Below are 41,346 nucleotides of genomic sequence, written 5' to 3' on the forward strand. Positions count from 1 at the left end.
AGGTAACGCGCACGGGGGAAGGCGAGATGGCCGTTGGCGTCGCGGCCGTCCAGGAAACGCGTGACCGAAGCGCCGCCCCCTTCATCACCCTGGGTGCCAGGGTCGCCGCCGGGCAGACCCTGCTGCTGATCGAGGCGATGAAGACCTTCAACCAGATCAAGGCCCCCAAGGCCGGCACCGTGACCCGTATCCTGGTCGAGAGCGGTTCGCCGGTCGAGTATGGCGAGCCGCTGGTGGTGGTCGAGTAAGGACAGCCCCTGATGTTCAAGAAGGTGCTGATCGCCAATCGCGGCGAGATCGCGCTGCGCGTCCACCGCGCCTGCCAGGAGATGGGCATCCGCACCGTGGCCGTGCATTCCACGGCGGATGCCACCGCCATGCATGTGCGCCTGGCGGATGAGAGCGTGTGCATCGGCCCGCCCGCCGCGCGCGACAGCTACCTGAACGTGGCGGCCATCCTCTCGGCGGCCAGCATCACCGGGGCGGATGCCATCCATCCCGGCTATGGCTTCCTCTCCGAGAACGCCAATTTCGCGGAGATGGTGGAGGCGCACGGCTTCACCTTCATCGGCCCCACCGCCGAGCATATCCGCATGATGGGCGACAAGATCGCCGCCAAGCAGGCGATGAAGTCGCTCGGCGTGCCGCTGGTCCCCGGCAGCGATGGCGAGCTGGCGAGCCTCGACGAGGCGCGCGCGGTGGCCGAGCGCATCCTCTACCCGGTGCTGATCAAGGCCGCCGCCGGCGGCGGCGGGCGCGGCATGAAGGTGGCGCACTCGGCCGATGAGCTGGAAGAAGCCTGGCGCGTCGCCCGCACCGAGGCCAAGGCCGCCTTCGGCAATGACGCCGTCTACATGGAGAAGTACCTGGACCGGCCGCGCCATATCGAGCTGCAGGTCCTGGCCGACACCCATGGCCATGTCGTCCACTTCGGCGAGCGCGACTGCTCCCTCCAGCGCCGCCACCAGAAGCTGGTGGAGGAGGCCGGCAGCCCGGCCCTGACGGCGGCCGAGCGCGACGCGCTGGGCGCGCAGGTGACGGCGGGCCTCTCGAAGCTCGGCTACCGCAATGCCGGCACGCTGGAATTCCTCTGGCAGGACGGGCAGTTCGCCTTCATCGAGATGAACACCCGCCTCCAGGTCGAGCATCCGGTGACCGAGATGGTCTGTGGCATCGACCTGGTGAAGGAGCAGCTGCGCGTCGCCGCCGGGGAGAAGCTGGGCTACACCCAGTCCGACATTTCCTTCAGTGGCCATGCCATCGAGTGCCGCATCACGGCGGAGGACCCGGAGAGCTTCGCGCCCTCCCCCGGCCGGGTGAACACCTATCACGCGCCGGGCGGGCTGGGCGTGCGGGTGGATAGCGCGCTCTACTCCGGCTACGCCGTGCCGCCGCACTATGACAGCCTGGTGGCCAAGCTGGTGGTGCATGGCAAGACCCGCGCCGAGGCTATCGCCCGCATGCGCCGCGCCCTGGCGGAGATGGTGGTGGATGGCATCCGCACCACCCTGCCCCTGCACCAGCGGATCATGGAGGACGCCCAGTTCCAGTCGGGCGACTACACCATCCACTGGCTGGAGCGCTTCGTCGGCCTGAAGGGCTGACGCGCGGGGAGGAGGCCAGGGGGAGGAGTGGGGGGGCAGGCGCGCCGTCCGCCATCCAGCCATGCGACATACGCATGCAGAGGCGCGGGCGGCGGGACCAGATAAGCCCCAACCTCTGCCCCTTACCGGCCCTGCCCCTCACCCGGGCGGGGCCGCCCGGTCCGGGCGCCGCGGGCCACCCGCCGCCTTCCGGCGCGGCGGGCCGGCGCGCCGCCCCGGCCGGGCAGCCCCGCCGGCATCGTGGCAGGCCTGCCACTATCTCTTCATCATTTTGCTATTCCTGAACCGCAGCCTGTCGCCATGCCTGCCGTTTGTCGTGACAGGACTGCCGGCCCCATATCTCTCGGGAACGCCTGATGAACGGCCTGACCCCCATGCAGCCTCCCGCCGAGCCGATGCACAGCGCAGCCCTGCCCCCGGTGGTGACGCCGCGCGCGCGGCGCTGGGCCATGCTGCGCCCCTGGCTGCTGCTGGGCGCGGGGGCGGTCATGGCCGCCCTGGCGCTGCTGGCGCTGCACGGCCTGTCGCACGAGCTGGACTATGCCACCGTCATGGCCGGCCTCTCCGGGCGCAGCCCCTGGGTGCTGGCGGCGGCGCTCGGCGCCACGGCGCTCAGCTTCGCCGGCATGATGGGCTACGACCTTTCCGCCCTGCGCCATGTGGCGCCGGGGGCGGTGCCGCGGCGCATCGCCATGCTGGCGGCCTTCTGCGGCTTCGCCCTCAGCAACACGGTGGGGGTGGGCGCCTTCACCGGCGCCGCGGTGCGCTGGCGCATCTACGCCGCCGCCGGGCTGAAGCCGGAATCCATCACCCGGCTGCTGGTCTTCGTCACCGCCAGCTTCATCATCGGCCTCTTCGCCTGCGGCGCGCTCGGCCTGCTCGCCACCGCCGAGTCGGTGGATGACTGGTCCGGCCTGCCGCCCTGGGCCCTGCGCGGCATCGCCCTGCTGGTCCTGGGCGCGCTGGGCGGCCTCGTGCTGCTCGGGCGGCTGCGGCCGGGGGGCGTGCGCATCGGCCGCTACGCGCTGCGCGTGCCCTCCTCCCGCATGCTGGTCTTCCAGGGGCTTGTCTCGGTGCTCGACATCGGCGCCGCCGCCACCGTGCTCTGGGTGCTGCTGCCCGAGGGCGCGGTGGACCTGCCCTTCTTCATGGCGCTCTATGCCGTGGCCATCGCCATCGGCGCGGCCAGCCATCTGCCGGGCGGCATCGGCGTCTTCGAGGCGGTGGTCCTCCTCGCCTTCCGCGACACCGGCGTGTCGCTGGACGAGGTGGCCTCGGCCCTGGTGCTCTACCGGCTGATCTACTTCGCCCTGCCGCTCTGCCTCGCGCTGCTGCTGCTGGCGGGGTTCGAGGTCAGCCGCCGGGCGCATCTGCTCCAGGGCGGCACGCGCGCCGTGCGCTCCGCCACCCGGCTGATGCCGCGCTTCCTCGGCGCCACCGCCTTCGCCGCCGGCACGGCGCTGCTCTTCGGCGGCGTCACCCCGCCGGCGGGGGATGTGCCCTGGCTGCTCGCCCCCGCCCTGCCGCTGCCGCTCTTCGAGGCCAGCCACCTCATCGCCAGCGTGGGCGGTCTGCTGCTGCTCTTCGTCGCCCATGGGCTGCTGCACCGGCTGGATGGCGCCTGGTGGCTGGCCCTGGTGCTGGCGCTGGGCGGCCTCGTGCTCACCATCGCGCGCGGCGGCGGCGAGCTGGAGCTGGGCCTGCTCTCCCTCCTCGCCATCGCCCTGCTGGCCTCGCGTGAGCGTTTCGACCGCCGCGCCCGCATGATGGTGCCGAGCTTCACCCCCGGCTGGTGGCTGGCCGTGGCAGGCGTGGTCGGCGCCGCCACCTGGCTGCTCTTCTTCGCCCATCGCGACGTGGAATATTCCCGCCATCTCTGGTGGGAGTTCGAGCTGGACGCCTCCGCCCCGCGTGGCATGCGGGCGACGCTCGGCGTGGTGCTCTCCCTCTTCGCCGCCGGGCTCTGGGCGCTGATGCGGCCGGCGCGCAGCGCCGTGCGCCCGGCCACGCCCGAGGAACTGGCCCGCGCCACCGCCATCACCGCCGGGCAGGAGCGCGCCGATGCCAACCTCGTCCGCATGGGGGACAAGGCGCTGCTCTTCAGCGAGCAGGGGGATGCCTTCGTCATGTATGGCCGGCGCGGCCGGTCCTGGATCGCGCTGTCCGACCCCGTCGGGCCGAAGGCGCGGCGGGCGGACATGGTGTGGCGCTTCGTCGAGCTGGCCGATGCCCAGGGCGGGCGCGCCGCCTTCTACCAGGTGCGGCCGGAGAACCTGCCCTACTACATCGATGCCGGCCTCCAGCCGCTGAAGCTGGGCGAGGCGGCGCGCGTGCCGCTGGAGGTGTTCAGCCTCACCGGCAAGTCCCGCCAGCCGCTGCGCAGCGCCCTCAACCGCGCCGAGCGCGAGGGGCTGACCTTCGAATGGGTGCCGCCCGATCAGGTGCTGCCCCTGCTGCCGGAGCTGAAGGAAATCTCCGATCTGTGGCTGGCGCAGCACCGGGCCCGGGAAAAAGCCTTCTCCCTCGGCGCCTTCGAGCCGGCCTATGTCGCCGCCCAGCCCATCGCCGTGGTGCGCGGGCCGGAAGGGCGCATCCTGGCCTTCGCCACCATCCTCGACACGCCCGAGCGGCATGCGGACATGTCCATCGACCTGATGCGCCACCGCCCGGTGACGCCGCCCGGCACGATGGACTTCCTCTTCCTCAAGCTCATCCTGCGCGCCAAGGACCAGGGCTATGCCTGGTTCGACCTCGGCATGGCGCCGCTCTCCGGCCTCGCCGCGCACCGGCTGGCGCCCACCTGGTACCGCCTCGGCGGGCTGCTCTTCCGGCGGGGGGAGCGTTTCTACAATTTCCGCGGGCTGCGCGCCTTCAAGGACAAGTTCGAACCCGTCTGGGAGCCCCGCTACCTCTGCACACCCGGCGGGCTGGACCCCTGGGTGGTGCTGGCCGATGTCGCGGCGCTCCAGGCCGGCGGGCTGCGTGGCGTGATTGGGAAGTAAGCGATTGAGGGGAAAGGGCGGGGGAAGGAATTCCCCCGCACCCCCCTTCTTCTTTCTTTCAGGGCCGGGCGCCGCTGGCGCCCGGCGCAGACGGGACCGGATCGCATGAACAGGCGTGGGTTGCTCGGCGCCCTGGCGGGCAGCGTGCTGGCACAGCCGGCACTGGCACAACGCGATACCTCCACCTGGCTGGTGGAGATGAACCCCCGCCAGAAGAAAGGGGAGACCTTCGCCATCATCCTCTCCGGGGATGGGGGGTGGCGCGATCTCGACCGGCAGATCGGGCGCTTCATGCGCGACCGCGGCGTGCCGGTGCTGGGCTTCGACTGCCTGAACTGGTTCTGGAAGCGCCGCTCGCCCGAGGAAGTGGCGGCGGAGCTGGACCGCGTCATCGCCCTCTATGCCGCCAAGTGGCAGATGCCGAAGGTGGCGCTGGTGGGCTATTCCTTCGGCGCCGATGTGCTGCCCTTCGCCTGGAACCGGATGAAGGCGGAGAGCAGGGAGCGCGTCGCCCTCATCAGCCTGCTGGCCTTCGCCAGGGATGCCGCCTTCGAGATCAAGGTGGGGGATTTCATCGGCCTCAGCCGGCCGAGCGCCCTGCCCACGGCGCCCGAGATCCCCGGCCTGCCGCTGGAGAAGGTGCAATGCGTCTATGGCTCGGAGGAGGAGAAGGAAACCGCCTGCCTCAGCCTCGCCAGCCCGCCGGCGCAGATCATCCGCCTCAAGGGCGGGCACCATTTCGACGAGAATTATCCCGCCCTGGCCGAGCGCATCCTGGCGCGCTTCCCGCCCGCCGGGTCATGATGCGGCGCATGTCGCGCCGCCCGCTGGAGATCACCCCCGAGCTTCTGTTGCGCGCCTACCGCGCCGGCCTCTTTCCCATGGCCGAGTCGCGGGAGGGCCGCCGCCTCTACTGGCTGGACCCGGAGCTGCGCGGCATCCTGCCGCTGGAGGGCTTCCACCTGCCGCGCCGCCTCCTGCGCACCGTGCTGAACGGCCCCTATACGGTGACGGTGGACCGCGCCTTCCCCGCCGTCATCGCCGGCTGTGCCGCCCCCGCGCCGGGCCGCGAGGATTCCTGGATCAACCCGGAGATCGAAACCCTCTTCACCACCCTTTTCGCGATGGGCCACGGCCATTCGGTCGAGACCTGGCAGGAGGGGGAGCTGGTGGGTGGCCTCTATGGCGTGGCGCTGGGCGGGGCCTTTTTCGGCGAGAGCATGTTCAGCCGTGCCCGCGATGCCTCCAAGGTGGCGCTGGTGCATCTGGTGGCGCGGCTGCGGTTGGGCGGGTTCTCGCTGCTGGACACGCAGTTCATCACCACACACCTGTCACAGTTCGGCGCGACGGAGATCCCTCGCGCCGCCTACAAGCAGCGCCTGGCCGAGGCGATGACGGAGGACGCCCTGTGGCTCCCCGAGCCCGCGGATCTGGACGACGCCATCCGCGCGCTGCGCCGGGCGGAGTGAAGCGTCCCGCCGCGCCGGGGGGCGGCGGCAGCCTGAAGGCGGGGTCCGGGGTGGCCCTGCCACCCCGGAGTCTTTCTTTCTGTTTCTCTCTCAGTTCCTGGCTGGCGTTTCCCAGAACACGTCCTGCTCCGGGATGGGCAGTTCCTCCAGTTCGGCGAGGAAGCTTTCCGCCCAGCGCGTGGCGGTCTGTTCCTCCAGCCCGCGCATCATGCTGTCCCAGCGCTCCCGCCGCTCAGCCAGGGGCATTTTCAGGGCCCGGTCCAGCTGTTCGGCGACGGCCTCGGCATCCAGCGGATTGACGAGCAGGGCGCCCTCCATGCTTTCCGCCGCGCCGGCGAAGCTGGAGAGCACGAGCACGCCGGGGTCATCCGGGTCCTGCGCCGCGACGTATTCCTTGGCGACGAGGTTCATCCCGTCCCGCAGGGGCGTCACGAGCCCGACCCGCGCGGCGCGGTAGAAGCCCGCCAGGGTATCGCGCGCCACGGCGCGGGCGACGTAGCGCACCGGCGTCCAGTCGAACTCGGCATAGTCGCCATTGATCCGCCCGGCGAGCTGGTCGAGCTCCCGCCGCAGGTTGCGGTAGCTCGCCACCTCGTTGCGGCTGCGCGCGGCGACCTGGAGGTAGGTCACCTTGTTCAGATGCTCGGGGAAGCGGGCGAGCAGGGCGGCGAAGCCGCGCATGCGGTGGGGCAGGCCCTTGGTGTAGTCCAGCCGCTCCGCGCCGACGATCAGCGAGCGCCCGCCCAGGCTGGCGGCGAGGCGCTGCGTCTCCGGCCCATAGGCGGCCTTGCGCGCCAGGGTGGCGAAGCCGCGGGTGTCGATGCCGATGGGGTGGGCGGAAAGCTGGGCGCGCCGCATCTGCCCGGCCACCTCGCCGCGCACGCCGCCGGTGGCATCCGGCACTAGGCCCAGCCCGTCCTGGAAGCAGTTGAGCATCCCGGAGAGGTCGCGCCGCGTCTGCACGCCGATCAGGTCATAGGCCAGCAGGTCGCGCAGCAGGCGCTCCGCATCCGGCAGGGCGGAGAGCACGGCCCAGGGCGGGAAGGGAATATGGAGGAAGAAGCCGATGCGCTGCTTCGCCCCCAGGGCGCGCAGCTCGGCCGCCATCGGGATCAGCTGGTAGTCATGGATCCAGATGGTGTCCTCCGGCCCCAGCAGCGGCAGCAGGGCCTGGGCGAAGTCGCGGTTGACCTTGCGGTAGGAGGCGGCCTCGCGCCGGTCATACTCCATCAGCCCGAGGCGGAAATGGAAGAGCGGCCAGAGGGTGTTGTTCGAGTAGCCGGCGTAGAAGCCCTTCAGATCGGCCTCGGAGAGGTCGATGGTCGCGTAGTCGATGCCGGCGGAGCGCTGCCGGCGCGGCTCCAGCGTGGCCCCCGCGCGCGTCTCGGGCCTGGTCTCGGGCCGGGTCTCGCCGGACCAGCCGAACCACAACCCGCCGCTGGCCTTCAGCATATCCTTCAGCGCCACGGCCAGGCCACCCGCCGCCGGCTCCCCGCGCCGCGGCACCGCGACGCGGTTGGAGACGACGACTACCCGCCCCACAGACCGTGCTCCCACGAACGGCTCAGGCGCATCGCCGACAGGATCAGCCCAACATGGGAATAGGTCTGAGGAAAATTCCCCCAGAGCTGATTCCGGATCGGGTCCAAATCTTCCGCCAACAGCCCCAGGTGATTCCGGCACGACAGGATGCTCCCGAACATGGTGCGCGCCTCCTCGACACGGCCGGCGGCCGCGAGCGCGTCCACGTACCAGAACGAGCAGACCAGGAAGGCGGTTTCCGGCTTCCCGAAATCGTCAGCCATGTCGTAGCGGTAGATGAAGCCGCCATGCAGCAGCCGCCGGCCGATGGTGTCGAGCGTGCCGAGGAAGCGCGGATCGGTGGCGGGGAGGAAGCCGATCTCGGGCAGCAGCAGCAGGGCGGCGTCCATGCCGTCGCTCTCGAAGCTCTCAACGAAGCTGCCGAGATGCGGGCGGAAAGCTTTCTCGCAGATCACCGCGTGCAGCTCCCGCGCTGCCTTCGCCCAGCGCTCGGCGCGGTCCGGCAGGCCGAGATGGCGGGCGATGCCGGCCAGCCGCGCCATCCCCGCCCAGCACATGGCGGCGGAGAAGGTGTGGATGCGCGCCCGCCCGCGATATTCCCAGATGCCGGCATCGGGGGTGAGGGCGCGCGCCTCCGCCTGCTCGCCCAGCGTCTCCAGCAGGCGGAAGAGCGGCTCGCCGGCCGGGCGCGGCAGGCGCTGGTCGAAGAACATCTGCGCCGCCGCCATGATGACGGAGCCATAGACGTCGTTCTGCACCTGCTCCGCCGCCTGGTTGCCGACGCGCACCGGCCCCATGCCGAGGAAGCCCGGCAAAGCGGGCTCGATCCGCTCCGTCATCGGCAGGGAGGGGACGAGCGGGTAGCAGGGCTTCAGCACCCCGCCCGGCGAGAGCGCCACCACATTGGTGACGTAGCGGATATACTCCTCCATCGTGCGCGTGGCGCCGAGGCGGTTCAGCGCCTGCACAGTGAAGAGCGCGTCGCGCAGCCAGCAATAGCGGTAGTCCCAGTTGCGCTGGGTGAAGGGCGCCTCCGGGAGGGAGGTGGTCAGCGCCGCCACCACCGCGCCCGTCTCCTCGAAGGTGCAGAGCTTGAGGGTGATGGCGGCGCGGATCACCGCCTCCTGCCATTCGAAGGGCAGGTGCAGGCCGCGCGTCCAGTCCAGCCACCACGCCTCGGTCTCGCGCAGGAAGTCCTGGCCGATGGCCTCCGCCCCTTCCGGCACCGTCTCGTCCGGCCCGAGGATGAGGGTGACGGGCTGGTCGAGCAGGAAGGGCGCCTCCTCCGCCAGGCAGGCCAGCGGCGCATCGGTGGTGACGCGCAGCGCCGCGTCGTCGGTGAAATAGCGGAGGTGGTTGGAGCCGGCGCGGCGCACCGGCCGGTCCTGCCCCCAATGGGCGCGCGGGCGGATGCGCAGGCGGATCAGCGGCTGGCCGGAGAGCGGCTCGATCCGCCGCACCAGCATGGGCGGGCGGAAGGCGCGGCCGAAGCGGCGGAAGCGCGGCGCCGCGTCGGTGATGCGGATGCGGTTGCCCTGGCCGTCGGAGAGTTCGGTTTCCAGCAGGGCGGTGTTGCGGCGGTAGGCCTGCCGGCTTTCGGTGCAGCCCAGCAGCTCGCATTCCATGAAGCCGTCCTGCGGCTCCTCCCCGCCGAGCAGGGCGGAGAAGACCGGGTCCCCGTCCAGCCGCGGCCAGCAGAGCCAGGAGCAGCGGCCGCGCCGGTCGAACAGCCCGGCGATGATGCCATTGCCCACGGGGGCGAGGTCGAGCGGCTGCGGCCCGGCGGGAGGCAGGCGGGGCGGGGAGAAGCCGCCGGGCGCCGCCGGCGTGGCGGGGCTCATGCGGCCAGCCGCCCGGCCAGGCCCTCCAGCCAGCCATGCACGGCCGAGGGGCCGGGGAAATCGGTGGGGATGCGGTAGCCCGTGCCCCCGAGCTCGGCGCAGGCGTCGATGCCGAACTGGTCCGTCACGTCATCGCCGATGAAAATCGGCTGCCGCCCGGCGAAAGGCGCGTGGCGCATCAGCCAGCGCACGGCGCTGCCCTTGTCCAGCCCATGCGGGCGAAGCTCGGCGGCGGCATGGGCGGGCATCACCTGGAACGCCGTGCCCGCGGCCATGGCCTGGAGGAAGGCCGCCGCCGCCGGGCCGCGCTCCGGCACGGCGCGGAAATGCAGGACGAAGCCGTATTTCTTCGGCTCGAAGAGCAGGCCATGCGCCGCCGCATAGGCCGCGGCCTGCTCGCGCCAGGCCTGCGGCGGCGTGGGCGGCGGCGGCATCGGCGGAATCACCGCCCCGGGCAGCAGGGAAGCATCCACGATGGTGCCATGCTCGGCGGCGAAGGCGATCGGCGGGGATTGCGTCAGGTCCCGCGCCACCTCCAGGCCGCGCCCGGTGACAATCGCCACCGCGCCCCCCAGGCGATCCGCCAGCCGCGCCAGCAGGCCAGGGAGGAAGGGGGGCACCACCACCGCGTCCGGGCGCGGGGCGATCTCGATCAGCGTCCCGTCCAGGTCCAGGAACAGGGCGGCATTCAGGGCAGGAATCGGTGGGATCGGCATGCCCGGAAAGATAGGCCGCAGGCAGCAGGGCTGTAGAGGGCGGCGCGGCGCCAGGGGCATCACAAGACGGCAAGAGGCTGAAAAGGCTGGGGGAATGAATTCCCCCAGACCCCCATCTTTTTTCTGTCAGGGGGCGTCCTCGCCCTGGCGGAAGGGGGAGGCCTCGGCCAGGGCGGCCATGTCGGCCAGGATCGCGGGGCGCTCGGCGGCCAGGAAATCAGCCACGGCACGGCGCAGGCCGCGATGCTCGATCCAATGCGCCGAGTAGGTGGGGACCGGGAGGTAACCGCGCTGGATCTTGTGCTGGCCCTGCGCGCCCGCCTCCACCCGCTTCAGGCCATGGGCGATGGCGAAGTCGATGGCCTGATAATAGCACAGCTCGAAATGCAGGAAGGGCGCCTCCACCGCGGCACCCCAGTTGCGGCCATAGAGCGTGTCGCGGCCCATCAGGTTCAGGGCGCCGGCCACGGGTTCGCCCGCCTGCTCGGCCACCATCAGCACCACCCGGTCGCCCAGGCGCTCGGCCAGCAGGGGCCAGAAGCTGCCGGTCAGGTAGGCGCTGCCCCATTTGCGGTCCACCGTGTCGAGGTAGAAGCGGTGGAAGGCCGCCCAGTGGCGCGGCGTGATCTCCGCCCCGCGCAGCACGCGGAAGGTGAGCCCGGCGGATTGGGCATCCCGCCGCTCCCGCCGCAGCTGCTTGCGCTTGCGGCTGGAGAGCGCGCCCAGGAAATCCTCGAAACTGCCATAGCCGGCATTGGTCCAATGAAACTGCGTGCCGAGGCGTTGCAGCCACCCGGCCTCGCCCAGCGCCGCCCATTCCGCCTCGCCGCAGAAGGTGACATGGGCGGAGGACAGGCCCAGTTGCCCCGCCGCCTGGGCGATGGCCTGGGCCAGCGCCGCCACCGGCAGCCCGACCTCCGGGTTCACCAGCAGGCGCGGCCCCGGCACCGGGCTGAAGGGCACCGCCACCTGGAGCTTGGGGTAATACCGCCCGCCCGCGCGCTCAAAGGCATCCGCCCAGCCATGGTCGAAGACATATTCGCCATAGGAATGGCTCTTGGCATAGGCCGGCGCCACGGCGGCCAGCCGCCCCGCCCCATCCCGCAGGGCGATGTGCTGCGGCAGCCAGCCGGTGCGCGGGCTGGCCGAGCCACTCTCCTCCAGCGCCGACAGAAAGGCGTGGCTGACGAAGGGGTTATCCCCCCCCGCGCAGGCATCCCAGGCGCCCGCCGGAATCTCCGCGATGGCGCGATGCAGCTGGAGCGTCAGGTCATGCTGGCTCATGGTCCAACATGTGTTGCTTCTCCGCACGTCCGCAACTTTTTTTACCAACACTGCCTCGACCAAATTTTGGTTTGAATTTTAAAAAATTATATTTAAAATCCCCTCATTTGAAATAATGAGGTCTTAAATGAAGAGAATTTCAATTATGTTTTCTGTATTAGATAAATTAATAAAATTCAAATCCGTGATTGCCATTGTTTTGCCTACTGGGTCTTTTTCTTTTATATTAGCGTATTTTTCTAAAAATTTATCTATAATAAATAATTATGGCTACATTGGTTGGATTTTTGTGGGGATTTTTACATTTTTAATTATGTCTATTTCGATTTTTATTTCTGTATTTTCTTATAAAAATATTTTACACATTCAATTTTCCAGAAAATTTCTTTACAATTCTGACAATATAAACCCACTACATCACCAATTTGACATGAAAAGAATCTCAGTCACTACGATTGCCCACCCTATGGAAGGAACAATAAAAAACAAAACATTTACAAAATGTGAATTAATTGGCCCAGCAAATATACTATTAACAGGAGGCGGAATTTTAACAGGAACTTCGTTTTTTAATTGCGATCTTGTTGTATTAAATGATTCTTCCGAAATATTTAATGCTTATTTGATGCAAAATTGCTCAATAATAGATTGTTCTATATATAAATGCACTCTAATGCTTTATAAAAGTGACTATGAAAAGGTAAAAAATGGAATTCCACCCAAGATGGTTATAAATTTAGCATAGAAATTGTTTTTATTAAAAAATGATTTTATTTCGATTTTTATTGAAATGCTAATCTCTTACCACCCCCTTTCCCCGGAGCGGCGCCCGCGCCACATTCCGGCACATGGCGGAGAGCATCGAAATCACGATCAACGGGGAAGCCCGTGTCATCCGGCAACCGGCGACGGTGGCCGACCTGCTGGCCACGCTGAGCCTGGACACGCGCAAGGTGGCGGTCGAGCGCAATCTGGAGATCGTGCCGCGCTCGGCCTATGGCGCGACGGCGCTGGCGGCGGGCGACACGCTGGAAATCGTCCACTTCATTGGCGGGGGCTGAACCCATGGACGGCGACACTCTTTCGACCCACGGCCTGCTGGATGATGCGTGGGAGGTGGCGGGCCACCGCTTCCGCTCGCGCCTCGTGGTCGGCACCGGGCGCTACAAGTCGCTGGAGGAGACGGCCGCGGCCATCGAGGCCAGCGGGGCGGAGATGGTGACGGTCGCGGTGCGGCGGGTGAACCTCTCGGACCCCAATGCGCCGATGCTGCAGGATTTCGTCGATCCGAAGCGCTACACCTACCTGCCCAACACCGCCGGCTGCCACACGGCGCAGGATGCGGTGCGCACCCTGCGACTGGCGCGCGAGGCCGGCGGCTGGAATCTGGTGAAGCTGGAGGTGCTGGGCCCGCCGCCCTTCCTCTACCCGGACATGCCGGCCACCTTCGAGGCGGCGGCGGCGCTGATCAAGGACGGCTTCCAGGTCATGGTCTACTGCGCCGATGACCCGCTGGCGGCGAAGCGGCTGGAGGAGATGGGCTGTGTCGCCGTCATGCCGCTGGGCGCGCCGATCGGCTCCGGCCTGGGCCTGACCAACCCCTTCATGCTGCGCTCGATCATCGAGAACGCGAAGGTGCCGGTGCTGGTGGATGCCGGCATCGGCACGGCGAGCGAGGCGGCGCAGGCGATGGAACTGGGCTGTGACGCCGTGCTGCTGAACTCCGCCATCGCCCATGCGCGGGAGCCGGTGCGCATGGCGCGCGCCATGAAGGCGGCGGTGGAGGCCGGGCGGCATGCCTATCTGGCCGGGCGGATGCCACGCAACTATGTGGCGGACCCGTCCAGCCCGCTCGCCTCGGGGCTGATCCGCTGAGAAGCTCTTGAGAGGGGCTTCGCCCCTCTCTGCACCTGCGCGGCAGTGCCGCGCAGCCACCAAAGGCCCGGGGCCTTTGGAAACCCATCTGTGGGTTTCCCTCAGTGCACGTCGCCGCCGCCTCCCCCGCGCGGCCGGCGCAGGAAGAGAACCAGCGGCAGCGAGGCCAGGAAGGCCGCTGCCATGGCCAGCAGCGTGTCGTTATAGGCCAGCACCAGGGCCTGCTGCGTCACCAGGGCCTTGATCTTCGCCAGGGCGGCGATATCCGCCGCCCCCTCCCCCAGCCGGCCGGCCAGGGCGCCGCTCATGGTGTCACGGTAGTGGCCCACGGCATCGCGCGCCCAGTTCACCGACTCGGCCAAATGGGTGCGGTGCAGGTAGGAGCGGTCCGTCACCATCGTGTTGATGATGGCCAGCCCCACGGCGCCGCCCAGGTTGCGCATCAGGTTGTAGAGGCCGGAGGCGCCCTTCAGCTCGGCCGGCGGCAGGGTGCCGAGGGCCATCTGGTTGATCGGCGCCATGCACATCATCATGGCGACGCCGCGCAGGCCGAGGGGGAAGGCCATCTCGGCGAAGCCGTGCTGGGCGGTGAGCTGCGCCGTCATCCACAGCGCGGTGAAGAACAGCACCAGCCCCACCGCCAGGATCGGCCGCGGGTCGAAGCGCGCCAGCAGCCGCCCCGTCACCGGCGCGGTGAAGAACATGCACAGGCCGGTGATGAACATCACCTCGCCGATCTGCATGGAGTTGTAGCCGCGCACCCGGCCGAGGAAGAGCGGGATCAGGTAGACCGCGCCATAGAGGCCGATGCCCATGGTGAAGCTGAGCACGCAGCCAAGCGAGAAATTGCGGTTGAGGAAGGCGCGGAGGTCCACGATCGGCTCCTCCCGCGTCAGCGCCCGCCAGAAGAACAGCACGGAGGAGATGGCGCAGACGGCGGCGAGGCTGGCCACCGTCTCATCCTGGAGCCAGTCCCAGCGCGGGCCTTCCTCCATGACGTACTCCAGGCTGCCGAGGAACAGCGCCATGAAGAGCAGCCCCCACCAGTCGAACCGGGCGAGGAGGCTGTGGTCGGGCCGGTCGATATTCACCGTGTTCCACACCAGCAGGGCGATCAGCCCGCCGATCGGCACGTTGATGAGGAAGAGCCAGTGCCAGGAAAAGGCCTGGGTCAGCCAGCCGCCGAGGGTCGGGCCGAGGGTCGGGGCCATGGTGGCGGTGAGGCCGATGATGACCATGGCGCCGGCGCGCCTGCGGCCGGGGAACATCAGGAAGCTGGCGGCGAAGACGGTCGGGATCATGGCGCCGCCGATGAAGCCCTGGGCGGCGCGGAAGGCGATCATGATGCCAAGGTTGGAGGCCAGGGCGCAGGCCAGCGAGCAGAGCGTGAACCCCACCGCCGAGGCGGTGAACAGCACCCGCGTGGAGAGCAGCCGCGAGAGGAAGCCGGAGAGCGGGATCATCACGATCTCGGCGATCAGGTAGCTGGTCTGCACCCAGCTCGCCTCATCCGGGCTGGCGGCGAGGCCGGCCTGGATCTCGGAGATCGAGGCGGAGACGATCTGGATATCCAGGATCGCCATGAACATGCCGAAGACCATCGCCATGAAGCCCAGCCGGGCGCGGGGCGAGCGGGTGGCATCGGTGTCGAGCTGCGGCAGGCGCGGCGGGGAGGCGAGGCTGGCGGGGTTGAGGCTGGCAGGGGTGAGGCTGGCCGGCAGCGGACGGGGGGGCGCCCCCGCCGCGTCGGGCCGGGGGGCGACGGCGGGGGCGCTCATGGCGGGCCTCTCAGCGCAGGCCGAGCGTCGCGGCGGCGGCGGCGAAGAGGCCGCGCGGCGCCTCGGGGTCGGCCCGCGTGTCCACTTCCGCCACCACGGAGAGGCCGGGGCGCAGCCGGGCGATGGCGGCCTCGCTCTGGCCCGGCTCCAGCACCAGCTTCACCGGCACGCGCTGGACGATCTTGGTGAAGTTGCCGGTGGCGTTCTCCGGCGGCAGCAGGCTGAACTGGCTGCCGGTGGCGGGGGCGAAGCTGTCCACCCGCGCGTGCAGGGCATGGCCGGGGATGGCATCTACGCTGATCTCGGCCGGCTGGCCGGGGCGCATGCGGGCGATCTGCGTTTCCTTGAAATTGGCGGTGACGTAGAGCGCGCCGGGCAGCGGGGCGACGGCGATGAGCTGCTGGCCCGGCCGCACATGCTGGCCGAGCTGCGCCGCGCGGTTGCCGGCGATGCCGTCGAAGGGCGCGCGGATCTCGGTGTAGGAGAGGGTGTTGCGGGCGAGGTCGCGCGCCGCCGCCGCCTGGTCGCGCCGCGCCGTGGCCTGGATGATCTGCGCCCGCTGCACGACGATGGCCTGGCGGCGCACGGCGAGGTCGGCCTCGGCGGCGCGCAGGGCGGCATCGGCCTTGCGCTGGGCGGCGATGGTCTGGTCCGCCGTCTGGCGGGAGGACCAGCCGCCACCCACCAGCGCCTCGGTGCGGCGGGCATCGGCGCTGGCGCGCACCTGCTCGGCGCGGGCCTGCTCGATCTGCGCGCTGGCGGAGGCCAGCTGCTCCTCCGTCTGGGCGAGCGTCTCGCGCGCGGTGGCGATGGCGGCCTCCGCCTCGGCCAGGGCGGCCTCGGACTGGCGGAGCTGCGCCGCGGCGTCGCGGTCATCGAGGCGCAGCAGCACCTGCCCCGCGCTCACCCGCTGGTTGTCGGAGACGAGGATGGCGGCGACATCGGCCTCGATGCGCGGGCCGAGCACGGCGATATCGCCCTGGACATAGGCGTCATCCGTCTCCGCCAGGAAGCGGCCGACCTGCCAGTACCACGCGCCGCCCAGCCCGCCGCCGGCCAGCAGCACCAGGGGGAGCAGGCGCAGCAGCCAGCGGCGGCGGGAGGGCGCATCCTGCGGGGGGGCGGGGGTGGCGCGGGCAGCCTCGGCGGCGGCGGAGGGGGAGACGGGAGCGTTCATGGGGCGACCTTGCGACTGAACGGTTCAGTTCAGCGATGGGTTGCAGATGCGCCTTTCATACTGGCCCGTCAAGACTGAACTGAACCGTACAGTTTTCCCTTGAAGAAGCAGGCCCGCCCCCCCTACTCCACCGCCATCATGTCGGATGCCCTCGATTCGCGGCCGGAGACCCCCCCGGCCTCCCCCTCCCTCCCCGCGGAAGCCTCGCCGAAGCGGCGCGCCATCCTGCACGGGGCGGCGGCGCTGTTCCTGGAGGAAGGCTTCGCCGCCGTCTCGATGGATGCGGTGGCGCGCGCGGCGGGGGTCTCGAAGGCCACGCTCTACGCCCATTTCCCGGGCAAGGACGCGCTCTTCACCGAGATCGTGGCGCAGAAATGCCTCGCCATGCAGACGGTGATGGATGGCGCCGTGGCCGACCACAGCTATCCGCTGGAGCAATCGCTGGCGCTGCTCGGCCGGCACTGGCTGTCCTACCTGCTGCAACCCAAGGTGCGGGCGCTGCACCGCATGGTGGTGGCCGAGAGCGGGCGCAGCCCGGACCTCGCCTGGGCCTTCTACCGCGCCGGGCCGCAGCGGCTGCAGGCCTGGCTGCAGGAGTGGCTGGAGGGGGAGCGCGCGCGCGGCCGGCTGCGCGCCGAGGCCCCGGTGCCGCTGGTGGCAGACCAGTTCTTTGCCCTGCTGCGCGGGCATCTCTTCACCCGCGCCACGCTCGGCCTGCCGCCCGAGGCGACACCGGCGGAGATCGAGGCCCAGGCGCGGGAGGCGGCGCGCGCCATCCAGCGCCTCTATGGCGTGGCGCCGGAGGCGCCGGATGACGTGGCGCCGGAGGTGCCGGATGACCTGGCGCCGAGGGCGCCGGGTGCGCGGGCCCGGCCCGGCGAATCGTAACAGGAGGGATTCGCCCGCCGCAGCGCTTCGGCGCGTGAGGCTTCCAGCCGCCCGGGCAAGGCTTCGTGAAGTTTCCGGCGCCGCAGGGGAGGCATGCGGAAAAAAACCGGGTCCGCCCCGAGAAAACTCTTTGCGGCGGGGGCGGACCTCTCTATATGCCGCCGCAGACGCAGTACGCACGTGCCTCTGGCCCCAGGCCGACCTTGATCGGCCAAAGGTTTACGCAACGACGTCAAGCGTTCTGGCAACCCCGGCGATGGGCGCAAGCCCGCAGCCGGCCCTCTTTGGTCGCTGGTTCGTTCGACCGTTTCGTCAACTTGGGGCCGCGCCTCATTCCAGGGGCGGTCCTCCTATTTGAGATGGAGGGTGTGCGATGACCCCCAAGGTCTCCCGCTTCCTGCGCGACGCCGCACCGGCGACGCCCTGCCTTGTCGTCGACGTGGATCGCGTCGCGGAGAATTACGGCCGCCTGAAGGCCGCGATGCCGCTCGCGCGCATCTACTACGCCGTGAAGGCCAACCCGGCCGCGCCGATCCTCTCCCGGCTCGTTGACCTGCAGTCGCAGTTCGACGCCGCCTCGATCGAGGAAGTGCGCATGTGCCTGGCCGCCGGCGCCCGGCCGGAGGCGATCTCCTTCGGCAATACGGTGAAGAAGGAAAGCGCCATCCAGGCCGCCTATGCCGCCGGCGTGCGCATGTTCGCCTTCGACTCCGAGCCGGAGCTGCGCAAGCTCGCCCGCTCCGCCCCCGGCGCGAAGGTCTATTGCCGCATCCTGGTGGAGAATGTCGGCGCCGAATGGCCGCTCTCCCGCAAGTTCGGCTGCGAGGCCGAGATGGCGAAGGAGCTGATGATCCTGGCCCGCGAGCTGGGCCTGGACCCCTATGGCATCTCCTTCCATGTCGGCAGCCAGCAGACCCGCACCGCCGCCTATGAGGCCGCCATCGCCAAGGTCGCGATGATCTTCACCGACCTCAAGGAGGCGGGGATCAACCTGCGCATGGCCAATCTCGGCGGCGGCTACCCGGTGCGCTACCGCTCCGAGGTGCCGGAGATTGACGATTTCGGCGCCGCCATCATGGGCGCCATGGTCGAGCATTTCGGCAATGCCCTGCCGGAGATCCTGATCGAGCCGGGCCGCTTCATGGTGGGCGATGCCGGCGTGCTCTCCGCCGAGGTCGTGCTGGTCTCCAGCAAGGGCAAGGACGACCCCGTCCGCTGGGTCTATCTCGATATCGGCCGCTTCGGCGGCCTGGCCGAGACCGAGGGCGAGGCCATCAAGTATGCCTTCCGCACGCCGCATGACGGCACGGCGGAAGGGCCGGTGACCATCGCGGGCCCCACCTGCGACAGCACCGACACGCTGTACGAGAAGTCCAACTACCGCCTGCCGCTGGCGCTGGAGAGCGGCGACCGCGTGGAACTGCTCTCCACCGGCGCCTATGTCACCACCTATGCCAGCCAGGGCTTCAACGGCTTCGCGCCGCTGGCCGAGCACTACATCTGATCCATCGCCCGCGCGGGCGCATGGGGCGGGAGGGGAAACCCTCCCGCCTTTTCTTTTGCGCGATTATGCGTTTCGCGATGGCGGGACGCCGGATAAACTCGCGCCATGGATGTCATCGACCGGAACATTCTCGTCGCCCTGCAGGATAACGGGGCGGCGGGCCTCGCCGAACTGGCCAAGGTCGCGGGCCTCTCCGTCTCCGCCACGGCGGAGCGGGTCAAGCGCCTGGAAGAGCGCGGCACGATCCGCGGCTGGCGCGCCGATCTCGACCCCGCCGCCATTGGCTGCCCGCTGCTGGCTTTCGTCTTCGTCGCGCTGCGCCCGGGGCGGGAGGAGCACGCCTTCCGCCTCGCCATGCGCGCGGCCGAGCCAGTGCTGGAATGCCACCATGTGACGGGGGCCTGGACCTTCCTGCTGAAGCTGCGCCTGCCCGATCTGGCGGCGCTGGAGCGCTTCGTGGCGGATGAGATCCGTGGCCAGGAAGGGGTGGAGCGGACAGAGACCATCCTGGCCATCACCTCGGCCAAGGAAACCTCGATCCTGCCCGTCGCGGAAGCGACAGAAGAATAAAGCGCGCGGAAGCGACGGAGGAATAAAAAGCAGGGGGCTTTGCCCCCTGGCCCCCACCGGGGGGACAGGGTCCCCCCGGACCCCTCCATCAGTTTGCACTTTCTGAACGCGGGGTCCGGGGTGGCCGCGCCACCCCGGCGGAGGGGTCTGGGGAGGCGGCGCCTCCCCAGTTCGTCACTTCACTTCGGTGATGAATTCCGCGCGCGGCCGGCGCACCTTCTTCATGTTCACCAGCCAGTCCTTGTCCGCCTCGCGGTAGCCGAGCGGCAGGATCAGCACGGAGCGCAGCCCGCGCGCGCGCAGGCCCAGGATCTCGTCCAGGGCGGCCGGGTCGAAGCCTTCCATCGGGGTGGAGTCCACCCCCTCCTCCGCCGCCGCCGCCAGGGCGAGGCCGAGGGCGATATAGGCCTGGCGCGCCGCGTGCTCGAAATTCACCTGGGCGTCGCGCTGCGGATAGCCGGCCAGCAGGCGCTGGCGGTAATTCTCCAGCCCCTCATTCGGGCCACGCTCGGCGGTGATCTGGTCATAGACGCGGTTGATGCGCTCCGCCGTATAGTTATCCCAGGCGGCGAAGACGAGGAGGTGCGAACCCTCGGTGACCTGCGCCTGATTCCAGGCGATGGCCTTGATCTTCTCGCGGACCTCCGGGTTGGTCACCACCAGCACCTCGAAGGGCTGCAGGCCGCTGGAGGTCGGGGCCAGGGTGATGGCCTCCAGGATCCGCTCCACCTTCTCCTCCGGCACCGCCTTGGAGGGGTCCATCTTCTTGGTGGCGTAGCGCCAGCGCAGGGTTTCGAGCAGCATCCGTGCTTCTTCCGTGATGAGAGTGACCGCTCTGTCTCATAAGCGGCTCAGCGCGGAGAATGGGTGCGGCGCAGCAGGGGCGCAAGAGCGGCCAAGGCAAAGCACAGCCATGAAAAAACCGGGGGAGTTTCCTCCCCCGGCACGGCAGGCAGCGGTTCTTTTTGGAAAAAAGAACCAAAAAACTTTTTCAGTGGGCGTCGTTCAGGTGGCAGGCGCTGCGGTGGCCCGGCGCGATCTCGCGCAGGACGGGGCGCTCGATCTTGCAACGCTCCGTCGCGTGCGGGCAGCGCGGGTGGAAGTGGCAGCCCTTCGGCGGGTTCAGCGGCGAGGGGATCTCACCCTTGATCCCCGCAAAACTCTTCTTGCGCGCCTCGATCCGCGGCACCTCGGAGAGCAGGGCCTGGGTGTAGGGGTGGTTGGGGTTCTTGAAGACCGCTTCCGCCGGCGCCTCCTCGACCACCCGGCCCAGATACATGATCACCACGCGGTCGGAGAGATGCTCCACCACGCCGAGATCATGGCTGATGAACAGGTAGGTGAGGTCCAGCTCCCGCCGCAGATCCATGAAGAGGTTCAGGATCTGCGCCTGGATGGAGACGTCGAGCGCCGCCACGGCCTCGTCGCAGACGATGAATTCCGGCTGCACCGCCAGGGCGCGGGCGATGCCGATGCGCTGGCGCTGGCCGCCCGAGAACTGGTGCGGGTAGCGGCGCTTGAAGGCCGGGTCCAGCCCCGCGCGGCGGAGCTGGTTGTCCACATAGCCATCCCACTCGCCGCGCTTCGTCAGGCCATGGACCAGCGGCGCCTCGCCCACGATGTCCGCCACCCGCATGCGCGGGTTGAGGCAGGCATAGGGGTCCTGGAAGATCATCTGCGTCTGCAGCTTGGCGTTGCGCGCCTCCGCCCCGGAGAGGGAAGCGACATCGCGGCCATGCCAGAGGATCTGCCCGGCGCTGGCCGGCATGATGCCGGCCACCATGCGGCCCAGGGTGGACTTGCCGCAGCCCGACTCGCCGACGAGGCCGACGACCTCGCCCTTGCGCACCGTCAGGTCCACGCCATCGACGGCGTGCACCGTCTCTTCCTTGACCGGCATGCCGAGCTTCTTCGCCATCTTGCCGGCGAAGTCGAGCGTCTTGGAGAAGCGCTTGGAGACGCCCTTCAGTTCGATGATCGGCGTGCTCATGCGGCGGCCTCCCCGGCGGGCAGATAGGGACGGAAGCACCGCGTCTCGCGGCCGGGCAGGATCTCGCCCAGCGGCGGCTCCTGCAGGCAGGCCTCGGCGGCGCGCGGGCAGCGGGTGCGGAAGGCGCAGCCCGGCGGCAGGCTGAGCAGCGAGGGCGTCATGCCCGGGATCTGGCGCAGCGGCTCGCCCCGCTTGTTGCGGCTGGGGACGGAGCCGATCAGCCCGGCGGTATAGGGGTGCAGGGGCTTGTCCAGCACCTCGGCCACCGCGCCGCGCTCGACCACGCGGCCGGCATACATGACGGCGATGTCGTCGGCGAGGCCGGCGACGACGGAGAGGTCATGCGTCACCCAGATCATCGCCGTGCCGGTCTGGGAGCAGAGCTTCTGCACCTCGGCCAGGATCTGCGCCTGGATCGTCACGTCGAGCGCGGTGGTCGGCTCATCGGCCACGATCAGCTCGGGGCGGTGCAGCAGGGCGATGGCGATGGCCACGCGCTGGCGCATGCCGCCCGAGAACTGGTGCGGGTAGCTCTTCAGCCGCTCATCCGGGGAGGGAATGCCCACCATGCCCAGCGTGTCGCGGGCGCGCTGGCGGGCCGTCTCCTTGCTCACCTTCTCATGCGCCAGGACCGTCTCGATCATCTGCGTGTCGACCCGGAGCACCGGGTTCAGCGTCATCATCGGGTCCTGGAAGATCATGGCGATGCGGTTGCCGCGCAGGCGCCGCATCTCCTCCTCCTTGAGCTTCGCCAGGTTCTGCCCGTGGAACAGGATCTCGCCGCCGACGATGCGGCCCGGCGCGTCCACGAGGCCGAGGATGGAGAAGCCCGTCACCGTCTTGCCGGAGCCGGACTCGCCCACCAGGCCGAGCACCTTGCCCCGGCCGACGGTGAAGGAGACGCCATCCACCGCCTTCACCACGCCCGCGCGGGTAAAGAAGTGGGTCTGCAGGTTGCGAACCTCCAGCGTCGGGGCGCCGGCGGTGGCGGAAATCGTCTGGGCCATGCCGTCCCTCACTTCTTCAGGCGCGGATTGAGCACGTCACGCAGCTGGTCGCCCACCAGATTGATGGAGACGATGGTCACCAGCAGCGCGATGCCCGGATAGAAGCTGATCCAGTACTTGCCGGAGAGCATGTACTCATAGCCATTCGAGATCAGCAGGCCGAGCGAGGGTTCGGTGATGGGCACGCCCAGGCCGAGATAGGAGAGCGTCGCCTCCAGCGCGATGGCGCGCGCCACCTGCATGGTGGCCACCACGATCAGCGGCGGCAGGCAGTTGGGCAGCAGGTGGCGGAAGATCACCCGGTGCGTCGGCAGGGCGAGGCAGTGGGCCGCCTCGATATATTCGCGCCGGCGCTCCACCAGGGCGGTGCCGCGGATGGTGCGGGCGTAATAGGCCCATTCCACGATCACCAGCGCCAGCACGACGTTCATGATGCCCTTGCCCAGGAAGGCCAGGATCATCAGCGCCGCGAGGATGGAGGGGAAGGAGAGCTGGAGATCGACGAGGCGCATGATCAGCGTGTCGGTCCGCCCGCCGCCATAGGCGGCGACGAGGCCGAGGGTGACGCCGACGGCGCAGGCGATGATGGCCGAGCCCGCGCCCACCATCAGCGAGATGCGCAGCCCGTACATGATGCCGGAGAGCATGTCGCGCCCCTGGTCATCCGTGCCGAGCCAGTAGGTGAAGCCGGCCCCGGCCTCACTGCCCGGCGGCAGGCGGCCATCCATGATGTCCAGCTGCGCCAGGTCATAGGGGTTCTGCGGCGCCAGCAGGGGGGCCAGGATGGCGATCAGCGCGATGAAGGCGAAGACGATCAGCCCGCCCAGCGCCAGCTTGCTCTCGCAGAATTCGGAGACGAAGCGGCGGAAGGGCGTCTCGACCCTGGGCGCCTTGGCGGCGGCCGGCGCGGGATTGGCGGTGGTCGTGCTCATCTCACTTGTTCTCCAGCCGCACCCGCGGGTCCAGCGCCGAATAGGCGAGGTCCACCAGCAGGTTGATGGTGATGAACATCAGCACGATGATCATCAGGTAGGCGACGATCACCGGGCGGTCGAGCACGTTGATGCTGTCGATGATCAGCTTGCCCATGCCCGGCCAGGCGAAGACGCTCTCCGTCACCACCGAGAAGGCGATGGTCGAGCCAAGCTCCAGCCCGACCACGGTGACGACCGGGATCAGGATGTTCTTGAAGACATGCACATAGGTCACGCGCGCGGGCGAGAGGCCCTTGGCGCGGGCGAACTTCACATAGTCCATCAGCATCGTCTCGCGCACGCCGGCGCGGGTGAGGCGGATGACGAGGCTGATCTTGAACAGCGCCAGGTTCAGCGCCGGCATGGCGATGTGGCGCAGCCCGTCCCAGCTGAGGAAGGACCAGCGCATGCCCAGGATCTCCACCGTCGTGCCGCGGCCGGTGGAGGGCAGCCAGCCGAGCTGCACGGCGAAGACCATGATCAGCATCAGCCCCACCCAGAAGGTGGGGAGCGAGAAGCCGAGGATGGAGCCGGCCATCACCGCCTTGGCGCCCGTCGAATTCGGCTTGAGCCCGGCATAGAGGCCAAGCGGCAGGCCGATCAGCAGCGCGATGAACATGGCGCCGAAGGCCAGTTCCAGCGTCGCCGGCATGCGCTCCAGGATCAGCTTCAGCGCCGGCTCGTTGAAGACGAAGCTGCGGCCGAGGTCGCCGCGCAGCGCGTTGCCGAGGAAGGAGAGGTATTGCATCCACAGCGGCAGGTCGAGGCCGAGGGCCTTGATCGCGCGCTCACGCTCCATCTGGTCGGCATCGGGGGAGATCAGGATCTCCACCGGGTCGCCGATGGCGAAGACGCCGACGAAGACGATGACCGACATCGCCAGCATCACAAGCACCGACTGGAACAGCCGGCGAAGAAGATAGACACCCATGGTTCATCGCACCGTGCTGTTGGCGGGGCTGTTGGCGGGCCGCACATCCTGCGCACGGGTCAGCTCGTCGGCACGGGAATCGTGCACCAGAGTCGGCCGCATGGCCCACAGGTTCTTCTGGATATGGATCGGGATGATGCCGACATCGTCCATGGCGATGCGCGTCGCATCCCGCAGCAGGCCCTCGCGCTTGGCGTCATCCAGCTCGCGCAGCGCGGCTTCCAGCTTCGCGTCCACCTCCGGGTTGGCGTAGCGGCCGCGGTTGGAGGTGCCGAAGCCCTTGTCCCGGTCATAGCTGGCGACGAGGGAGCGCAGCGGGCTCGACGCCTCGCCCGAGGAGGTGCCCCAGCCGACGAGGAAGGCGGAGAGTTCCTGGCGCCCGGCGCGGGCGATGAAGGTCGTCCAGGGCTGGGCATCCACCGCCGTGCGCACGCCGATGCGCGTCCACATCTGGCCAATGGCCTGCACGATGCGGGCATCGTTCATGTAGCGGTCATTCGGGCCGCTCAGCGTGATGCGGAAGCCCTGCGGATAGCCGGCCTCGGCCAGCAGCTTCTTCGCCGCCTCGGCATCCGTCTTCGGCGCCGGGAGGTCGGGGATGGCGCCGAAGGCATTGTTGGGCAGGAACTGGCCGGAGGGCATGGCGGTGCCCTCCATCACCCGCGCGGCGATGGCCGGGCGGTCGATGGCGATGGACAGCGCCCGGCGCACCCGCAGATCCAGCAGCGGGTTGCGCGGCAGCGGCTTGCCCTCATGGTCGGTGATCTGCGGCGAGCCCTGCGGGTGCAGGTGGTCCAGCGCCAGGAAGATGATGCGCAGCCCGTCCTTCTCGACCAGCCGCACCTTGTCGTTGCGGCGCAGGCTGGCGAGGTCGCTCGTCGGCACCTGGTCGATGAAGTCGACATCGCCAGCCAGCAGCGCGGCGGTGCGCGAGGCGTCATTGGGCAGGATGCGGTAATGCACCTGCTGCCAGTGCGGCTTGTCGCCCCAATAGGCGTCGTTGCGGGCCAGCTCCAGCCGGTCGCCGCTGCGGAAGCTCACATAGCGGAAGGGGCCGGTGCCCACCGCCACCTTGCCGCTGTTGAAATCCTCGGTGGAGGCGCCCTCATGCGTCTCCCTGTCGAGGATGGCGACCTGGCCCAGGTCGTTCGGCAGCAGCGGATAGGGCGTGCGGGTGTGGAAGCGCACCGTCAGCGGGTCGACGATCTCCACCCGCTCGATGGCGCGGGTGTAGATGGCGTAGGAGGAGGGGCTGTTCGGCACCGCCGGCACGCGGGCGATGGTGAAGGCCACGTCCTCGGCCGTGAAGGGGTTGCCATTGTGGAAGCGCACGCCCGGGCGGAGCTTGAACTCCCACACCGTGTCGCTCACCGGCTTCCAGCTCTCGGCCAGCCCCGGCTGCATGCGGGCTTCGGAGTCGAACTGCGTCAGCGTGTCGAACAGCATCGTCGCCACGGCCAGGTTGGGCGACAGCGCGTGGTAATGCGGGTCGAGCGAAGTGACCTGGGCCCCGACCGCCATGGTAAGAGTTTGCGCCCCCGCGGGGGCGGCAGCGCAGAGCGCCAACGCCGAAACGGCGGCCAAGACGGCCGCCCGCATCCTGATGATCATCACTACGTCCCCCGGGAGGTTACAACCTCTTCACACTCCAGTGTAGCAGGCACGCCCCCCCGTCGCTAGATTGCGGTTCGTTGAACGATCCAAGAAGAAACCGGTACGGGAAATATGACTATCGCCCTGCAATACCCGGCACACCAAAAAGCACCACAACAACACGGCACAGAAAACGGATAAGCGACAAATACCGGATACCGGAACAGGCCGCTGACACTTCACGGCACATGGCGGCACTTCGGAATATTGTAGAGAGATGTTCTTTTTTGAAAAAAAGAACCAAAAAACTTTTTCAGTCCAGCACCCCGCTCTGCCAGGAGACGGCGGCAGTCTGAAAAAAAAATCTTCAGAAACAGAAGATTCTGTTGTTTAGACCGTAAATTGCTCAGCAATAATCCGCTCGGACAGGCCATGATCCGGGTCGAAGAGCATGGTCATCCGCACCCCGCGATCCTCCCGCACCTCGACGGAGCGGATATCGCGCACCTCGACATTGTCGGCCACCGCGGCCACCGGGCGCTTGCCGGGCTCCAGCACCTGGAAGGCCACCACGGCATCAGCCGGCAGCAGGGCACCGCGCCAGCGGCGCGGGCGGAAGGCGGAAATCGGCGTCAGCGGCAGCAGGTTGGCGCCCAGCGGCACGATCGGGCCATAGGCGGAAAGATTGTAGGCCGTGCTGCCCGCCGGCGTCGCCACCAGGATGCCGTCGCAGATCAGCTCCTCCATCCGCACCTTGCCATCGACCAGGATGCGGATCTTGGCGGCCTGCCGCGTCTCGCGCAGCAGCGAGACCTCGTTGATCGCCAGCGCCTCCCGCACCGCCCCCGCCGCATCCAGGGCGCGCATGCGCAGCGGGTGCAGCGTGGCCGCCTGGGCATGCGCGAGGCGCAGCAGCAGGTCATCCTCGTGATAGGCATTCATCAGGAAGCCGATGCTGCCGCAATTCATGCCATAGATCGGCAGGTTGCGGCCCAGGAAGCGGTGCTGCGTCTCCAGCATGAAGCCATCGCCGCCCAGCGCCACGACCACCGCGGCCGCTTCCGGATCCGCCTGGCCATGCAGGGCGATGAACTGGTCCCGCGCCAGCTCCGCCACCTCGGTCGGCGCGGCGAGGAAGGCGATGCGCCCCTCAAGGTCCGTGGGCAGGTCCGGCCCCTCCCCCAGCCCGCCCGGGCCGAGCAGCGCGGCCGTCATGCCGGGGCTCCTGGCATCAAGGGATGAAGCATCGCGGGCGGCATCCTCGTTTCCTGGCGGCCATGAAGCCCGGGAGACGGCCCCAGGGCAAGAGCACAAAAAAGCCCGCGAGAGCACAAAAAAACCCGGGGGACGGATCCCCCGGGCTTTTCGGTTCAGGCCGCCGCCGCCTCGTGGCGAGGCAGGGCGATATCCTGGCAGCGGGAAGCGGGTCTTACGCCGCGTCCTGCTGGGCCTCAGCCTCGACAACCGGCTTCGGGCCGCTGTCCTGGCCCTTGGCCGCCACATCGCGCTCCACCAGTTCGATCACCGCCATGTCGGCGGCGTCGCCATAGCGCACGCCGGCCTTCAGGATGCGGGTGTAGCCGCCCTGGCGAGCCTTGTAGCGCTCGGCGATGGTGGAGAAGAGCTTCTCCACGATCTTCGGATCGCGGATCTGCGCATAGGCCTGGCGGCGCGCGTGCAGGTCACCGCGCTTGCCCAGGGTGATGATGCGCTCCACATAGGGGCGCAGCTCCTTGGCCTTGGGCAGGGTGGTGGTGATCTGCTCGTGCTTCAGCAGGCTGGTCGCCATGTTGCGGAGCATGGCGATGCGGTGGGACGACGTGACGCCGAGCTTCCGGCCGGCAACACCGTGACGCATTGGTCTATTCCTTCAGGTGGCCGAAATCAGAACGGCTCTTCGATCTTCTTCGCGAGGTCCTCGATGTTCTCAGGCGGCCAGCCGGGCACGGTCATGCCCAGCGAAAGCCCCATCGAGGCGAGGACTTCCTTGATCTCGTTCAGCGACTTGCGGCCGAAGTTCGGAGTGCGGAGCATCTCCTGCTCCGTCTTCTGCACCAGGTCGCCGATGTAGACGATGTTGTCGTTCTTCAGGCAGTTCGCGCTGCGGACCGACAGTTCCAGCTCGTCCACCTTGCGCAGCAGGTTGCGGTTGAAGGGCAGGTCGTCCTGCACCTCTTCCACCTTGCGCTCGCGCGGCTCATCGAAGTTGATGAAGAGCTGAAGCTGGTCCTGCAGGATGCGGGCAGCGAGGGCCACCGCATCCTCCGGGGCCACCGTGCCATCCGTCTCCACCGTCAGCACCAGCTTGTCGTAGTCGGTGCGCTGGCCGACGCGGGTCGGCTGCACCTGATACGCCACGCGGCGGACCGGGGAATAGATGGCGTCCACCGGGATCAGCCCGATCGGGGCGTCTTCCGGGCGGTTCTCGGAGGCCGGGACATAGCCCTTGCCCACATCGACGGTCAGCTCCATCGACAGCTTGGCGCCGTCGTCGAGCGTGCAGATGACCAGTTCCGGGTTGGCGATTTCGATGTCGCCGGTGGTCTGGATCTGCCCCGCCGTCACCTCGCCGGGGCCGGTCGCGGTGAGCTGGAGGCGCTTCGGCCCCTCGCTCTGCATCCGGATGGCCAGGCGCTTGATGTTCAGGACGATGTCGGTGACATCCTCGCGAACACCCTGCAGGCTGGAGAACTCATGCAGCGCGCCATCGATGCGGATGGCGGTCACGGCCGCCCCCTGCAGCGACGAGAGCAGCACGCGCCGCAGCGCATTGCCCAGGGTCATACCGAAGCCGCGCTCGAGCGGCTCCGCCACCACCACCGCGATGCGCGAGGGGTCGGCCCCGGGCTCGACATCGAGCTTCTCGGGACGGATCAGGGAACGCCAGTTGCGCTCGAGCACTTCGGTTTCTCCTGCAGCCTCGCCTCAGACCCGACGCCGCTTGCGCGGACGGCAGCCATTGTGCGGGATCGGGGTCACGTCCTTGATCGCCGTCACGTAGAAGCCGACGGCCTGGAGGGCGCGCAGCGCGGACTCACGGCCCGAACCGGGGCCGGAGACCATGATCTCCAGCGTCTCCATGCCGTGCTCGCGGGCCTTGCGGCCGGCGTCCTCGGCGGCCACCTGGGCGGCATACGGCGTCGACTTGCGGCTGCCCTTGAAGCCCTGGCTGCCGGCCGAGGACCACGCGATGGCGTTGCCCTGGCTGTCGGTGATGGTGACGATCGTGTTGTTGAAGGAGGCGAGGACGTGCGCCACGCCAGACGCAATATTCTTGCGTTCCTTCTTGCGCGGACGACCGGTGGGCTGACGGGCCATCTTACTTCGTCACCTTCTTCTTGCCGGCAATCGCCACGGCCTTGCCCTTGCGGGTACGGGCATTGGTATGAGTGCGCTGGCCACGAACGGGCAGGCCCTTGCGGTGACGCAGGCCGCGGTAGCAGGCCATGTCCATCAGGCGCTTGATGTTCATGGCGTTCTCGCGACGCAGATCGCCCTCGACCCGGTATTCGCGGTCGATCAGTTCACGGAGCTTGAGGATTTCCTCATCCGTGAGCTGGTTGACGCGGCGATCCTCGGGGATGCCGAGCTGCTCGCAGATCACCTTCGCGTTCGACGGGCCAATGCCGTAGATATAGCGAAGGGAAATGAGAACGCGCTTGTTGGTGGGAATGTTCACGCCTGCAATGCGTGCCATCGATTCCTGCTCCTGGGGCCTCATGGGCCCCCGTTCGTACCGGCAATACGGCCGGCGAGGTGATCGTCACACCCGGCCCTGTAGTGAATCGGATGCAACCGTCTACGCGGCCGAGGAGACCCCGCCCGCGAGAGGCGCGGTCTTACCGACCAGGGCGCCCGTGAGTCAACAAGGAAACGGAAGTGGGGGACCGGGGGAACTCAGTTCCCCCGGCGGGGAGGTGCAGGAGGGGCAGCACCCCTCCTGCCCCGGCCCTCAGCGGCCGAGCACGGCCTCGATCTGGGTGGCGACCTCGTCCATGGCGGCCATGCCATCGACCTGGCTCAGCTTGCCCTGCGCCGCGTAGTAGGGCAGCAGCGGCGCCGTCTGGCGGTGGTAGGCTTCCAGCCGGGCGGCCACCGTCTCCGCCTTGTCATCGGCGCGGCGGACGAATTCGGTGCTGCCGCAGGAGTCGCAGACCCCGAGCTTGGCCGTCGGCTTGAAGCTGTCATGGTAGCCGGTGCCGCATTTGGCGCAGGTGAAGCGCCCGGCGATGCGCTCGACCAGCGCGGCATCGTCCACCTTCAACTCGATCACGTGGTCGAGCTGAAGGCCCTTCTCCTTCAGCATCACGTCCAGCGCCTCGGCCTGGGGCGTGGTGCGCGGGAAGCCGTCCAGGATGAAGCCCTTGGCGCAGTCCGGCTGCGAGACCCGGTTGGCCAGCATCGCGGTGATGATGGCGTCGGGCACCAGCCCGCCCTGCTCCATGATCGCCTTGGCCTGGCGGCCGATCTCGCTGCCGCTCTTCACCTCGGCGCGCAGCATATCCCCGGTGGAGATCTGCGCGATGCCGTGGCGCTCTTCCAGCCGCTTCGCCTGGGTGCCCTTGCCGGCCCCGGGGGGCCCCAGAAGAATCAGGTTCATCGCCGCTTTGTCCCCGCGATCCTGCGCATCATGTCCGCCCCTTAGCGCAGCCGCGGCGCCCCGCCGCGGCCTCCCATGCGGGCCTTGCGAATCAGGCCCTCATACTGGTGCGCGAAGAGATGAGACTGCACCTGCGCCACCGTGTCCATCGTAACGGACACAATGATGAGCAGCGAAGTCCCGCCAAAGTAGAAAGGCACGCCGTACTGGCTGATCAGGATTTCCGGCAGCAGGCAGACGACGCACATATAGAGGGCGCCAACGCCGGTCAGCCGGGTCAGCACACGGTCGAGGTAATCCGCCGTGGACTGGCCGGGGCGGATGCCGGGGACGAAGCCGCCATGCTTCTTCAGATTGTCCGCCGTCTCCACCGGGTTGAACACCACGGCGGTGTAGAAGAAGGCGAAGAAGATGATCAGCAGCACGTAGAACGCCATGTAGAGCGGCTGGCCATGGGCCAGGGCGGCGGCGATGCGGCTGATGATGCCCTCCTCCTGGGTGCCGGCGAAGCCCGCGAAGGTGGCCGGCAGCAGCAGCAGGGAGGAGGCGAAGATCGGCGGGATGACGCCGGCGGTGTTCAGCTTCAGCGGCAGGTGGGTGTTCTCGCCGCCGAACATCCGGTTGCCGACCTGGCGCTTCGGATACTGGATGGGGATCCGGCGCTGCGCCCGCTCCATGAACACCACGAAGGTGATGACGGCCAGCGCGATCAGCAGGAAGGCCACGATGAAGAAGGGCGAGAGCGCCCCGGTGCGGCCGAGTTCCAGCGTCGAGGCCAGGGCGGTGGGCACATTGGCCACGATGCCGGCGAAGATGATCAGGCTGATGCCGTTGCCGATGCCGCGCGCCGTGATCTGCTCACCGATCCACATCAGGAAGAGCGTGCCGCCCACCAGGGTGGTGACGCAGGAGATGCGGAAGAACAGCCCCGCCTCATACACCGCGGAGCCGAAGGGCCCCTGCATGCTCTCAAGCCCCACGGCGATGCCATAGGCCTGGAAGATGGCGATGAGGACGGTGAGGTAGCGGGTATACTGGTTCAGCTTCTTCCGGCCGGATTCACCCTCCTTCTTGAGGGCCTCCAGCACCGGGACGGCGGCGCTCATCAGCTGAATGATGATGCTGGCCGAGATATACGGCATGATGTTGAGCGCGAAGACCGTCATGCGGCCCAGCGCGCCACCCGTGAACATGTCGAACATGCCCAGGATACCGCCGCCATGCTGGCGCAGGATCTCGGCCATGACCGACGCATCCACCCCGGGGACCGGGATATAGGTGCCGATTCGGTAGACAATCAGCGCGGCCAGCGTGAACCAGATGCGCTTCTTGAGCTCGGTCGCCTTGGACAGGACGCCGAGATTGAGATTGGCCGCGAGCTGTTCGGCGGCGGACGCCATGATTTCGCCCCTTCAACATGACTGCGGCGCCGGGGGGCTGAACCCGCGGCGCCGCATGCCTGCCCAGAGATGCAGACCTAGCCCCCCAGGTGTGGGGGGCGCAAGCCTTACGCCTCGGGCGCTTCTTCCTTGGCCGGGGCCAGCACCGTCACGGTGCCGCCCGCAGCCTGGACCGCGGCGATCGCGGCGGCCGAGGCGCCGGCGACCGTGATGGTCACCGCCTGCTTGATCTCGCCCTGGGCGAGGAGGCGGATACCCGCCACCTTCGCGCCGGTGCGGACCAGGCCGGCCGCCTCCAGCACCGCCTCGTCGATCGGCTGGCTGGCATTGATCTTGCCGGCCTCGATCGCCGCCTGCAGGGTGCGCAGGTTCAGCGGCGCGTATTCCTTGCGGAACGGGTTGACGAAGCCACGCTTCGGCAGGCGCCGGTAGATCGGGAGCTGACCGCCCTCGAACCCGTTCAGCGACACGCCGGTGCGCGCCTTCTGGCCCTTGACGCCGCGGCCCGAGGTCTTGCCCTTGCCGGAGCCGATGCCACGGCCGACGCGCTTGAACTTCAGGCGGGCGCCTTCGTTGTCGCGCAGCTCGTTGAGCTTCATGGTTACTTCTCCGTGGTCTCGCTCACCTGGATCAGGTGAGCGACCTTGCGGATCATGCCGCGCACGGCCGGAGTATCCTCCAGCTCGCGCGAACGGCGGATCTTGTTGAGACCCAGGCCGATCAGCGTCTCACGCTGGCCGGGCAGGCGGCCGATGGGCGACGCGATCTGCGTCACCCGAACGGTCTTCTTCGCCTCAGACATTCACGGCCTCCTGCGCCGGCTCGGCATCCTTGCGGGGGCCGAGCAGGTCGGACACCTTCTTGCCACGGCGCGAGGCAACAGCGCGGGGGCTGGTGCAGCGCGTCAGGGCGGCGAAGGTCGCCTTGACCATGTTGTGCGGGTTCGTGGTGCCGGTGCACTTGGCGACGACGTCGCCCATGCCCAGCGTCTCGAACACCGCGCGCATCGGGCCGCCGGCGATGATGCCGGTACCGGCCGGGGCGGCGCGCAGGATCACGCGGCCGGCGCCAAACTCGCCGATCACATCGTGATGCAGGGTGCGGCCCTCGCGCATCGGGACCCGGATCATGGTCCGCTTGGCGCGCTCAGTCGCCTTGCGGATCGCTTCCGGAACCTCGCGCGCCTTGCCGGCGCCCCAGCCAACGCGGCCCTTCTCATCGCCCACGACGACCAGAGCGGCGAAGGAGAAGCGACGGCCACCCTTCACCACCTTGGCGACGCGATTGATGGTGACGAGCTTGTCCTTCAGCTCGTCGCCAACCTCGCGCTCCGTGTTGCGCTCGGGGCCGCGGCCACGGCCACGGTCACGATCGCCAGAGCCGCCGCTCCGCGGTTCACGTGCCATATTCTGCGCCTCCTTAGAACGACAGCCCGCCCTCGCGGGCGCCGTCCGCCAGGGCTTTCACCCGGCCGTGATACAGGTAAGGCCCACGGTCGAAGACGACCTCGGTCACGCCCGCCGCCAGGGCGCGCTCGGCAACCAGCTTGCCGACCACGGTGGCCGCGTTCTTGTCCGCGCCGGTACGCAGGCTCTCGCGCTGCGCCTTCTCCAGCGAGGAGGCAGCCGCAAGGGTGCGGCCCGCCTTGTCGTCGATGACCTGGGCGTAGATGTGCTTGCCAGAGCGGAAGACGGACAGCCGGGGACGGCCGCCGCTCTTGATCCGCAGCTGGTAGCGCAGGCGCGCGCGACGGCGCTGCTGCAAAGCGAGCTTGTCGGCCATCTTACTTCTTCTTCCCCTCCTTCCGGAGGATGACCTCGTCCGAGTACCGGACGCCCTTGCCCTTGTAGGGCTCGGGGCCGCGATAAGCGCGGATCTCAGCGGCGACCTGGCCGACCTTCTGCTTGTCCACGCCCTCGACCTTGATCGAGGTGGGCTTCTCGCAGGAGATCTTGATGCCGGCCGGGACGGGGTAGCGGATCTCGTGGCTGTAACCGAGGTTCAGCACGAGGTCGCTGCCCTGCACCGCGGCGCGGTAGCCGGTGCCGGTGATCTCCATGGACTTGGAGAAGCCGGTGGAGACGCCGATCACCATGCCGTTGATCAGGCTGCGGGTGGTGCCCCACAGCGTGCGGCTGCGGCGGTCGGAGCCGAGCGGCTTGACGGCCACCTGGTTGTTCGCGACCTCGACCTCCACCGCGTCGGTCAGCGGGAGCGAAAGCTCGCCCAGCTTGCCCTTCACGGCGATGATCTTGTCCTGCAGCGTGACGGTGACGCCAGCGGGAACGGGAACGGGATACTTGCCGACGCGCGACATGCCTAGCCCTCCCTCAGAACACGCGGCAGAGGACTTCGCCGCCAACATTGGCAGCGCGGGCCTCGTTGTCGCTCATCACGCCACGCGGCGTGGAGAGGATGGAAATGCCAAGCCCGTTATAGAACTTCGGCAGCTCCTTGATCTTCGCGTAGACGCGCCGGCCAGGCTTCGAGACGCGCTCGATTTCCTTGATGGCAGGCTCGCCTTCGGAATACTTCAGCTCGATGTCCAGCACGGAGACGCCCGGACGCACCTGCTCGGCGCGGTAGGCACGGATGTACCCCTCACGCTTCAGGACTTCGAGGACGTCAGCACGGAGACGGCTGGCCGGCGAGGTGACGCGCGCCTGACGGGCACGGTGCCCGTTGCGGATGCGCGTCAGCATATCGCCCAGCGGATCGGACAGCGACATGCGGCCCCCCTTACCAGCTGGCCTTGACGAGCCCCGGGATCTGGCCGGTCGAGGCCAGGTCACGGAGCGCGTTACGGCTCAGCTTGAACTTGCGGTAGTTGCCGCGCGGGCGGCCGGTCAGTTCGCAACGCAGACGCACGCGCACCTTCGCGCCATTGCGCGGCAGCTGCGCCAGCTTCAGCGTCGCCTCGAAGCGGTCCTCCACCGGAAGGTCACGATCCATGATCGTGGCCTTCAGGGCGGCGCGCTTGGCGGCATGCAGCTTCGAGAGGCGCTCGCGGCGCTGATTCTTCTCGACAGCCGAGGTCTTGGCCATGCGGTCTAAATCCTCCGGAACCTGCCCGGACCATCCGGGCGGTTTTCCAAACTCAGTTGACGAACGGGAGGTCAAAGCCCTTCAGCAGGGCCTTGGCTTCCTTGTCCGTCTTCGCGGTCGTGACGAAGACGATGTCCATGCCACGGATCGCGTCCACCTTATCATAGCTGATTTCGGGGAACACGATCTGCTCCTTCAGGCCGAGCGAGTAGTTGCCGCGGCCGTCGAAGCCCCTATTACCAGGAATGCCGCGGAAGTCACGCATGCGCGGCAGCGCGATGGTGACCAGGCGGTCCAGGAATTCGTACATCCGCGAGCGGCGCAGGGTGACCTTGCAGCCGATCGCCTGGCCCTGGCGGATCTTGAAGCCGGCGATCGCCTTCTTGGCCAGGGTCTTCACCGGCTTCTGGCCGGCGATGACCGTCAGCTCGGCCAGGGCGGCGTCCAGCTTCTTCTGGTCGCCCGCGGCCTCACCAACGCCCATGTTGATGACGATCTTGGAGAGCTTCGGAACCTCCATCGGGTTGCCGTAGCCGAACTCCTCGACCAGCTTCTTCCGCACCGCCTCAGCATAGAGCTGCTGCAGGCGGGGCAGTTCCTTCGCCTCGCTCATGCGTCGATCACCTCGCCCGAGGCCTTGGCCACCCGGACCTTCTTGCCGTCCTCAAGCACCTTGAAGCCGACGCGGGTCGGCTTGTCGGACTTGGGGTCGATCAGGGCGATGTTGGAGAGGTGCAGCGAGGCCTCCTTCTCCACGATCCCGCCCTGCTGGCCCATGCCCTTCGGCTTGGTATGGCGCTTCACGATGTTCAGGCCCTGCACCACGGCACGGCCTTCCTCGGGCAGCACGCGCAGCACTTCGCCGCGCTTGCCCTTGTCCTTCCCCGTCAGGATCTGGACGCGGTCGCCCTTCTTGATCTTCGCGGCCATGGATTACAGGACCTCCGGCGCCAGCGAGATGATCTTCATGAACTTGCGCGCGCGCAGCTCACGAACGACCGGGCCAAAGATACGCGTGCCGATCGGCTCGTTCTGCTTGTTGATCAGAACGGCCGCATTGCGGTCGAAGCGGATGGCCGAACCGTCCTGGCGGCGAACCGGGTAGGCGGTGCGCACGATCACCGCGCGCTGCACGTCACCCTTCTTCACCTTGCCGCGCGGAATCGCTTCCTTCACGGACACCACGATGATGTCGCCCACCGAGGCGGTGCGCCGCTTGGAGCCGCCGAGCACCTTGATGCACTGCACGCGGCGCGCACCGGAGTTGTCGGCAACCTCGAGGTTGGACTCAACGATAATCATTGGTCGTCAGTCCTCAGGCCTGGGCCGCCGCGGCGTTGAAGCCCGGGGTGACGACCGGGGCGCCATTGCGCTCGATCACCAGCCAGGTCTTCCGCTTGCTGATCGGACGGCACTCCTCGATCGCCACGACGTCGCCTTCCTTGCACAGGTTGGCGTCGTCATGCGCGGCGTACTTCTTCGAGCGCCGGATGAACTTCTTATAGAGCGGGTGCATCACGCGACGCTCGACAAGGACCGTCACGGTCTTGTCCATCTTGTCGCTGACGACCCGCCCGGTGAGGACGCGCTTCGGCATAGCCGGGGTCTCCTCGTCAGGCCTTGGCGGCCGAGCGGGACTGCTCGGCCAGCACCGTCTTAACACGGGCGATGTCGCGGCGCACCACCTTGATGCGGGAAACCGCCTCAAGCTGGCCTGTTGCGCGCTGGAAGCGGAGGTTGAATTGCTCCTTCCGCAGGTCCAGCAGCATCGCCTTCAGTTCATCCGCGGTCTTGCCGCGGATATCCACGATCTTGGTCATCGGCTCAGGCCTCCGCCGCGCCCAGGCGGGTCACGAGCTTGGTCTTGATCGGCAGCTTCGCCGCACCGAGGGTCAGCGCCTCACGCGCCGTCTCGAGCGAGACGCCATCGATCTCGAACATGATGCGACCCGGCTTGACGCGGGCAACCCAGTATTCCGGCGCGCCCTTGCCCGAACCCATGCGGACTTCCGCCGGCTTCGTGGAGACAGGGAGGTCCGGGAAGATGCGGATCCACACCCGGCCCTGGCGCTTCATCGCGCGGGTGATCGCGCGACGGGCGGCCTCGATCTGGCGGGCGGTGACGCGCTCCGGTTCGAGCGCCTTCAGGCCGAAGCCGCCGAAGGACAGGGTGAACCCGCCCTTCGCCACGCCCTTGATGCGGCCCTTGTGCGCCTTACGGAACTTCGTGCGCTTCGGGGAAAGCATGGTCTGTTATCCTCAGCGCTGCGGCGCCTGCTCCGCGGCGCGCTTGTCCTGCGCCAGCGGGTCATGCGCCATGATCTCGCCCTTGAAGATCCAGACCTTCACACCGCAGGTGCCATAGGTGGTCTTCGCGGTCGCCGTGCCGTAGTCGATATCCGCGCGGAGGGTATGCAGGGGCACGCGGCCCTCGCGGTACCACTCCATCCGGGCAATCTCGGCGCCGCCCAGGCGGCCGCCGCAATTGATCCGGATGCCGCCCGCGCCGAGGCGCATGGCGGACTGCACGGCGCGCTTCATCGCGCGGCGGAAGGCCACGCGGCGCTCCAGCTGCTGCGCGATGCTCTCCGCCACCAGCTGCGCCTCGATCTCCGGCTTGCGGATCTCGACGATGTTCAGCGCCACCTCGGCCCCGGCGAGCTTCGCCAGGTCCTTGCGCAGAACCTCGATGTCGGCGCCCTTCTTGCCGATCACGACGCCCGGGCGGGCGGCGTGGATCGTCACGCGGGGCTTCTTCGCCGGGCGCTCGATGATCACCTTCGAGACGCCGGCGCCCTTCAGGCGATCCTTCAGGGTCTTGCGCAGCTTCAGGTCATCATGCAGCAGCTTGGAATAATCCTCGCCGGCGAACCAGCGGGAGTCCCAGGTGCGGTTGATGCCGAGCCGGAGCCCGATCGGATTGACTTTGTGGCCCATATTACGCGGCCTCCTGCTGCGCCGGCTCGGCGTCCGCCTGCTTCTCGGCAACCACGATGGACAGGTGGCTGAACCACTTCTCCACCCGGGCGGCCTTGCCGCGGCCGCGCGCATGGAAGCGCTTCATCACGATGGCGCGGCCCACTTCCACGCGCGAGACGACCAGGCGGTCGACGTCGAGCTGGTGGTTGTTCTCCGCGTTCGCGATGGCGCTCTCGAGCGTCGCCTTCACGGTCTGGGAGATGCGGCGCTTGGAGAAGGTCAGGATCGCGAGCGCGTCCTGCGCCTTCTTCCCGCGGATCAGCCCGGCGGCAAGGTTCAGCTTACGAGGGCTCACCCGGATGTTCCGGGTGACGGCCTTCGCCTCAGTCTCGGCGAGCGTGCGCTCGTGCTTCGGCTTGCTCATCGCTTAGCCCCGCTTCGCCTTCTTGTCGGCCGAGTGACCGTTGAAGGTGCGGGTCGGCGAGAACTCGCCGAACTTGTGCCCCACCATATTCTCGGTCACCTGCACCGGGATGAACTTCTTGCCGTTATACACGCCGAAGGTCAGCCCGACGAACTGCGGCAGGATCGTGCTCCGGCGCGACCAGATCTTGATGATCTCGTTGCGGGTGGAAGCACGCGCCGCTTCGGCCTTGTTCAGCAGGTAGCCGTCGACGAACGGCCCCTTCCAGACACTGCGCGACATCGCGGTCAGCCCTTCGTCACGTTGCGGCGACGGACGATCAGCTTGTCCGTGCGCTTGTTGGTGCGGGTCTTGTAACCCTTGGTCGGCTTGCCCCACGGGGTAACCGGGTGGCGGCCGCCCGAGGTGCGGCCCTCACCACCACCATGCGGGTGGTCGACCGGGTTCATCACGACACCGCGGTTATGCGGCTTGCGGCCCAGCCAGCGCGAGCGGCCGGCCTTGCCGATATGCTGGTTCTGGTTGTCCGGGTTGGACACCGCACCGATCGAGGCCATGCACTCGCCGCGCACCAGGCGCAGCTCGCCGGACATCAGCTTCACCTGCGCGTAGCCGGCATCCTTGCCAACCAGCTGCGCATAGGTGCCGGCCGAGCGGGCGATCTTGCCACCGGCGCCGGGCTTCATCTCGATGTTGTGGATGATCGTGCCGACCGGGATCGAGCCGAGCGGCATCGCGTTGCCCGGCTTGATGTCGACCTTCTCACCCGCCACCACGACGTCGCCCACCTTCAGGCGCTGCGGCGCGAGGATATAGGCGAGCTCGCCATCCTCGTACTTGATCAGCGCGATGAAGGCCGTGCGGTTGGGGTCATATTCCAGCCGCTCCACCGTGGCCGACACGTCGAACTTGCGACGCTTGAAGTCGATCACGCGGTAGGACTGCTTATGCCCGCCGCCCCGGAACCGGACGGTGATGCGGCCATGATTGTTGCGGCCGCCGGAGTGGCTCTTGCCCTCCGTCAGCTGCTTGACCGGCTTGCCCTTGAACAGCTCGCGACGGTCGATGAGGACCGTCCCGCGCAGGCTGGGGGTAACCGGGTTAAAGTGCTTCAGCGCCATGGCGTTAAGCGAGCCCCGTGGTGAGGTCGATGCTCTGGCCCTCGGCCAGGCGGACGACCGCCTTCTTCCAGTCGGAGCGCACGCCCTCACGGCCGCGCACCCGCTTGGTCTTGCCCTTCATGACGAGGGTGTTCACGGCGACGACGGTCACCCCGAACAGCCCCTCCACCGAGGCCTTGATCTCCGGCTTGGTCGCGGAGAGCGGCACCTTGAAGGTAACCTGGCTCTGCTCCGCGAGGCCGGTGGCCTTCTCGGTGATGACCGGCGCGAGGATGGTCTGATACATCTTCTCGCGCGAGATCACGATGCCGGGCTTCTTGGTCGCGGTCTCGCTCATGCCAGCCGCTCCTTCAGCGCCTCGACGGCCTGGCGGGTCACCGCCAGCACGTCATGCTTCAGAATATCATAAACGTTCGCGCCCAGCGTGGGCAGCACGTTCACGTTCTTCAGGTTGCGCACGGCGCGGCCGAAGCCGTCCTCGACCTGCGCATCCACGACCAGCGCGCTCTTCCAGCCCAGCGCCTTGACCTTGGAGGCCATGGCGGAGGTCTTGGCGTCGGCGCCCAGCGCGGCGGTGTCGAGCACCACGAGCTTGCCCTCGGCGGCCTTCTGGCTCAGCGCGCTGATCAGGCCCAGGCGGCGGACCTTCTTGTTCAGCGCGTAGCCATGGTCGCGGACGACCGGGCCGTGCACGGCGCCACCAGTGCGGAACTGCGGCGCGCGCAGCGAGCCCTGGCGGGCGTTACCCGTGCCCTTCTGCCGGTACGGCTTCTTCGTCGTGCCGGAGACCTCGCCCATGCCCTTCACCTTGTGGGTGCCGGCACGGCGCTTGGCGAGCTGCCAGTGAACGACGCGGGCCATGATGTCGGCGCGCGGAGCGGCGGCGAACAGCGCGTCCGGGAGATCGATCTCGCCGGCCTGGCCGTTATCCAGGGTGATGACAGGAACCTGCATGTCCTAACCCTCAGGCCACGGCCGCGGGGAACGGCGCGTCGGCCGGGCGCGCGGACTTCACCGCGTCGCGCACCAGCACATACCCGCCCTTCGCACCGGGCACCGCGCCCTTGACCAGCAGCAGACCCTTCTCGAGGTCGAAACCGGCGACCTCCAGGTTCTGCGTGGTCACGCGCTCAACGCCCAGATGGCCAGCCATCTTCTTGTTCTTGAAGGTCTTGCCCGGGTCCTGACGGTTACCCGTCGAACCGTGGCTACGGTGCGAGATCGAGACGCCGTGCGTCGCCTCGAGGCCCGAGAAGTTCCAGCGCTTCATGGCGCCGGCAAACCCCTTGCCCTTCGAGGTGCCCGTCACGTCGACGATCTGGCCCTTCACGAAGTGATTCGCGGAGAGCTTCACGCCCGTCTCCAGCATGGCGTCAGCGGCCACGCGGAACTCGACGACCTTCTTCGGCGCCTCGACACCCGCCTTGGCGAAGTGGCCCTTGTTGGGCTTCGAGACGTTCTTCGGCTTCGCCAGGCCAAAGCCCAGCTGCACCGCATTGTAACCGTCCTTCTCTTCCGTGCGCTGGGCGACCACGCGCACCTGGTCCAGGTGCAGCACGGTCACGGGCACGGTCGAGCCGTCGTCGTTGAACAGCCGGGTCATGCCCAGCTTCTTCGCGATCAGGCCGGTGCGACCATTCTTCGCGGCCATGGTGTTCTACTCCCCGGCCTCAGAGCTTGATCTCGACGTCCACACCAGCGGCCAGGTCGAGCTTCATCAGCGCGTCCACGGTCTGCGGGGTGGGGTCGACGATATCGAGCAGACGCCGGTGAGTCCGGATCTCGAACTGCTCACGGCTCTTCTTGTCGACATGCGGCGAGCGGTTCACGGTGAAACGCTCGATTTCCGTCGGCAGCGGGATCGGGCCGCGCACGCGCGCGCCCGTCCGCTTCGCGGTGTTCACGATCTCCCGCGTGCTGCCATCCAGCACGCGGTGATCGAACGCCTTGAGGCGGATGCGGATATTCTGGCTGTCCATGTTCTGGCGCCTGTCTCTTCTTCCGCTGCCGCTTACGCGATGATCTGGGCGACGACGCCGGCGCCGACCGTGCGGCCACCCTCGCGGATGGCGAAGCGCAGGCCCTGGTCCAT

At 68.1% G+C, this 41,346-nt stretch carries 52 protein-coding genes; 11 read left to right on the plus strand and 41 right to left on the minus strand.

What is annotated here, in order from left to right; all coding sequences use genetic code 11:
- The 5 genes from NON00_RS14665 to aat form a co-directional block, all read left to right on the plus strand.
- On the plus strand, nucleotides 1–248 hold a 248-nt coding region (locus tag NON00_RS14665), incomplete at its 5' end, for an acetyl-CoA carboxylase biotin carboxyl carrier protein subunit (RefSeq protein ID WP_305123364.1).
- Between the two features lie 12 nt (nucleotides 249–260).
- Nucleotides 261–1,604 (plus strand): acetyl-CoA carboxylase biotin carboxylase subunit, encoded by a 1,344-nt coding sequence (accC, locus tag NON00_RS14670; RefSeq protein ID WP_256022384.1) that lies wholly within the window; start codon nucleotides 261–263, stop codon nucleotides 1,602–1,604.
- 356 nt (nucleotides 1,605–1,960) lie between these two features.
- Entirely contained in the window at nucleotides 1,961–4,606 is a 2,646-nt protein-coding gene (gene mprF / locus NON00_RS14675) for a bifunctional lysylphosphatidylglycerol flippase/synthetase MprF (RefSeq protein ID WP_256022385.1), read from the plus strand.
- 105 nt (nucleotides 4,607–4,711) lie between these two features.
- Nucleotides 4,712–5,410, plus strand: coding sequence for a virulence factor family protein (locus NON00_RS14680; protein WP_256022386.1), 699 nt, complete (start codon nucleotides 4,712–4,714; stop codon nucleotides 5,408–5,410).
- 8 nt (nucleotides 5,411–5,418) lie between these two features.
- A complete protein-coding gene (aat, locus tag NON00_RS14685; RefSeq protein ID WP_256022387.1) occupies nucleotides 5,419–6,075 on the plus strand; it encodes a leucyl/phenylalanyl-tRNA--protein transferase in 657 nt (218 codons plus the stop codon).
- A gap of 90 nt (nucleotides 6,076–6,165) precedes the next feature.
- On the opposite strand, the gene NON00_RS14690 is transcribed toward aat, so the two are convergent.
- The 4 genes from NON00_RS14690 to NON00_RS14705 all read right to left on the minus strand — a co-directional run bounded on the left by NON00_RS14690 (nucleotide 6,166) and on the right by NON00_RS14705 (nucleotide 11,458).
- Nucleotides 6,166–7,617: a trehalose-6-phosphate synthase gene (locus NON00_RS14690; protein WP_256022442.1), complete on the minus strand. Its 1,452-nt coding sequence runs from the start codon at nucleotides 7,615–7,617 to the stop codon at nucleotides 6,166–6,168.
- Nucleotides 7,605–9,458: a glycoside hydrolase family 15 protein gene (locus tag NON00_RS14695; protein WP_256022388.1), complete on the minus strand. Its 1,854-nt coding sequence runs from the start codon at nucleotides 9,456–9,458 to the stop codon at nucleotides 7,605–7,607. Before NON00_RS14695 ends, NON00_RS14690 begins: the two co-directional genes overlap by 13 nt.
- Nucleotides 9,455–10,174, minus strand: coding sequence for a trehalose-phosphatase (gene otsB, locus NON00_RS14700; RefSeq protein ID WP_256022389.1), 720 nt, complete (start codon nucleotides 10,172–10,174; stop codon nucleotides 9,455–9,457). Before otsB ends, NON00_RS14695 begins: the two co-directional genes overlap by 4 nt.
- A 126-nt stretch (nucleotides 10,175–10,300) precedes the next feature.
- The gene (locus tag NON00_RS14705; protein WP_256022390.1) at nucleotides 10,301–11,458 is read right to left on the minus strand and encodes a GNAT family N-acetyltransferase; all 1,158 of its coding nucleotides are present in this window, start codon (nucleotides 11,456–11,458) and stop codon (nucleotides 10,301–10,303) included.
- A 184-nt stretch (nucleotides 11,459–11,642) separates the two neighbouring features.
- On the opposite strand from NON00_RS14705, the gene NON00_RS14710 reads away from it, so the two are divergent.
- From NON00_RS14710 to NON00_RS14720, 3 genes are all read left to right on the plus strand, one after another.
- Entirely contained in the window at nucleotides 11,643–12,203 is a 561-nt protein-coding gene (locus NON00_RS14710) for a hypothetical protein (protein WP_256022391.1), read from the plus strand.
- Nucleotides 12,204–12,306: 103 nt separating this feature from the next.
- Nucleotides 12,307–12,519: a sulfur carrier protein ThiS gene (thiS, locus tag NON00_RS14715; RefSeq protein WP_256022392.1), complete on the plus strand. Its 213-nt coding sequence runs from the start codon at nucleotides 12,307–12,309 to the stop codon at nucleotides 12,517–12,519.
- A gap of 4 nt (nucleotides 12,520–12,523) precedes the next feature.
- The gene (locus NON00_RS14720) at nucleotides 12,524–13,333 is read left to right on the plus strand and encodes a thiazole synthase (RefSeq protein WP_256022393.1); all 810 of its coding nucleotides are present in this window, start codon (nucleotides 12,524–12,526) and stop codon (nucleotides 13,331–13,333) included.
- Between the two features lie 101 nt (nucleotides 13,334–13,434).
- On the opposite strand, the gene NON00_RS14725 is transcribed toward NON00_RS14720, so the two are convergent.
- Entirely contained in the window at nucleotides 13,435–15,111 is a 1,677-nt protein-coding gene (locus NON00_RS14725) for a DHA2 family efflux MFS transporter permease subunit (protein WP_370688724.1), read from the minus strand.
- A 10-nt stretch (nucleotides 15,112–15,121) separates the two neighbouring features.
- Complete coding sequence (locus tag NON00_RS24765) at nucleotides 15,122–16,288, minus strand: HlyD family secretion protein (RefSeq protein WP_305123365.1); 1,167 nt, start codon at nucleotides 16,286–16,288, stop codon at nucleotides 15,122–15,124.
- Between the two features lie 99 nt (nucleotides 16,289–16,387).
- Here NON00_RS24765 and NON00_RS14740 point away from each other — a divergent pair, with 99 nt between their 5' ends.
- The 3 genes from NON00_RS14740 (at nucleotide 16,388) to NON00_RS14750 (ending at nucleotide 19,250) form a co-directional block, all read left to right on the plus strand.
- Nucleotides 16,388–17,176 carry a TetR/AcrR family transcriptional regulator gene (locus NON00_RS14740; RefSeq protein ID WP_256022394.1) on the plus strand — a complete coding sequence of 263 codons (789 nt, stop codon included), beginning with the start codon at nucleotides 16,388–16,390 and terminating at the stop codon, nucleotides 17,174–17,176.
- 373 nt (nucleotides 17,177–17,549) lie between these two features.
- Nucleotides 17,550–18,680, plus strand: coding sequence for a type III PLP-dependent enzyme (locus NON00_RS14745; protein ID WP_256022395.1), 1,131 nt, complete (start codon nucleotides 17,550–17,552; stop codon nucleotides 18,678–18,680).
- A gap of 105 nt (nucleotides 18,681–18,785) precedes the next feature.
- Entirely contained in the window at nucleotides 18,786–19,250 is a 465-nt protein-coding gene (locus tag NON00_RS14750) for an Lrp/AsnC family transcriptional regulator (protein ID WP_256022396.1), read from the plus strand.
- A 174-nt stretch (nucleotides 19,251–19,424) separates the two neighbouring features.
- On the opposite strand, the gene NON00_RS14755 is transcribed toward NON00_RS14750, so the two are convergent.
- From NON00_RS14755 to NON00_RS14925, 35 genes are all read right to left on the minus strand, one after another.
- Complete coding sequence (locus NON00_RS14755; RefSeq protein WP_256022397.1) at nucleotides 19,425–20,054, minus strand: nitroreductase family protein; 630 nt, start codon at nucleotides 20,052–20,054, stop codon at nucleotides 19,425–19,427.
- 187 nt (nucleotides 20,055–20,241) lie between these two features.
- Nucleotides 20,242–21,240, minus strand: coding sequence for an ABC transporter ATP-binding protein (locus NON00_RS14760; protein WP_256022398.1), 999 nt, complete (start codon nucleotides 21,238–21,240; stop codon nucleotides 20,242–20,244).
- Nucleotides 21,237–22,247 (minus strand): ABC transporter ATP-binding protein, encoded by a 1,011-nt coding sequence (locus tag NON00_RS14765; RefSeq protein WP_256022399.1) that lies wholly within the window; start codon nucleotides 22,245–22,247, stop codon nucleotides 21,237–21,239. Before NON00_RS14765 ends, NON00_RS14760 begins: the two co-directional genes overlap by 4 nt.
- An 8-nt stretch (nucleotides 22,248–22,255) precedes the next feature.
- Nucleotides 22,256–23,179 (minus strand): ABC transporter permease, encoded by a 924-nt coding sequence (locus tag NON00_RS14770; protein WP_256022400.1) that lies wholly within the window; start codon nucleotides 23,177–23,179, stop codon nucleotides 22,256–22,258.
- Nucleotide 23,180: 1 nt separating this feature from the next.
- A complete protein-coding gene (locus NON00_RS14775; RefSeq protein ID WP_256022402.1) occupies nucleotides 23,181–24,152 on the minus strand; it encodes an ABC transporter permease in 972 nt (323 codons plus the stop codon).
- A gap of 3 nt (nucleotides 24,153–24,155) precedes the next feature.
- Complete coding sequence (locus NON00_RS14780) at nucleotides 24,156–25,763, minus strand: ABC transporter substrate-binding protein (protein ID WP_256022404.1); 1,608 nt, start codon at nucleotides 25,761–25,763, stop codon at nucleotides 24,156–24,158.
- Nucleotides 25,764–26,135: 372 nt separating this feature from the next.
- Nucleotides 26,136–26,960 carry an NAD kinase gene (locus tag NON00_RS14785; protein ID WP_256022406.1) on the minus strand — a complete coding sequence of 275 codons (825 nt, stop codon included), beginning with the start codon at nucleotides 26,958–26,960 and terminating at the stop codon, nucleotides 26,136–26,138.
- A 214-nt stretch (nucleotides 26,961–27,174) separates the two neighbouring features.
- On the minus strand, nucleotides 27,175–27,603 hold the full coding sequence (gene rplQ / locus NON00_RS14790) for a 50S ribosomal protein L17 (RefSeq protein WP_256022408.1): 429 nt from the start codon (nucleotides 27,601–27,603) through the stop codon (nucleotides 27,175–27,177).
- Between the two features lie 26 nt (nucleotides 27,604–27,629).
- Entirely contained in the window at nucleotides 27,630–28,646 is a 1,017-nt protein-coding gene (locus NON00_RS14795; RefSeq protein ID WP_256022410.1) for a DNA-directed RNA polymerase subunit alpha, read from the minus strand.
- Nucleotides 28,647–28,670: 24 nt separating this feature from the next.
- Nucleotides 28,671–29,063 (minus strand): 30S ribosomal protein S11, encoded by a 393-nt coding sequence (gene rpsK, locus NON00_RS14800; RefSeq protein WP_099096438.1) that lies wholly within the window; start codon nucleotides 29,061–29,063, stop codon nucleotides 28,671–28,673.
- Between the two features lies 1 nt (nucleotide 29,064).
- Nucleotides 29,065–29,442 carry a 30S ribosomal protein S13 gene (rpsM, locus tag NON00_RS14805; RefSeq protein WP_256022414.1) on the minus strand — a complete coding sequence of 126 codons (378 nt, stop codon included), beginning with the start codon at nucleotides 29,440–29,442 and terminating at the stop codon, nucleotides 29,065–29,067.
- Nucleotides 29,443–29,697: 255 nt separating this feature from the next.
- On the minus strand, nucleotides 29,698–30,345 hold the full coding sequence (locus NON00_RS14810) for an adenylate kinase (RefSeq protein WP_256022415.1): 648 nt from the start codon (nucleotides 30,343–30,345) through the stop codon (nucleotides 29,698–29,700).
- Nucleotides 30,346–30,386: 41 nt separating this feature from the next.
- Entirely contained in the window at nucleotides 30,387–31,745 is a 1,359-nt protein-coding gene (gene secY / locus NON00_RS14815) for a preprotein translocase subunit SecY (protein WP_256022417.1), read from the minus strand.
- Nucleotides 31,746–31,852: 107 nt separating this feature from the next.
- Nucleotides 31,853–32,344, minus strand: coding sequence for a 50S ribosomal protein L15 (rplO, locus tag NON00_RS14820; RefSeq protein WP_256022420.1), 492 nt, complete (start codon nucleotides 32,342–32,344; stop codon nucleotides 31,853–31,855).
- 2 nt (nucleotides 32,345–32,346) lie between these two features.
- Nucleotides 32,347–32,547, minus strand: a complete 201-nt coding sequence (rpmD, locus tag NON00_RS14825) for a 50S ribosomal protein L30 (RefSeq protein ID WP_256022422.1) — start codon at nucleotides 32,545–32,547, stop codon at nucleotides 32,347–32,349.
- Nucleotides 32,540–33,151, minus strand: coding sequence for a 30S ribosomal protein S5 (gene rpsE, locus NON00_RS14830; protein ID WP_256022423.1), 612 nt, complete (start codon nucleotides 33,149–33,151; stop codon nucleotides 32,540–32,542). Before rpsE ends, rpmD begins: the two co-directional genes overlap by 8 nt.
- Before the next feature lie 13 nt (nucleotides 33,152–33,164).
- Nucleotides 33,165–33,527 (minus strand): 50S ribosomal protein L18, encoded by a 363-nt coding sequence (gene rplR, locus NON00_RS14835; protein ID WP_256022424.1) that lies wholly within the window; start codon nucleotides 33,525–33,527, stop codon nucleotides 33,165–33,167.
- 1 nt (nucleotide 33,528) lies between these two features.
- Nucleotides 33,529–34,062 (minus strand): 50S ribosomal protein L6, encoded by a 534-nt coding sequence (rplF, locus tag NON00_RS14840; RefSeq protein WP_256022425.1) that lies wholly within the window; start codon nucleotides 34,060–34,062, stop codon nucleotides 33,529–33,531.
- A gap of 13 nt (nucleotides 34,063–34,075) precedes the next feature.
- Nucleotides 34,076–34,474 (minus strand): 30S ribosomal protein S8, encoded by a 399-nt coding sequence (rpsH, locus tag NON00_RS14845; protein WP_256022427.1) that lies wholly within the window; start codon nucleotides 34,472–34,474, stop codon nucleotides 34,076–34,078.
- A 10-nt stretch (nucleotides 34,475–34,484) separates the two neighbouring features.
- The gene (gene rpsN / locus NON00_RS14850) at nucleotides 34,485–34,790 is read right to left on the minus strand and encodes a 30S ribosomal protein S14 (RefSeq protein ID WP_256022428.1); all 306 of its coding nucleotides are present in this window, start codon (nucleotides 34,788–34,790) and stop codon (nucleotides 34,485–34,487) included.
- Nucleotides 34,791–34,842: 52 nt separating this feature from the next.
- Nucleotides 34,843–35,403, minus strand: a complete 561-nt coding sequence (rplE, locus tag NON00_RS14855) for a 50S ribosomal protein L5 (RefSeq protein ID WP_256022429.1) — start codon at nucleotides 35,401–35,403, stop codon at nucleotides 34,843–34,845.
- Complete coding sequence (gene rplX, locus NON00_RS14860) at nucleotides 35,400–35,720, minus strand: 50S ribosomal protein L24 (RefSeq protein WP_256022430.1); 321 nt, start codon at nucleotides 35,718–35,720, stop codon at nucleotides 35,400–35,402. The genes rplE and rplX overlap by 4 nt, the downstream gene beginning before the upstream one ends.
- Nucleotides 35,721–35,723: 3 nt before the next feature.
- Nucleotides 35,724–36,092, minus strand: a complete 369-nt coding sequence (gene rplN / locus NON00_RS14865; RefSeq protein WP_256022431.1) for a 50S ribosomal protein L14 — start codon at nucleotides 36,090–36,092, stop codon at nucleotides 35,724–35,726.
- A 13-nt stretch (nucleotides 36,093–36,105) separates the two neighbouring features.
- A complete protein-coding gene (rpsQ, locus tag NON00_RS14870) occupies nucleotides 36,106–36,387 on the minus strand; it encodes a 30S ribosomal protein S17 (protein ID WP_256022432.1) in 282 nt (93 codons plus the stop codon).
- Between the two features lie 16 nt (nucleotides 36,388–36,403).
- Entirely contained in the window at nucleotides 36,404–36,610 is a 207-nt protein-coding gene (gene rpmC, locus NON00_RS14875; protein ID WP_256022433.1) for a 50S ribosomal protein L29, read from the minus strand.
- 4 nt (nucleotides 36,611–36,614) lie between these two features.
- The gene (gene rplP, locus NON00_RS14880; RefSeq protein ID WP_007004409.1) at nucleotides 36,615–37,037 is read right to left on the minus strand and encodes a 50S ribosomal protein L16; all 423 of its coding nucleotides are present in this window, start codon (nucleotides 37,035–37,037) and stop codon (nucleotides 36,615–36,617) included.
- A gap of 12 nt (nucleotides 37,038–37,049) precedes the next feature.
- Nucleotides 37,050–37,727: a 30S ribosomal protein S3 gene (rpsC, locus tag NON00_RS14885; protein WP_256022434.1), complete on the minus strand. Its 678-nt coding sequence runs from the start codon at nucleotides 37,725–37,727 to the stop codon at nucleotides 37,050–37,052.
- Between the two features lies 1 nt (nucleotide 37,728).
- The gene (rplV, locus tag NON00_RS14890; protein WP_256022435.1) at nucleotides 37,729–38,133 is read right to left on the minus strand and encodes a 50S ribosomal protein L22; all 405 of its coding nucleotides are present in this window, start codon (nucleotides 38,131–38,133) and stop codon (nucleotides 37,729–37,731) included.
- A gap of 3 nt (nucleotides 38,134–38,136) precedes the next feature.
- Complete coding sequence (gene rpsS / locus NON00_RS14895; protein WP_256022436.1) at nucleotides 38,137–38,415, minus strand: 30S ribosomal protein S19; 279 nt, start codon at nucleotides 38,413–38,415, stop codon at nucleotides 38,137–38,139.
- Nucleotides 38,416–38,420: 5 nt separating this feature from the next.
- Entirely contained in the window at nucleotides 38,421–39,254 is an 834-nt protein-coding gene (rplB, locus tag NON00_RS14900) for a 50S ribosomal protein L2 (RefSeq protein ID WP_256022437.1), read from the minus strand.
- 4 nt (nucleotides 39,255–39,258) lie between these two features.
- Nucleotides 39,259–39,591 (minus strand): 50S ribosomal protein L23, encoded by a 333-nt coding sequence (locus NON00_RS14905; protein ID WP_256022438.1) that lies wholly within the window; start codon nucleotides 39,589–39,591, stop codon nucleotides 39,259–39,261.
- The gene (gene rplD, locus NON00_RS14910; protein ID WP_256022440.1) at nucleotides 39,588–40,208 is read right to left on the minus strand and encodes a 50S ribosomal protein L4; all 621 of its coding nucleotides are present in this window, start codon (nucleotides 40,206–40,208) and stop codon (nucleotides 39,588–39,590) included. The genes NON00_RS14905 and rplD overlap by 4 nt, the downstream gene beginning before the upstream one ends.
- A gap of 10 nt (nucleotides 40,209–40,218) precedes the next feature.
- A complete protein-coding gene (gene rplC, locus NON00_RS14915; protein ID WP_256022441.1) occupies nucleotides 40,219–40,905 on the minus strand; it encodes a 50S ribosomal protein L3 in 687 nt (228 codons plus the stop codon).
- Nucleotides 40,906–40,924: 19 nt separating this feature from the next.
- Complete coding sequence (rpsJ, locus tag NON00_RS14920; RefSeq protein ID WP_007004401.1) at nucleotides 40,925–41,233, minus strand: 30S ribosomal protein S10; 309 nt, start codon at nucleotides 41,231–41,233, stop codon at nucleotides 40,925–40,927.
- Between the two features lie 32 nt (nucleotides 41,234–41,265).
- The coding region (locus NON00_RS14925; RefSeq protein WP_256022445.1) for a hypothetical protein at nucleotides 41,266–41,346 on the minus strand (81 nt) is incomplete at its 5' end.

Origin of the sequence: Roseomonas sp. GC11 (genome assembly GCF_024437745.1) — a bacterium.
Taxonomy (GTDB): domain Bacteria; phylum Pseudomonadota; class Alphaproteobacteria; order Acetobacterales; family Acetobacteraceae; genus Pseudoroseomonas.

What these genes read in the sequence shown, in the direction of transcription:
- otsB (WP_256022389.1), bottom strand. Translation starts at nt 10,174, where the DNA reads ATGCCGATCCCACCGATTCCTGCCCTGAATGCCGCCCTGTTCCTGGAC.
- rplF (WP_256022425.1), bottom strand. Translation starts at nt 34,062, where the DNA reads ATGTCGCGCGTCGGCAAGTATCCCGTTCCCGTTCCCGCTGGCGTCACC.
- aat (WP_256022387.1), top strand. Translation starts at nt 5,419, where the DNA reads ATGTCGCGCCGCCCGCTGGAGATCACCCCCGAGCTTCTGTTGCGCGCC.
- rplO (WP_256022420.1), bottom strand. Translation starts at nt 32,344, where the DNA reads ATGAAGCTCAACGAGCTGCGCGACAACGAAGGCGCCCGCCTGAAGTTC.
- rpsJ (WP_007004401.1), bottom strand. Translation starts at nt 41,233, where the DNA reads ATGGACAGCCAGAATATCCGCATCCGCCTCAAGGCGTTCGATCACCGC.
- rpsH (WP_256022427.1), bottom strand. Translation starts at nt 34,474, where the DNA reads ATGTCGCTGTCCGATCCGCTGGGCGATATGCTGACGCGCATCCGCAAC.
- rplD (WP_256022440.1), bottom strand. Translation starts at nt 40,208, where the DNA reads ATGCAGGTTCCTGTCATCACCCTGGATAACGGCCAGGCCGGCGAGATC.
- NON00_RS14760 (WP_256022398.1), bottom strand. Translation starts at nt 21,240, where the DNA reads ATGAGCACGCCGATCATCGAACTGAAGGGCGTCTCCAAGCGCTTCTCC.
- thiS (WP_256022392.1), top strand. Translation starts at nt 12,307, where the DNA reads ATGGCGGAGAGCATCGAAATCACGATCAACGGGGAAGCCCGTGTCATC.
- rpsE (WP_256022423.1), bottom strand. Translation starts at nt 33,151, where the DNA reads ATGGCACGTGAACCGCGGAGCGGCGGCTCTGGCGATCGTGACCGTGGC.
- NON00_RS24765 (WP_305123365.1), bottom strand. Translation starts at nt 16,288, where the DNA reads ATGAACGCTCCCGTCTCCCCCTCCGCCGCCGCCGAGGCTGCCCGCGCC.
- rpsK (WP_099096438.1), bottom strand. Translation starts at nt 29,063, where the DNA reads ATGGCCCGTCAGCCCACCGGTCGTCCGCGCAAGAAGGAACGCAAGAAT.
- rplV (WP_256022435.1), bottom strand. Translation starts at nt 38,133, where the DNA reads ATGAGCAAGCCGAAGCACGAGCGCACGCTCGCCGAGACTGAGGCGAAG.
- rplB (WP_256022437.1), bottom strand. Translation starts at nt 39,254, where the DNA reads ATGGCGCTGAAGCACTTTAACCCGGTTACCCCCAGCCTGCGCGGGACG.
- NON00_RS14695 (WP_256022388.1), bottom strand. Translation starts at nt 9,458, where the DNA reads ATGAGCCCCGCCACGCCGGCGGCGCCCGGCGGCTTCTCCCCGCCCCGC.
- NON00_RS14905 (WP_256022438.1), bottom strand. Translation starts at nt 39,591, where the DNA reads ATGAGCGAGACCGCGACCAAGAAGCCCGGCATCGTGATCTCGCGCGAG.
- NON00_RS14780 (WP_256022404.1), bottom strand. Translation starts at nt 25,763, where the DNA reads ATGATCATCAGGATGCGGGCGGCCGTCTTGGCCGCCGTTTCGGCGTTG.
- rplN (WP_256022431.1), bottom strand. Translation starts at nt 36,092, where the DNA reads ATGATTATCGTTGAGTCCAACCTCGAGGTTGCCGACAACTCCGGTGCG.
- NON00_RS14755 (WP_256022397.1), bottom strand. Translation starts at nt 20,054, where the DNA reads ATGCTGCTCGAAACCCTGCGCTGGCGCTACGCCACCAAGAAGATGGAC.
- NON00_RS14770 (WP_256022400.1), bottom strand. Translation starts at nt 23,179, where the DNA reads ATGAGCACGACCACCGCCAATCCCGCGCCGGCCGCCGCCAAGGCGCCC.
- rplE (WP_256022429.1), bottom strand. Translation starts at nt 35,403, where the DNA reads ATGAGCGAGGCGAAGGAACTGCCCCGCCTGCAGCAGCTCTATGCTGAG.
- NON00_RS14785 (WP_256022406.1), bottom strand. Translation starts at nt 26,960, where the DNA reads ATGACGGCCGCGCTGCTCGGCCCGGGCGGGCTGGGGGAGGGGCCGGAC.
- rplP (WP_007004409.1), bottom strand. Translation starts at nt 37,037, where the DNA reads ATGCTTTCCCCGAAGCGCACGAAGTTCCGTAAGGCGCACAAGGGCCGC.
- NON00_RS14750 (WP_256022396.1), top strand. Translation starts at nt 18,786, where the DNA reads ATGGATGTCATCGACCGGAACATTCTCGTCGCCCTGCAGGATAACGGG.
- NON00_RS14810 (WP_256022415.1), bottom strand. Translation starts at nt 30,345, where the DNA reads ATGAACCTGATTCTTCTGGGGCCCCCCGGGGCCGGCAAGGGCACCCAG.
- NON00_RS14765 (WP_256022399.1), bottom strand. Translation starts at nt 22,247, where the DNA reads ATGGCCCAGACGATTTCCGCCACCGCCGGCGCCCCGACGCTGGAGGTT.
- rpsS (WP_256022436.1), bottom strand. Translation starts at nt 38,415, where the DNA reads ATGTCGCGCAGTGTCTGGAAGGGGCCGTTCGTCGACGGCTACCTGCTG.
- rplC (WP_256022441.1), bottom strand. Translation starts at nt 40,905, where the DNA reads ATGGCCGCGAAGAATGGTCGCACCGGCCTGATCGCGAAGAAGCTGGGC.
- NON00_RS14705 (WP_256022390.1), bottom strand. Translation starts at nt 11,458, where the DNA reads ATGAGCCAGCATGACCTGACGCTCCAGCTGCATCGCGCCATCGCGGAG.
- rpsC (WP_256022434.1), bottom strand. Translation starts at nt 37,727, where the DNA reads ATGGGCCACAAAGTCAATCCGATCGGGCTCCGGCTCGGCATCAACCGC.
- NON00_RS14775 (WP_256022402.1), bottom strand. Translation starts at nt 24,152, where the DNA reads ATGGGTGTCTATCTTCTTCGCCGGCTGTTCCAGTCGGTGCTTGTGATG.
- rpsM (WP_256022414.1), bottom strand. Translation starts at nt 29,442, where the DNA reads ATGGCACGCATTGCAGGCGTGAACATTCCCACCAACAAGCGCGTTCTC.
- rplQ (WP_256022408.1), bottom strand. Translation starts at nt 27,603, where the DNA reads ATGCGTCACGGTGTTGCCGGCCGGAAGCTCGGCGTCACGTCGTCCCAC.
- rplX (WP_256022430.1), bottom strand. Translation starts at nt 35,720, where the DNA reads ATGGCCGCGAAGATCAAGAAGGGCGACCGCGTCCAGATCCTGACGGGG.
- rpmC (WP_256022433.1), bottom strand. Translation starts at nt 36,610, where the DNA reads ATGACCAAGATCGTGGATATCCGCGGCAAGACCGCGGATGAACTGAAG.
- rpsQ (WP_256022432.1), bottom strand. Translation starts at nt 36,387, where the DNA reads ATGCCGAAGCGCGTCCTCACCGGGCGGGTCGTCAGCGACAAGATGGAC.
- rpmD (WP_256022422.1), bottom strand. Translation starts at nt 32,547, where the DNA reads ATGTCTGAGGCGAAGAAGACCGTTCGGGTGACGCAGATCGCGTCGCCC.
- accC (WP_256022384.1), top strand. Translation starts at nt 261, where the DNA reads ATGTTCAAGAAGGTGCTGATCGCCAATCGCGGCGAGATCGCGCTGCGC.
- NON00_RS14725 (WP_370688724.1), bottom strand. Translation starts at nt 15,111, where the DNA reads ATGAGCGCCCCCGCCGTCGCCCCCCGGCCCGACGCGGCGGGGGCGCCC.
- rpsN (WP_256022428.1), bottom strand. Translation starts at nt 34,790, where the DNA reads ATGGCCAAGACCTCGGCTGTCGAGAAGAATCAGCGCCGCGAGCGCCTC.
- NON00_RS14680 (WP_256022386.1), top strand. Translation starts at nt 4,712, where the DNA reads ATGAACAGGCGTGGGTTGCTCGGCGCCCTGGCGGGCAGCGTGCTGGCA.
- mprF (WP_256022385.1), top strand. Translation starts at nt 1,961, where the DNA reads ATGAACGGCCTGACCCCCATGCAGCCTCCCGCCGAGCCGATGCACAGC.
- NON00_RS14720 (WP_256022393.1), top strand. Translation starts at nt 12,524, where the DNA reads ATGGACGGCGACACTCTTTCGACCCACGGCCTGCTGGATGATGCGTGG.
- secY (WP_256022417.1), bottom strand. Translation starts at nt 31,745, where the DNA reads ATGGCGTCCGCCGCCGAACAGCTCGCGGCCAATCTCAATCTCGGCGTC.
- rplR (WP_256022424.1), bottom strand. Translation starts at nt 33,527, where the DNA reads ATGGCCGACAAGCTCGCTTTGCAGCAGCGCCGTCGCGCGCGCCTGCGC.
- NON00_RS14745 (WP_256022395.1), top strand. Translation starts at nt 17,550, where the DNA reads ATGACCCCCAAGGTCTCCCGCTTCCTGCGCGACGCCGCACCGGCGACG.